General features: G+C 71.8%; 54 protein-coding genes and 1 pseudogene (2 of these 55 only partly in view). 29 read left to right on the top strand and 26 right to left on the bottom strand.

Translation table 11 applies throughout. The features are described 5' to 3' along the window. The 3 genes from FRADC12_RS00490 to FRADC12_RS00480 all read right to left on the bottom strand — a co-directional run. Positions 1-504, bottom strand: partial view of a winged helix-turn-helix domain-containing protein gene (locus FRADC12_RS00490; protein ID WP_045875137.1) — the 5' end (the start) only. The gene continues 2,238 nt to the left of window position 1, outside the view; 504 of the gene's 2,742 nt are visible here — the first part of the coding sequence; the start codon lies at positions 502-504; the stop codon falls past the left edge of the window. A 595-nt stretch (positions 505-1,099) separates the two neighbouring features. After that, a complete protein-coding gene (locus tag FRADC12_RS00485; RefSeq protein ID WP_157488648.1) occupies positions 1,100-2,272 on the bottom strand; it encodes an acetyl-CoA acetyltransferase in 1,173 nt (390 codons plus the stop codon). Between the two features lie 474 nt (positions 2,273-2,746). Continuing rightward, positions 2,747-3,796, bottom strand: coding sequence for a hypothetical protein (locus FRADC12_RS00480; RefSeq protein WP_052710597.1), 1,050 nt, complete (start codon positions 3,794-3,796; stop codon positions 2,747-2,749). 115 nt (positions 3,797-3,911) lie between these two features. On the opposite strand from FRADC12_RS00480, the gene FRADC12_RS00475 reads away from it, so the two are divergent. Next, entirely contained in the window at positions 3,912-4,745 is an 834-nt protein-coding gene (locus FRADC12_RS00475; RefSeq protein WP_045875135.1) for an HARBI1 family protein, read from the top strand. Between the two features lie 29 nt (positions 4,746-4,774). Here the strand turns inward: FRADC12_RS00475 and FRADC12_RS00470 are convergent, their stop codons facing one another. Together FRADC12_RS00470 and FRADC12_RS00465 are read right to left on the bottom strand one after the other, a co-directional pair. Next, positions 4,775-5,407, bottom strand: coding sequence for a hypothetical protein (locus FRADC12_RS00470; protein ID WP_232303506.1), 633 nt, complete (start codon positions 5,405-5,407; stop codon positions 4,775-4,777). Positions 5,408-5,591: 184 nt separating this feature from the next. After that, positions 5,592-5,915 (bottom strand): annotated as a pseudogene (locus FRADC12_RS00465) (IS701 family transposase); the annotation flags it as partial. A 1,126-nt stretch (positions 5,916-7,041) separates the two neighbouring features. Between FRADC12_RS00465 and FRADC12_RS00460 the strand changes: the two are divergent. The 5 genes from FRADC12_RS00460 (at position 7,042) to FRADC12_RS32630 (ending at position 11,361) form a co-directional block, all read left to right on the top strand. After that, positions 7,042-8,889 carry a hypothetical protein gene (locus FRADC12_RS00460; RefSeq protein ID WP_157488647.1) on the top strand — a complete coding sequence of 616 codons (1,848 nt, stop codon included), beginning with the start codon at positions 7,042-7,044 and terminating at the stop codon, positions 8,887-8,889. A gap of 53 nt (positions 8,890-8,942) precedes the next feature. Then, positions 8,943-9,404, top strand: coding sequence for a Type 1 glutamine amidotransferase-like domain-containing protein (locus FRADC12_RS00455; protein ID WP_052710596.1), 462 nt, complete (start codon positions 8,943-8,945; stop codon positions 9,402-9,404). A gap of 148 nt (positions 9,405-9,552) precedes the next feature. Continuing rightward, a complete protein-coding gene (locus FRADC12_RS00450; protein WP_045875132.1) occupies positions 9,553-9,789 on the top strand; it encodes a hypothetical protein in 237 nt (78 codons plus the stop codon). 54 nt (positions 9,790-9,843) lie between these two features. Next, a complete protein-coding gene (locus tag FRADC12_RS00445) occupies positions 9,844-10,467 on the top strand; it encodes an IS3 family transposase (protein ID WP_502685215.1) in 624 nt (207 codons plus the stop codon). A gap of 348 nt (positions 10,468-10,815) precedes the next feature. Then, the gene (locus FRADC12_RS32630) at positions 10,816-11,361 is read left to right on the top strand and encodes a site-specific integrase (RefSeq protein ID WP_232303505.1); all 546 of its coding nucleotides are present in this window, start codon (positions 10,816-10,818) and stop codon (positions 11,359-11,361) included. 20 nt (positions 11,362-11,381) lie between these two features. Here FRADC12_RS32630 and FRADC12_RS00430 read toward each other — a convergent pair whose 3' ends face one another. The 4 genes from FRADC12_RS00430 to FRADC12_RS00415 all read right to left on the bottom strand — a co-directional run bounded on the left by FRADC12_RS00430 (position 11,382) and on the right by FRADC12_RS00415 (position 14,799). Next, positions 11,382-12,533 carry an acyl-CoA dehydrogenase family protein gene (locus FRADC12_RS00430; RefSeq protein ID WP_045878853.1) on the bottom strand — a complete coding sequence of 384 codons (1,152 nt, stop codon included), beginning with the start codon at positions 12,531-12,533 and terminating at the stop codon, positions 11,382-11,384. 200 nt (positions 12,534-12,733) lie between these two features. Beyond that, positions 12,734-13,483, bottom strand: coding sequence for an enoyl-CoA hydratase-related protein (locus FRADC12_RS00425; protein ID WP_045875131.1), 750 nt, complete (start codon positions 13,481-13,483; stop codon positions 12,734-12,736). Between the two features lie 191 nt (positions 13,484-13,674). Then, positions 13,675-13,863: a ferredoxin gene (locus tag FRADC12_RS00420; RefSeq protein WP_013425114.1), complete on the bottom strand. Its 189-nt coding sequence runs from the start codon at positions 13,861-13,863 to the stop codon at positions 13,675-13,677. Positions 13,864-14,019: 156 nt separating this feature from the next. Then, a complete protein-coding gene (locus tag FRADC12_RS00415) occupies positions 14,020-14,799 on the bottom strand; it encodes an LON peptidase substrate-binding domain-containing protein (protein WP_198152741.1) in 780 nt (259 codons plus the stop codon). A gap of 234 nt (positions 14,800-15,033) precedes the next feature. On the opposite strand from FRADC12_RS00415, the gene FRADC12_RS00410 reads away from it, so the two are divergent. Next, positions 15,034-15,600: a hypothetical protein gene (locus tag FRADC12_RS00410; protein WP_045875130.1), complete on the top strand. Its 567-nt coding sequence runs from the start codon at positions 15,034-15,036 to the stop codon at positions 15,598-15,600. Positions 15,601-15,611: 11 nt separating this feature from the next. Here the strand turns inward: FRADC12_RS00410 and FRADC12_RS00405 are convergent, their stop codons facing one another. The 3 genes from FRADC12_RS00405 to FRADC12_RS00395 are packed head-to-tail and all read right to left on the bottom strand — an operon-like array spanning position 15,612 to position 18,467. Continuing rightward, complete coding sequence (locus tag FRADC12_RS00405; RefSeq protein WP_045875129.1) at positions 15,612-16,778, bottom strand: bifunctional RNase H/acid phosphatase; 1,167 nt, start codon at positions 16,776-16,778, stop codon at positions 15,612-15,614. Then, on the bottom strand, positions 16,779-17,522 hold the full coding sequence (locus FRADC12_RS00400) for a zinc ribbon domain-containing protein (RefSeq protein ID WP_045875128.1): 744 nt from the start codon (positions 17,520-17,522) through the stop codon (positions 16,779-16,781). It abuts the gene before it with no gap. Positions 17,523-17,576: 54 nt separating this feature from the next. Continuing rightward, entirely contained in the window at positions 17,577-18,467 is an 891-nt protein-coding gene (locus tag FRADC12_RS00395; protein WP_052711232.1) for a Nif3-like dinuclear metal center hexameric protein, read from the bottom strand. A 206-nt stretch (positions 18,468-18,673) separates the two neighbouring features. On the opposite strand from FRADC12_RS00395, the gene FRADC12_RS00390 reads away from it, so the two are divergent. The 8 genes from FRADC12_RS00390 (at position 18,674) to FRADC12_RS34115 (ending at position 29,951) form a co-directional block, all read left to right on the top strand. Beyond that, positions 18,674-18,922: a hypothetical protein gene (locus FRADC12_RS00390; RefSeq protein WP_045875127.1), complete on the top strand. Its 249-nt coding sequence runs from the start codon at positions 18,674-18,676 to the stop codon at positions 18,920-18,922. Positions 18,923-19,116: 194 nt separating this feature from the next. Then, positions 19,117-21,327, top strand: coding sequence for a collagen-like domain-containing protein (locus tag FRADC12_RS00385; protein ID WP_045875126.1), 2,211 nt, complete (start codon positions 19,117-19,119; stop codon positions 21,325-21,327). Between the two features lie 62 nt (positions 21,328-21,389). Then, positions 21,390-22,103, top strand: coding sequence for an NUDIX hydrolase (locus FRADC12_RS00380; protein ID WP_045875125.1), 714 nt, complete (start codon positions 21,390-21,392; stop codon positions 22,101-22,103). Between the two features lie 130 nt (positions 22,104-22,233). Further along, positions 22,234-26,295: an NB-ARC domain-containing protein gene (locus tag FRADC12_RS00375; RefSeq protein ID WP_198152739.1), complete on the top strand. Its 4,062-nt coding sequence runs from the start codon at positions 22,234-22,236 to the stop codon at positions 26,293-26,295. 410 nt (positions 26,296-26,705) lie between these two features. Beyond that, the gene (locus tag FRADC12_RS00370) at positions 26,706-27,755 is read left to right on the top strand and encodes a PLP-dependent cysteine synthase family protein (RefSeq protein ID WP_045875124.1); all 1,050 of its coding nucleotides are present in this window, start codon (positions 26,706-26,708) and stop codon (positions 27,753-27,755) included. Beyond that, entirely contained in the window at positions 27,752-28,705 is a 954-nt protein-coding gene (locus tag FRADC12_RS00365) for an aspartate/ornithine carbamoyltransferase family protein (RefSeq protein ID WP_045875123.1), read from the top strand. The genes FRADC12_RS00370 and FRADC12_RS00365 overlap by 4 nt, the downstream gene beginning before the upstream one ends. Continuing rightward, a complete protein-coding gene (locus FRADC12_RS00360) occupies positions 28,702-29,718 on the top strand; it encodes an iron-containing redox enzyme family protein (protein ID WP_198152738.1) in 1,017 nt (338 codons plus the stop codon). The genes FRADC12_RS00365 and FRADC12_RS00360 overlap by 4 nt, the downstream gene beginning before the upstream one ends. Further along, positions 29,643-29,951, top strand: a complete 309-nt coding sequence (locus FRADC12_RS34115; protein ID WP_502685214.1) for a CDGSH iron-sulfur domain-containing protein — start codon at positions 29,643-29,645, stop codon at positions 29,949-29,951. Before FRADC12_RS00360 ends, FRADC12_RS34115 begins: the two co-directional genes overlap by 76 nt. A 321-nt stretch (positions 29,952-30,272) precedes the next feature. Here the strand turns inward: FRADC12_RS34115 and FRADC12_RS00350 are convergent, their stop codons facing one another. Then, positions 30,273-30,680: a hypothetical protein gene (locus FRADC12_RS00350; protein WP_157488644.1), complete on the bottom strand. Its 408-nt coding sequence runs from the start codon at positions 30,678-30,680 to the stop codon at positions 30,273-30,275. 102 nt (positions 30,681-30,782) lie between these two features. Between FRADC12_RS00350 and FRADC12_RS00345 the strand changes: the two genes are divergently transcribed. Beyond that, positions 30,783-30,989 carry a DUF1731 domain-containing protein gene (locus tag FRADC12_RS00345; protein ID WP_045875120.1) on the top strand — a complete coding sequence of 69 codons (207 nt, stop codon included), beginning with the start codon at positions 30,783-30,785 and terminating at the stop codon, positions 30,987-30,989. Here the strand turns inward: FRADC12_RS00345 and FRADC12_RS00340 are convergent. From FRADC12_RS00340 to FRADC12_RS00325, 4 genes are all read right to left on the bottom strand, one after another. Then, the gene (locus FRADC12_RS00340; RefSeq protein ID WP_045875119.1) at positions 30,949-32,349 is read right to left on the bottom strand and encodes a pyridoxal phosphate-dependent decarboxylase family protein; all 1,401 of its coding nucleotides are present in this window, start codon (positions 32,347-32,349) and stop codon (positions 30,949-30,951) included. The genes FRADC12_RS00345 and FRADC12_RS00340 overlap by 41 nt on opposite strands. A 45-nt stretch (positions 32,350-32,394) precedes the next feature. After that, positions 32,395-36,153 (bottom strand): NB-ARC domain-containing protein, encoded by a 3,759-nt coding sequence (locus tag FRADC12_RS00335; RefSeq protein ID WP_198152737.1) that lies wholly within the window; start codon positions 36,151-36,153, stop codon positions 32,395-32,397. 398 nt (positions 36,154-36,551) lie between these two features. After that, positions 36,552-37,541 (bottom strand): peroxide stress protein YaaA, encoded by a 990-nt coding sequence (gene yaaA / locus FRADC12_RS00330; protein ID WP_084010360.1) that lies wholly within the window; start codon positions 37,539-37,541, stop codon positions 36,552-36,554. A gap of 186 nt (positions 37,542-37,727) precedes the next feature. Then, a complete protein-coding gene (locus tag FRADC12_RS00325) occupies positions 37,728-38,390 on the bottom strand; it encodes a VOC family protein (RefSeq protein WP_045875117.1) in 663 nt (220 codons plus the stop codon). A 405-nt stretch (positions 38,391-38,795) separates the two neighbouring features. Between FRADC12_RS00325 and FRADC12_RS00320 the strand changes: the two genes are divergently transcribed. The 4 genes from FRADC12_RS00320 to FRADC12_RS00305 all read left to right on the top strand — a co-directional run bounded on the left by FRADC12_RS00320 (position 38,796) and on the right by FRADC12_RS00305 (position 41,744). Beyond that, the gene (locus FRADC12_RS00320) at positions 38,796-39,140 is read left to right on the top strand and encodes a hypothetical protein (protein ID WP_232303504.1); all 345 of its coding nucleotides are present in this window, start codon (positions 38,796-38,798) and stop codon (positions 39,138-39,140) included. Between the two features lie 184 nt (positions 39,141-39,324). Further along, positions 39,325-39,702 (top strand): phytanoyl-CoA dioxygenase family protein, encoded by a 378-nt coding sequence (locus FRADC12_RS00315; RefSeq protein ID WP_232303503.1) that lies wholly within the window; start codon positions 39,325-39,327, stop codon positions 39,700-39,702. Between the two features lie 72 nt (positions 39,703-39,774). Beyond that, on the top strand, positions 39,775-41,187 hold the full coding sequence (gene tnpC, locus FRADC12_RS00310) for an IS66 family transposase (protein ID WP_084010359.1): 1,413 nt from the start codon (positions 39,775-39,777) through the stop codon (positions 41,185-41,187). A 224-nt stretch (positions 41,188-41,411) separates the two neighbouring features. After that, a complete protein-coding gene (locus FRADC12_RS00305; RefSeq protein ID WP_045875115.1) occupies positions 41,412-41,744 on the top strand; it encodes a YciI family protein in 333 nt (110 codons plus the stop codon). Between the two features lie 130 nt (positions 41,745-41,874). On the opposite strand, the gene FRADC12_RS00300 is transcribed toward FRADC12_RS00305, so the two are convergent. Further along, on the bottom strand, positions 41,875-42,618 hold the full coding sequence (locus FRADC12_RS00300; RefSeq protein WP_198152736.1) for a helix-turn-helix domain-containing protein: 744 nt from the start codon (positions 42,616-42,618) through the stop codon (positions 41,875-41,877). 64 nt (positions 42,619-42,682) lie between these two features. Here FRADC12_RS00300 and FRADC12_RS00295 point away from each other — a divergent pair, with 64 nt between their 5' ends. Beyond that, positions 42,683-43,252, top strand: coding sequence for a TIGR03086 family metal-binding protein (locus tag FRADC12_RS00295; protein ID WP_198152735.1), 570 nt, complete (start codon positions 42,683-42,685; stop codon positions 43,250-43,252). A gap of 414 nt (positions 43,253-43,666) precedes the next feature. Next, positions 43,667-44,050, top strand: coding sequence for a hypothetical protein (locus FRADC12_RS32620; protein WP_232303502.1), 384 nt, complete (start codon positions 43,667-43,669; stop codon positions 44,048-44,050). An 86-nt stretch (positions 44,051-44,136) separates the two neighbouring features. Here FRADC12_RS32620 and FRADC12_RS00290 read toward each other — a convergent pair whose 3' ends face one another. Beyond that, positions 44,137-45,849 (bottom strand): deaminase, encoded by a 1,713-nt coding sequence (locus FRADC12_RS00290; protein WP_045875113.1) that lies wholly within the window; start codon positions 45,847-45,849, stop codon positions 44,137-44,139. Positions 45,850-46,104: 255 nt separating this feature from the next. On the opposite strand from FRADC12_RS00290, the gene FRADC12_RS00285 reads away from it, so the two are divergent. Beyond that, positions 46,105-46,467, top strand: a complete 363-nt coding sequence (locus FRADC12_RS00285) for a hypothetical protein (RefSeq protein ID WP_045875112.1) — start codon at positions 46,105-46,107, stop codon at positions 46,465-46,467. 64 nt (positions 46,468-46,531) lie between these two features. On the opposite strand, the gene FRADC12_RS00280 is transcribed toward FRADC12_RS00285, so the two are convergent. Next, positions 46,532-47,392, bottom strand: coding sequence for an LLM class F420-dependent oxidoreductase (locus FRADC12_RS00280; protein WP_045875111.1), 861 nt, complete (start codon positions 47,390-47,392; stop codon positions 46,532-46,534). Positions 47,393-47,580: 188 nt separating this feature from the next. Between FRADC12_RS00280 and FRADC12_RS00275 the strand changes: the two genes are divergently transcribed. From FRADC12_RS00275 to FRADC12_RS30745, 5 genes are all read left to right on the top strand, one after another. Continuing rightward, positions 47,581-48,600 (top strand): alpha/beta fold hydrolase, encoded by a 1,020-nt coding sequence (locus tag FRADC12_RS00275; protein ID WP_502685213.1) that lies wholly within the window; start codon positions 47,581-47,583, stop codon positions 48,598-48,600. A 36-nt stretch (positions 48,601-48,636) separates the two neighbouring features. Further along, positions 48,637-48,882 (top strand): hypothetical protein, encoded by a 246-nt coding sequence (locus tag FRADC12_RS32615; RefSeq protein WP_052710591.1) that lies wholly within the window; start codon positions 48,637-48,639, stop codon positions 48,880-48,882. Between the two features lie 82 nt (positions 48,883-48,964). Further along, positions 48,965-49,429, top strand: coding sequence for an MFS transporter (locus FRADC12_RS32610; protein ID WP_349305919.1), 465 nt, complete (start codon positions 48,965-48,967; stop codon positions 49,427-49,429). Further along, on the top strand, positions 49,426-50,133 hold the full coding sequence (locus FRADC12_RS00265; RefSeq protein ID WP_045875110.1) for a helix-turn-helix domain-containing protein: 708 nt from the start codon (positions 49,426-49,428) through the stop codon (positions 50,131-50,133). The genes FRADC12_RS32610 and FRADC12_RS00265 overlap by 4 nt, the downstream gene beginning before the upstream one ends. Positions 50,134-50,140: 7 nt before the next feature. Continuing rightward, entirely contained in the window at positions 50,141-50,284 is a 144-nt protein-coding gene (locus FRADC12_RS30745) for a hypothetical protein (protein ID WP_157488643.1), read from the top strand. Between the two features lie 89 nt (positions 50,285-50,373). Here the strand turns inward: FRADC12_RS30745 and FRADC12_RS00260 are convergent, their stop codons facing one another. The 5 genes from FRADC12_RS00260 to FRADC12_RS00240 all read right to left on the bottom strand — a co-directional run bounded on the left by FRADC12_RS00260 (position 50,374) and on the right by FRADC12_RS00240 (position 55,768). After that, entirely contained in the window at positions 50,374-50,628 is a 255-nt protein-coding gene (locus tag FRADC12_RS00260; RefSeq protein ID WP_045875109.1) for an HGxxPAAW family protein, read from the bottom strand. A gap of 117 nt (positions 50,629-50,745) precedes the next feature. Further along, positions 50,746-51,987: a serine hydrolase domain-containing protein gene (locus FRADC12_RS00255; protein ID WP_232303500.1), complete on the bottom strand. Its 1,242-nt coding sequence runs from the start codon at positions 51,985-51,987 to the stop codon at positions 50,746-50,748. Between the two features lie 148 nt (positions 51,988-52,135). Beyond that, entirely contained in the window at positions 52,136-53,194 is a 1,059-nt protein-coding gene (locus FRADC12_RS00250) for a threonine aldolase family protein (RefSeq protein ID WP_045875108.1), read from the bottom strand. A gap of 36 nt (positions 53,195-53,230) precedes the next feature. After that, entirely contained in the window at positions 53,231-53,854 is a 624-nt protein-coding gene (locus FRADC12_RS00245; RefSeq protein ID WP_045875107.1) for a peptide deformylase, read from the bottom strand. Positions 53,855-53,953: 99 nt separating this feature from the next. After that, a complete protein-coding gene (locus FRADC12_RS00240) occupies positions 53,954-55,768 on the bottom strand; it encodes a RyR domain-containing protein (protein WP_045875106.1) in 1,815 nt (604 codons plus the stop codon). A gap of 254 nt (positions 55,769-56,022) precedes the next feature. Here FRADC12_RS00240 and mce point away from each other — a divergent pair, with 254 nt between their 5' ends. After that, positions 56,023-56,448 (top strand): methylmalonyl-CoA epimerase, encoded by a 426-nt coding sequence (mce, locus tag FRADC12_RS00235; protein ID WP_045875105.1) that lies wholly within the window; start codon positions 56,023-56,025, stop codon positions 56,446-56,448. 298 nt (positions 56,449-56,746) lie between these two features. Here the strand turns inward: mce and metK are convergent, their stop codons facing one another. Next, positions 56,747-57,022 carry the end of a methionine adenosyltransferase gene (metK, locus tag FRADC12_RS00230; RefSeq protein ID WP_045875104.1) on the bottom strand. 978 nt of this gene lie beyond the right edge of the window, so only the last 276 of its 1,254 coding nucleotides appear in the window; the start codon falls outside the window, past its right edge — the gene reads right to left on this strand; the stop codon is at positions 56,747-56,749.

The following is a 57,022-nucleotide window of genomic DNA, read 5'->3' as shown; positions in this document are numbered from 1 at the left end:
GATCAGATGCAGGTTGTCCGGACCGACGTCGACCAGAAACTCCAGCGCCGCGGCGGCCTGGCGGTCCTCGATGACGTGCCAGTCATCAAGAACGATCGCCAACGGCCGCCGATGCTCGGCGATGTGATTGACCAGCTCGGTAAGCACGTAACGTTGCGCATCATCCGAGTGTCCTTCGAGCACCTCGACCAAGTCCCCGGCCAGCGCCGGGTCGACCCGGCGCACAGCCTCGACGAGATGACTGATGAACCACACCGCGTCGTTGTCGTCCCGGTCCAGGCTGAGCCAGGCGACCGCCACGCCCTCGGCACGAAGCACACGCTGCCACTGCACCGCCAGCGTGGTCTTGCCGAACCCCGCGGGCGCGTGGATCAAAGCCAGCCGCCTGCCCCGCCCGGCGCGCAGCACATCGATAAGCCGCTCGCGGCTGACCAACCCGTCGTCATAGGCAGGCGCCTGAAACTTCGTGGACACGGCCAGCGTCGGACGTAACCTGTTGCCCATCCCGCTCGCCTCGCCTCCAGGGGCCGCCGGCCCGCTCCCCAACCAGATACCCATGACACTGGTCACATCCCCCCGATCCGGATTCTCCCACCGTCCGCCTCAGGTGCAAGGACTCGGACTCACTCCGGAGGGCTTCGGCACGTTCGCGTCATGGCTGGTCAGGCGGAGGATGTCCGATCTACGTGGTCGGTTCCCCTTGTGACGGAAGGCGCGGAGGTCGGCGGTCGCCGGTCGGGCAGGCGGCGGCTTTCCGAGATGAACCGACAGCCGGCCGGCGGATCACGGTGATGATCGCGGGATGGTAAACCGCGAGGGTGGCCGGGCGCAGGCCGGTCCGGCTGGTGGACCTGTCCGCACCAAAGGTCACGCAGCGGACATAGTGCCGCCTGGCCTCGACCTCCCAGTGGTGGCGGGCGAAGCCTGCGTGGGTCCGGCCTGCGCCATCCGCCTGGTCAGCTCGATGGACGGCCTGGTCGGCGGCAGTCGCAATCTCGTCGTAGCCGCGGGTTCGCCAGGATGATGCAGGACGGGACGCGGGCCGAACCGGTCGAGCGCGTCCGTCGGCCGGCGCTCAGCATGTCCACGACGACGGCAGTCATCGCACCCGCTCCAAGACGCTCGCGTAGTTGGCGACAGTCAGGCCGCCCATGTTGAATACGCCGGCGACAGTGGCGCCTGGGATCTGCATTGCTCCTGCCTCGCCGAGGAGTTGGAGCACAGCCATGACGTGTTGGGACACGCCGGTGGCACCGATCGGGTGACCTTTGGCCTTCAGCCCGCCGGACGGGTTGACTGGCAGTTTGCCGTCCCGATCGACGACGCCGTCAGCCAGGACCTGGGCTCCACCGCCAGGGCCGCACAACCCGACGACCTCGTACTCGACGAGCTCGGCGATGGTGAAGCAGTCGTGGACCTCCAGCAGGTGCAGGTCGGACAGCCGCACGCCGCCCCGCTTCAGCGCCGCCTGCCACGCACGGTGGGCCGCGGCGAACGCCAGCGGGTCGCGTCGGGAGGCGGGCAGGAAATCATTGCACTGCGCCATCGACCGTATACCCACTGCGTGGGTGCTCGGCGCGTTGCCGGGCGCGGCCAGGATGACGGCGGCTGCGCCGTCGGAGATCGGGCAGCAGTCCGTCCGCCGCAGTGGGCCGGCGACGACGGGGTTGCGCGGACCTGTGGTGCGGCAGAAGTCGTAACCGAGGTCGGAGCGCAGGTGGGCGTACGGGTTGGCCACGCCGTTGCGGTGGTTCTTGGCCGCGATCCGGGCCAACGTGTCGCTGTGGTCGCCGTATTTGGCGAAATAGGCGTCCGCGATCGTCGCGAACAGCTCCGCGAAGCCGGTCGCGGAGGACTCGCCGGCGTGCTCGTAGTCGGCGGCGAGCAGCGCCCGGCCGACTACGTCCGCCGGTGCATGCGTCATCTTCTCGGCGCCGATCACCAGCACACGACGAGCCTCGCCGCCTCTGATGGCCCGGATGCCGGCCAGCAGCGCGGCGGAGCCCGTCGCGCACGCGTTCTCCACCCGGGTGGCGGGGGTGAACAGCAGGTCGTCATACACCTGTAGCGCCAGCGACGACGGGAACGCCAAGGGCTGTAGGCCCCCGTTATAGGTGCCGACGACGATCTCGTCGATGTCGCGAGGCTGCAACTCGGCATTGTCGATCGCGTCCCGCGCCGCGGCGATGATCAGCGATTCCAACGTATCGTCGGGAAGTTTCCCGAAGCGAGTGTGCCCCCAACCCACGATCTCCACGTCGTGCTGTTTCAAGTCCAACCCCTTCTCTCTTTCACGTTCGTCAGCGCCGCGAACCGGCCCCGGCGCCAACGTGCTGTGTGGCTTCGCTCGTGTCAGCCCACAGCGCGGACGGGAGCCCTCCAACCGTGGTGCCAGTCGCCAGAACCCCGTCGGCGAATCCTCACCGCAGATCGTGCGGCATCGTCGCCGTCCTCGCGTGGACACGACGTCTGGCACCCGTTGCGCAGACGTCGGCGAACATGCCACCGTTGCCGATCTTGACAAGGATTCCCATCAAGCCCTCCACGGCTCCCCTGCATGAAGTGGGTCATAATCTCGCAGTCGGTGTGGGGTGGTTGCGCCACTCCTTCGGGTGGCGAGCAGAGGGAATTCGGGTGGTCGAGCTCCTCCCCAACCGCTCTGACCCGTCGGACCCCGTCGCTGGACGCCCTAGAGGGCTTGGACGGGCGAAGCCGTCAAGGATGGGTCAAGTTTGTGAGCTGTAGGTCAGGCAGCGAGTCCGGCTTGGTGGACGAGTTGGCCGAGGGCGGTGTCGTAGGCGTTGGCGGCCTGGCGTAGCGCTGGCGGCTCGTCGTCGGTGCGGGTGAGATCGTCGAGGCCGGTGGCGATGACCCGGTGATGGAGGCGGGTCAGGAACATCGCCTGGCGTCGGCCGTCGGGGGTGACCTGGTAGCGGTGGCTGCCGGGGATGCGTTCGATGATTCCGTGTAGGCGTAGCCGGCGGAGGTCGTAGCTCATCTGTCCGCCGCTGATGGTGCTCGGGTGACGTCCGAGCAGGGGCGCGAGGTGGGTGCGCAGGTCCCGATTGGTGAAGCCGTCGGGGAGCAGGCGGAAGACGAGGATCGCGGTGAGCAGCGCGTCGACGCGGCGGTCGGTGAACCGCATCCCGGCGACGCGCCGGCCGTTGGCGGTGATGATCGGGTCGATGATCGCGGTCAGGGCAGTGTGGCCGTCGATCGGGTCGTGGCTGATGGTCTGGACGTCGAGGAGACGCCGGTTGGCTTTGAAGCCGACCTGCCGGAGCGCGGGCAGGTTGATCAGCCGTTTCCCGATGCCGAAGTCGCGGGTGTCGTTGATGGTGGTCTCGGTGCGCAGGGCGCGGTTTTCCTTGTGGTACTGCTTGATCGTGGCGTGCTTGTAGTCGACGTGCAGGCTCGGGACGACGTCGGGGGTGATCACGCGGGTGCGGAACCGGCCGGGTGTCGGGCGTTTCCCGCCGCGGCGCAGTTCCCGGTCGAAGATGAGGCTGACCTGGTCAGGGCGGCCGAGGTCGAGGTTGTCGCGGATGACCTGTTCGAAGAACACGCGCCCGGACAGCGGCCGGTCGAGGGTCTGGGTCAGGGAGAACTCGGCTTGGAGGATCGAGACGTCATAGACGTAGCCGGCTTCCTGATCGGTCGCGGGGAACGGGTGCGGCAGGGTGTCCAGCCATTTGCGTAGCAGGGCGTCGATCTGGTCGGGGCCGAGCTGGTCGCAGATCTGCTGCAGGGCGGCGGGGTCGTCGACAGTGAGCCTTTCCCTGCAACGACCCGTCACGCTAGGTAATCATCACGGGTCGTGATCGACGGCTGGGTCGCCGACGACGAAACGCGGGGCAACCGGTAGGAAGTAGTCCTCTCACAGATCACTTCCGCCGGAGCCCCGCGTCCTCATGAGTGTCACATACACGAGCGTCCTGCCCCTGAGCGATCACACGGTCGTCCGCCTTGCCACGCTCCTGATTGCGGAACGTAGGCGGATCGGTACGCGGAGCGGGACCCGCGCCCTGTCTCCATGGGAGCAGGCCGTGTTCGTCCTGCGCTGGTTCTGTGACGGAACCCCGGTCATCCGGCTGTGTCGGGACAACAACATCGGCAAGTCGGTGGGCTACCGCTACCTGCACGAGGGCCTCGCAGTCCTGGCCTGGCAGGCCCCTGACCTGCGCAACGCACTGATCGCCGCGAAGTTCGCCGGCTACGACCACGTGATCGTCGACGGGACGGTGATCGAGACCGACCGGGTGACCGTCCCCGGCCCGACGAAGGGCGTGGACCTGTGGTGGTCAGGAAAAATCAAGAACCACGGCGCGAACGTGCAAGTCGTCTCGGGTCCCGAGGACGGCTGGCCGCTGTGGGTGTCCGACGTCCGTCCCGGCCGGGAGCACGACACCACCGCCCTGCGCGCCTCCGGCGCCCCGGAGGTCTTCGAGGAGTGGTTCGCCGACGGCGGGCAGGTGCTCGGCGACGGCGGCTACGAAGCGTTCGGAACCCAGGAGGGGCAGTTCGCGGTCCCGTTCAAGAAGCCGAAGGGCGGGGAGCTGACCGCCGAACAGAAACTGCACAACCGCATCCACTACGCCCTGCGGGCGGTCGGGGAGCGCGCGAACGCGCTGCTCAAGGTCACCTTCCGCCTGCTCCGCAACGTCACGATCGACCCCTGGAAGATCGGGCTGGTCGCGAAAGCGTCCCTCGTCATCCTCCACACCGAGTACCAGAGGACCACCTGACGACCAACACACGATCACACTATTGATACTCACCCAGGGTAACGGTCGGTTGCAGGGAAAGGCTCAATGGCGAAGGCGTTGTCGAGCGGGGTGAAGCCGATCCCGGTTCTGGCGGCCTGCCGCTGGGCCCAGTGGTGGCCGTTGATGCAGAGCTTGGCGTTGTAGGGGAAGTACGAGCAGAATTTCAGGAAGAACGGTCCGAAGTTGGCGTCGACGCAGTAGAAGTAGAACTGGTTGACCAGCCCGGTTGTCTTCACGATCCACGGGTAGGTCTTCCCCTCGCGGTCACGGCGCTTCTCGGTCCGGAACAGCGGTACCTTCTCCTGTGCCCGGCCGATGAACAGCACCCCCTCGTCCCCGGCGAACCGGGCCAGGTGCTCGTGCATCACGTCGTCTTTGCGCTGGCCCCGGGCGAAGTCGACCATCGGGATCTCCCGCTCGGCGGCGAACGTCCGGATCGCGGTGACGAACCGATCCGTGATGGCTCCGAGCGGGGCCGTCGAGGCGATCCGCAGTCCCATCTGACGCTGCAGGTAGCCGATCAGCCCGTGGGCGAATTGGAGCTGCGGGATGTAGACGTTCAGATACATCCGGTCGATGCACTCGACCTCGAACCTGACGTGACGAGACAGGACATCAGCGACCGAGCGCGGTAGCGTCATTGTCAGCTCCGGTCCGGGACGGCCGGCCACCGAGCCAACCGCCGCCGATCAGCGCGGCACCATAACGGGTTCATCGTCAACCCGTCACACCGCCCGGCCGGAGCCTCAGATCACAGGCAGGCCACAGCAACATGCCTCGTCGGGCTGGGGCGGAGCCCCGTTAGTACTACAGTCGTAGAGATCTCTATGTGGTCGCCGCCGGCGTGGCTGCCCCTCGGGCGACGCGGATCCGGGCCTGGAAGTGGTAATGGCGGGCGCGTGCCTGGTGGCCGCGCCGCCAGTCCGACCACCAGGTGATCACCGCGCGAGGGGTCGCGGCCTCGGTGAACAGGGCAATGACATGGCGGATCTCGTTGAGAGTAAACGGGATCATCGTGTGCCTGTCTGGTGTGGGTGGTTCGTTGACCGGTAGGCCTTTGGAAAGGCGCTGGTATCCGGTGGCGGTCATCGCCGGTCGGTTGGCCGACGGGTTTTCCTGACGGTTTCTGGCCGCGGCGACGGCGAGCCAGGGCGGAATCAAGCGGTCATGGCGACACATGACTTTCCAGCAGCTCGGTAAAGACCTCGAGCGGCGTCGCCCATTTGAGCGTCTGCCGTGGCCGCCCATTCAGCTGCGTGGCCACCATATCAAGTTCTTCCTGCGTGTGCAAGGACAGGCATGCGCGAGCAGCGCGAGAGTGATGTGCCGGTACCAGGCGTGGTAGAGCCGGACCGGGTAGTGGTCGAGGCCGACCTCGTTCTTCGCCGACTGGTCGGGTAGCGGGGACGCATTGCTGCGTCCCCGCCCCCTCAGAACCGTGCGGGCCCGTTTCCGAGCACACGGCTCAAGCAAGCCCGATGGAGTCGCGGGCGTATTGAGTCGCTGGTCTGCGTCTGCGGCGTCGTTCGGCCCAGTAGCCGGCGAGCGCGGGGTCGTCTGTTGACGCGCCGCCCTTGACCATCTGGTGTCGGACGATCCTGGTCCAGGAGAATTTGGCGAGATAGTGGCCGCTCTCGCGGTCGCCCGTAGACGACGTACGTTGCCCTCGGCAGCAGGCCAGTCGATCTTCTGCCAGTCCAGGAGTTCGTCTTCCGGTCCGTTCACCGAGCCGCTCAGCGGCTCCGTGTCCAACGTGCCCTTCAGTTCCGCTGCCCTCGCCCTCGTCTTCTTCGCAGGCTCACCTGACCCACGTCAGCGCCCTTTCAGACCGGGGCATCTGCCCCTATCCGGCCAGTTATACGGAACGTTCTCGCCCGTTCCGGGTTTCCTGCTTCCTTTCGGCTGCCGGCATTCGCTTCTTGGGTCATCCTGTTCCTGCCAGGGAGTTGAGCTTTCCTTGCGGTCGGCCTACCCGGCGCCTGTTCGCGTCGGGACCCTTTCAGGGTTTCCACGTTCTGCATGAGTGAGACACGAGCGGGATGGGTGCCCTCTCTACCAATGCCAGTGAGCGGAGCTTGATCGCGTTTGCGGAGTGGTCTGGCTGGGTCTTGACCGGCGGTCACGGTGGGTGACGGTCGAGGGGTGGGGTGGCCGCGGGTGGCCGGGTGGTGTGACACGCCCGGCTGAACGGGGAACGTCCGGGTTGCGGCGATGTGGGTGGATCTCCGGGTAGAGATCGGGTGTCGAATCCATTTTCCCTGGCCCGGAGTCCGCTGTGTCTTTCTACTCTGTCGTGGCGTCGGTCGTGCTGCCTGGGGTGGCTGGCGGGCTTGCCGGTGCGGGGCTGGTCGCGTTGCGTGCCGGGGACGTGGCGGTGGGGCGGGCGCGGACGGCGGGGCGGCGCGGGGGTGGGCAGGCGCCGGTGGCGGAGCGGCGGTCGTTGCTGACGCTGGCGGACGGGGCGCGGCCGGTCGGGCAGGGCGATGACATCGTCATCTACCGGCCTGTGCTGCGCGGTGTCGCGAGGACGTATGACGACGGCCAGATCCGGGTGGTCGGCCGGGCGGCGGACTTCGTGCGTCTCGGGCTGCTGGAGGCCGAGATCGACCGGCTGCTCGGTCCTGACGCGATCAACAGGCTGGTCGGTGAGCTCGCCGCGGGGAACGACGCCCCGGCGGCCGGCCCGGCCCTGGCCGCCGACGAGGTGGCCGGTGGGCAGGAGGGGGATACGGCGCGGGTGTTGACCCGGCCGGTGCTCGCGCGGGCGCTGATTCTGGGGATGGTCATGGCGGACACGTCGTGGGATGACGTGCTGGCGGCCCTGTTCGGTGAGCTGGCGGAGGTGCCGTTCACCGCGTGTGGTGCGGTCCCGGCGGGGTCGGGGTTCTCGAGGGCGCGGCGCGCCCTGCCCGGCGCGGTGCTCGACGAGCTGTGTGCCCGGCTGCTCGCCGCGGTGCGTGGCGAGTTGTCCGGCACCGACGGCGCGCAGGCGCTGACGGCGGGGAGCTTCCGCCTCGCCGGGTTCGACGGGACACTGGTCCGGCTGCCCGACACCGCGGACAACCGGGCGTTGTTCGGGGCGGGCACCGACCCGGCGCCGTACCCGCATGTGCGGCTCCTGCTCGACAACGATGCCGGGACGAAGGCGCCGCTCGCCTACGCCTACGGCCCGTCGAGCGGGGCGAAGGACGTCGGCGAGCAGGCCCTGCTCGAGCAGGTCGCCGAGGCGCCCGGGCTGCGCCGGCCTGACCTGCTGCATATCGGTGATCGCAACTTTCCCGGCGCCGACCGGCTGGAGCGCCTCGCCGCGGACGGGATGAAGCTGCTCGTGCGGCTGCCCGGCGGGATCACCGTGCGCCGGGTCGGGGACTGGCTGCCCGACGGGTCGTTCCTCGCTGACCTCGGTGCCGAGAAGGTCCTGGCCGGCTGGCGGGTCGTGGAGTACGACGTGTTCGCGGGCGGGGTCCACACCGGTGAGACGTTCGCGGTGGCCACCAACGTCACCGACCCCGCCGCGCTGTCCGCCGCGCAGGCCGCCGACGCCTACCACGCCCGCTGGGGCGCCACGGAGACCCCGCTGCGCGAGCAGAAAGCGGCCCTCCACCGCTCCGGGCCGGGCAGCGGCCCGATGCTGCGCGCGACCGACCCGTTCGAGGCCGCCCAGGAGATCCCCGCCTGGATCCTCGCCACCAGCCTCATCCGGGCCCTACAGCGCACCGTCGCCGCCCAGGCCACCCCCGCGGCCCGTGGCGCCCACGCCGGCCAGCCCGTCCTCGTGCGCGCGCTGTCCTACAAGGCGGCCCGGCACGCGGCCCTCCGCCACCTCGGCTGCGCGACCGCGGGCCTCCCCGACGAGATCATCCAGACCCGGCAGCGGCAGGCCCTCCACACCCTCGGTCGCCGCCGCCACACCCTCGGCCGCGGCCGCACCCGCGACCGCGCCGCCAAGAGCGCCTCCGACTTCCCGACCGCCCGCCCCGGCATCACCACCCGCAAGGTCACCTACACGGTCCGGATCTGCGGGCCGATCCGCAACCAGACGCCCGCCACGCTCTCACTGATCACCAACGGTGATCACATCACCGACAGCGACCACATGCCGGAACAAGCCAAGGCCGCCTGACAGACGCGATCAAGCACCAGTCACTGGCATTGGGTTGGCGAGGCCCAGTCGAGGTGGACCTGCGCGACTATTTCGGCCGCCCCTCGGCCCTGCTGGCCGTGCTGTCGTCCGTCGACCTGATCTACGTGCGCGGCGGCAGCGCGTTCGTCCTCCGACGTGCCTACCTGCACAGCGGTGCCGACGACATCATTCGTGAGCTTCTGGCCCGGGACGCGGTGGCCTACGCGGGCTACAGTGCCGGTCCGGCCATGCTGGGCTCCACGCTGGAGGGCATCGAGGGGGACATCGATGATCCGTGCCTCACACCGCCTGGCTATCCCTCCGGCCCCGTCCCCTATGCCGGCCTGGGGGTGCTGCCTTACGCAATCGTTCCGCACTACCGCTCCGACCACCCCGAGTCACCCGGAATGGAACAGGCTGTCAAATATCTGATCGACAACCACGTCCCCTTCGTCGCCCTGCGTGACGGACAGGCGCTCGTCGTCGATGGAGCGGACACCACCGTTGTCGAATGACCGGCCGGCCAGGAGGGTCCGCCTGGCCCGCGCAACGTACGCGTTCGGATGTTGCGCGGGGACGTGTTGCCGGGCGGCGTCACGGGGGTGACGCCGCCCGGGTCGCTGTCGCCGGCCGACCTCCGGACCGCGTTCTCACTGATCGTTGATGACGGGCCTTGCACACCAGTTTGCGAGAATTCAGGCTCGCGAGTTGGGGATGAAAGCGGGCACGCTGGGGAACTGGGTGAACGCGGCGCGGCGTGTAGAGAAGAAGGGGGATCTGCGCGAGGATGAGCGGGCTGAGCTGGCCCGGTTGCGTGTGGAGAACGCCCGGCTGGCGATGGAGCGTGATGTCCTCAAGCGATCCGTGGCCCTCTGGGTGAACGAGGCGATGGGCCGGTAGAACTGGCCGCGTTCATTGTCTCCCAGAGGGCCGGGTACAGGGGCGGCGTATGCGGTGTCGTGCCGGCTGTTGAACGTGTCGGAATCATGGTTCTACAAATGGCGCCGTGGGGACCTGTCGGTACGGCGGGCCCGGCGCCGGGCGTTGGCGGATTTGGTGACGGTCCTGTTCCACCGGCATGCTGGCACCTACGGCTCGCCGCGGATCACCGCCGACCTGCGAGAGAGGGGCTGGAAGGTCTCGAAGAACACCGTCGCCGCGGTGATGGCCGAGCAGGGCCTGGCCGCCCGGCGGCGGCGGCGCCGGCGCGGGCTGACGAAGGCCGACCGCGGGGCGCGTAAGCCCCCGGACCTGGTGCGCCGGGACTTCGCCGCACCGGATCGGCCGGACCGGTTCTGGGTGGGGGACCTGACCGAGATCCCGAACGACGAGGGGCCGCTGTATCTCGCGGACATCCTGGACCTGCACTCCCGCCGGTGCGTCGGGTTCGCCCTCGGCGCCCACCACGACCCGGAACTGGTGTCACGCGACGTTCTAGCTGGCCACGGCGGGACCCGTAAACGTCATCGTGCGTGGGTAGCGGCCATGGGTGATCGTCCGATGGGGATTCGTGTTCGTGACCGACGACAACGTGGGCATGAACGGGTAGCCGCGATGGTGGCTCGTCCTGGGCTGTGATGGCGCGGTGCCAGTCGGAGGGGGCCGTACGCGGTCGGGTGCGTTTTGTGATCGTGGGGTGGGCGTCCGGTTTGTCGTGAGCGCCACCGTGAGCGCCGTCAGCAGACGGGTACGGCCCTCCCCCGATCACAGTCCTTGGCCGGGATTTCGGGGGAGGGCCGTGAGGCGCCTGGAGGGCGTGATGCTCACGGTGAGCGACGATCCGGATGACGTCGAATGGTGGTTGGGCGAGGGGGCTCTGACCTGCCTGGGCTGTGGGGCTGTGCTCACGCGGTTGGGGTGGGCGCGGCCGCGGCGGGTGCGCGATGCGGGGACGGTGCAGGTCGAGCTGCGGCCGCGGCGGGCGCGGTGCTCGGGCTGCGCGGCGACGCATGTGTAATCGAACGGTTCGGGACAGCACCCGATGGCCGGCTGTTTCGCACCAGACCGGGCGGCCCGATCAAGGCGACCCGCTATCTCGCGGTCTGGCGCCAAGCCCGCGCAACCGCTCTGGCCCCAGCGGAGGCCGCGAGTCCGCTGGCGAAGCGGCCCTACGACCTGCGGCACGCGGCGGTCTCGCGCTGGCTGAACGCCGGAGTCCCACCCACGCAGGTCGCCGAGTGGGCCGGGCACAGCGTCCGCGTGCTGCTCGCGGTCTACGCCAACTGCATCATCGGGGAGGACCAGCGCGCGCTCCGCCTCATCGACGCCTCCTTCGCTGCGGAGCAGCCCAACCCGCAGAAGCCGCCCGCGCACGCGCCGCGCGACGAGCGAGCGGTCGGAGACCAAGATCGTGTCCACACTATGTCCACAGGGACCCGGACACCGCCGGCTACAACCGGACCGAACCAGACACCCGAGAACAGCGTCCCGCGACCGGAGGCCGACCTTCCGGAGCCCGACTGGGGACTGTGACCTGCGAAAACGCAGGTCAACTAGGCCCTGGCCAGATGCCGGCTGATGACCAGCCGCTGGATCTGGTTGGTGCCCTCGAAGATCTGCATGACCTTGGCTTCGCGCATGTAGCGCTCGACCGGATAGTCCTTGGTGTAGCCGGCGCCCCCGAAGACCTGGACGGCGTCCTCGGTGACCTTCATGGCGGCGTCGGTGGCGACGAGCTTGGCGATGCTCGCGGCCTTGGAGAAGGGCCGGCCGGCGTCGCGCAGCCGGGCCGCGGCCAGCATCGTCGCCCGCGCCGACTCGACGGCGGCGGCCATGTCGGCGAGCAGGAAGCCGAGCCCCTGGTGGTCGATGATGGGGCGGCCGAACGCCTCCCGCCCGCGGGCGTAGGCGATGGCGTCGTCGAGGGCCCGCTGGGCGAGGCCGGTCGCGGCGGCGGCGATGCCGAGGCGGCCGGAGTCCAGCGCCGACAGCGCGATCGGCAGGCCCTGCCCGGGCACCCCGACCAGCCGGGAGTCGGAGACAGCCGCGTCATCGAACCCGATCTGGGTGGTGGGTGAGGCGGTGAGGCCCATCTTTTGCTCGGGCGGGTAGGCGATCAGGCCGGGAGTGCTCGCGTCGACCAGGAAGCAGGAGATGCCGCCGGGGCCCTCGCCGGTGCGGGCGAAGACGGTGTAGAAGTCGGCCGCGCCGCCGTGCGTCACCCAGGCCTTGGTACCGGAGAGCACGTAGTCGCCGCCGGTCGCGGATGGGGGAGTGGCGGTGGTGCGCAGGGCCGCTGGGTCGGAGCCGGCCTGTGGTTCGGACAGGCAGTACGCGCCCAGGAGGTCACCGGCCAGCATCCGAGGCAGGTGCTCGGCCTGCTGCTCGGGGGCGCCGAAGGTGGCCATCGGGTAACAGGACAACGAGTGGACGCTCACTCCGACGGCGACCGACGCCGACCGGTAGGCGACCTCCTCGAGAACCTGCAGGTAGACCTCGTAGGGCTGGTCGCCGCCGCCGAAGCGTTCCGGGTAGGGCAGGCTCAGCAGCCCGGCCTGCCCGAGCGTCCGGAACACCTCGCGCGGGAAGCGGGCCGCGGCCTCGTCCTGCGCGGTGCGAGGCTCCAGCTCCTTGGCGCAGATCTCGGCGGCGAGCCCGACCAGCTCGCGCGCCTCGTCCGACGGCAGCAGACGCTCGACCGGCACGGCGACTCCTCCCTGGCGCAGCGGGCGCGCGGCGCGCCGGCCCGACCGGCCTGGGCGCGTCGCGGACGGTGCCGCCTCCCGGCGAACCGCCAGTGCCACGACGCGAACCCGTGGCCGAACTGATCGAGAACGGTGCCCGCACCGCCCGAACTGTACCAGGGGGAGTACTCGGGTACTCCTTCTGGTTCGGGTCTGCCGGCTTAACGCTTGGTGATGCGGGCGATCGCGGCCTGGGCGTCGGGGGTCTTGGAGGCGGCCGTGAAGACCACGCCCTCCAACGCCGCGGCGGTGTGCAGCTCGGCGGCCAACGTTTCGGGGTGCAGCAGCCGGCGCACGGCCGCGAGCGCCCCGGCCGGGCGGGCCAGCAGCGCCTCGACCCGGTCGGCGACCCTCGCCCGCAGCGCCTCGGCGTCCGGGAGCACCTCGGTGACGATGCCAGCCTCGGCGGCCTCGGCCGCGCCGAACGTGTCCCCGAACAGCAGCAGCCCCGCCGCCCGGCCCGGGCCGGCCACCCGTGGCAGCAGCACCGACGACGCGGCCTCCGGCACCACCCCGAGGTTGACGAACGGCATCCCGAACTTCGACCGTGCCGTCACGTAGACGAGGTCGCAGTGCAGCAGCATGGTCGTGCCGATGCCGATCGCCGCGCCGTCGACCTCGGCGACCAGGACCTTCGAGGTGTCGATGAGGGCCCGGATGAACCGGGCCGTCGGTCCCGACGGCTCCAGCACGTCCCGCTCGGCGATGTCCGCCAGCTCGTTGCCGGCGGTGAAGGCGCCCCCGCTGCCGGTGAAGACGACGACGCGGACGGACGCGTCGGCCTCGGCGCCCGTGAGGGCGTCGCCGAGCGCCTGGTACATGTCCTGCGTGATCGCGTTGCGCTTGTCCGGCCGGTTGATCCGGACGGTCAGCACCCCGCCGGCGGTCTCGGTCAGCACGTGGTCGGTCATGGAGTCTCCTACCAGTTTTCGGGCATGACGCGCCCAGGCCCGGGGGGCGGAGAGCCCGCGGGCGAGGCAGCCCATGGGCCAGGTAACACGCGGCGCGGCCGGGCCGGTGCCGGTGCGTACCGGCATCAGCCCGGCCGCGCCGAGCGTCCGAGACCGCCGCCAGCCCGGACGGGCTGGCGGCGCGGGAAGAGCTAGTCGACGATCTTGATGGCCTGCTTCGGGCAGGCGCGCACGGCCTTCTCGATGTCCGGCCGCAGCGACTCGTCGGGCTCCTCCTCGACGGAGAGGTACTCGTTGTCGTCCAGCTCGAAAACCGACGGGACGAGCCCGACACAGATCGCGTTGCTCTCACAGACGTCGAAGTCGACGACGACCTTCATGATCTGCCTCCTTCAGGTGTGCTCCTCGCGTGGCGTCGCCTTATCAAACCGCATATGCCCGGGTCCGGGTAGCGGAGCACTGGCGATGGGCGAACCCGCTGGACCTGCGCCTCACCGGGGCCGGCCAGAACAGCGGACAACCAGCGAGCGCCGGCCTTAGTTGAGGCTGGGCGGGATGCGGGCCAGGTTGGGGCTGGCGACCGTCGTGATCGAGTTCAGCAGGCCGAGCTCGCGGCGCAGCAGGGACTGCTCGGCGCGCAGGCGGCTCAGGGCGTTCGGCGCCTCGAGCAGCTCCTGGCGCCGCGCGATGTCGGGCACGACGGCCGCCGCGACCAGGTAGGACAGCGTGACCGGGTCGTCGGGCAGGTCGGGCAGCTCGATGTCGAGGGCCTTGTTCTCGGCGAGCTTCGCGGTGTAGTCGTGCAGCAGGCCCTGGACCACTGGCACCAGGGCCCCGGCGGCCTGGGCGTCGCCGCTGTCGTCGGCCAGGTAGGTGACGTCGCCGACGAGGTAGGGCCGGCTCTCGGCGTCGACGGAGCGCAGCACGAACCGGCGTTCGCCGACTGTCCGCAGCGAGTAGCGGCCGTCCGGGAGCTGCTCCGCCCGGCGAACCAGTGCCGTGCAGCCGACCTGGTACAGCTCGGGGGTCAGCGCGCCGACCTCGCGGCCCAGCTTGATCGCGACGACGCCGAACTGGCGGGGCACGTCGTCGGGCAGGTCGAGCAGCTCGCCGACGAGCTCCCGATAGCGCGGTTCGAAGATCTGTAGCGGCAGGAGCAGGCCGGGCAGTAGCACGGTCCCCAGCGGGAAGAGCGCCAGCCGCTCGGTCGGCGGCTCGCTCGCACCGCCGCGTGGCGCGCCCTGGCCGCCTGTCGCGGCGCCGTCTGCCGGGTCGTCGCCCGCCGCGCCGCCCGCGTCGGTGGGATCGTCCGTCACCGTCGTCGCCTCCGTCCCTCAATGCCCATCGTCGCACCGCGGCCACACCCGTGCCCCGGCCATGGCCACGCTCGCGGGCGCTGTTGCCCGGTAGCGAGCCGGTGATGACCGCAGCGTCGCGGGGCTGCTACTATCCGCTGTCAAGATTGTCGGATCTGTCATCGACTGCCCGGCATCGGACAGTTCCGGCGGCCGGCGCGCCGCGCTACCGTGGCGACTGGGGGAGGTGGCGTCGTGACCGGCCAGACCACCGACGGTGCGCAGGGCTCGCCCACCTGGCGCGAGCCGGCGGAGCGGCTGGTCGTCCTCGCCCCCGGCAGCGGGCCGCCACCCGGCCCAGCCGCGCCACCACCGCCGGCTGTCGTCCCGTCGGCTGCCCCACCACCTCCGGGCGCCGTCGCGTCGACCGGTCCGGCGTCCCCGCCGCCCGCTGCCATCGCGTCGGCCGGCGCGCGGCCGGCGTACGCGCCGCCGCCCCCGCCGACCCGGCCGCTGACAGCGCTGGAGGACCTGCGGCAGCGCGTCCCGGTCCGCCAGGAATGCGCGCCGCGGTTGGCCCTGGTCGAGTCCTCGGCGTCCGACGTGCCTCGGATCGAGGCGCTGCCGTACGTCGTCGGCGTCTACCAGGCCGCGCCGCCCGCCGAGGTCCTCGCGACCCTCGGCGACCTGGAAGTGCTCTTCGTGCATGCCTGGCTGGCCCGGTTCGACGACGCGGCGCACCACGGAGACGACGACCGGCCCGGCCAGGGCCTGCCCTGGGACGCCCCCGGCTACGAGCCCCCCGACGCCGCGACCGGCTGAGCGCCGGCGGGCTACTCGCCGGCCAGGGACGCGGAAGGCAGGTGGCTCACGTCGTTGAAGGTGTGCACGACAGCCGGCCCGTCCGCGTACCAGGCGATGGTCGTCAGCGACGCCAGGTCCAGATGGAGCCGGTAGAAGATCCCCGGCCCGGCGGCCAGCGCCAGCGACGCCGCCGACTTGATCGGCCCCATGTGGGTGACGACCAGCAGGCGCCCGCCCGGGTGGTCAGCGCGGTGGCGGTCGAGCGCACGCCGGACCCGTTCGATCGTCGCCGCGAGGCTCTCCCCGCCGGGCGGCGGGACGGCCGGGTCGGCGAGCCAGGCGGAGAGCTCGTCCGGGTGGCGTTCGCGCGCCTCGGCGAACGTCAGCCCCTCCCAGACCCCGAAGTCGGTCTCCCGCAGCTGCTCGTCGACGACGAACGCCACCTCGTCACGCCCCGCCGCCGGGACGAGACCCGGTAGCGCCGCCTCGGCCGTCTGGCGGGCGCGCCGCAGCGGCGAGCTGATCACCGCGTCGAACGCCTCCCCGCGCAGCCGGGCCGCCGCCGACGCGGCCTGGGCCAGGCCGACGTCGGTCAGCGGCGCGTCGACCCGGCCGCCGAACCGCTTCTCGACGGAGACCTTCGTCTGCCCGTGGCGCAGCAGCACAGTCCAGGTCGCAGGCGCGGGCGGCGCGACCCAGCCGGTCAGCCGGCGCGTCGTCGGCGACGCGACCGGCGCCGGGTCGGGGGACTGCGGCGTCGACGGCTCCCAGGTGCGGCCCGCGGCCGCCGCGTCCATCGCCTCGTTGGCCAGCCGGTCGGCGTCCTTGTTGCGCTCGCGCGGCACCCACCGGTAGCGGACCGGCGCCAGCCGGGCGGCGACCAGGTCGGCCGCCTCGGCCGCCAGCGGCCGCATGGCCGGATGCTTGATCTTCCAGCGGCCGCTCATCTGCTCGACGACGAGCTTCGAGTCCATCCGGACCTCGACGTCGGCGTCGGGCGCGACCTCGGCCGCGGCCCGCAGCCCGGCGATCAGCCCCTGGTACTCGGCGACGTTGTTGGTGGCGACGCCGATCGCGCCGGCCCGCTCGGCCAGCAGGGCGCCGCTGTCGGCGTCCCGCACCAACGCGCCGTAGCCAGCGGGACCAGGGTTCCCCCGCGAGCCGCCGTCGGCCTCGATGACGACCTTCGCCGCCACCTAGAGCCCCGACTCGGCGGTGCGGACCAGGATCCGGCGGCACTCCTCGCAGCGGACCACATCGTCGGGCGCCGCCGACGCGACCTCCCGCAGCTCGGCGCCGGACAGCTCCAGGTGGCAGCCCTCGCAGCGGCGGCGGACCAGCTTCGCCGCGCCGACCCCGCTTGACGCCGCGCGGATCTTCTCGTAGAGCGTCACCAGCGGCGCGGGCAGCTCCGGGGCGAGCGCGGCCCGCCGCCCGCGCTGCTCGCCGGCCTGCGCGTCGATCTGGGCGAACGCCGCGTCACGGCCGCGTGCGGCGGCGTCGAGCTCGACCTGGACCCGGTCGCGCTCGGCGGCGAGCTTCACCAGCCGGCCGTCGAGCTCCTCGGCGGCTTCCATCTTCTCCAGCGCCTCGTCCTCGAGCACCCCCTGGCGGCGGGCCAGCGACGCCAGCTCGGCCTGCAGGTTCTCCAGCTCGCGGGCGTTGCCGATCTGGCCGGACTCCATCCGGCGGCGGTCCCGGTCGGCACGCGACCGGACCAGGTCGATCTCGTCGTCGAGCCGGCGCTGGGCCCGGCCCAGGTCACTGATCTCGGTCTCGACCCGGACGATGTCGGCCTTCAGTGACTCGACGACCTTCGTGCGCTCGGCGATGACGGCCAGCTCCGGCAGGTCGCGGCGGCGGGCCACCAGCCGGTCCAGGCCGGAGTCGAGGTCCTGCAGGTCGAGGAGGCGGAGCTGGGTGGCTGGGTCGGCCTTCATCGGTGTCAGGGACTCCTCGGCAGGCTGGGCTTCTGGGCTTCGGTGGCGGGCGCGCTAGCCGCCGGGCTGGGGGAGGTGCAGCCGCCACGGGTCGGTGACAACGGTCGACACCGACGTGACCACGGTACGGCCGCGGGCGGCGAGGGCGGAGCTCAGCCGCTCGGCCGCGTAGTCGAGCCACGGCCACTCGCTGGCCCAGTGCGCCACGTCGACGATCGTGACCGGGAGCGCGGCGACCGCGTCGAGCACGTGGTGGTGGCGCCCGTCGGCGGTGAGGAACACGTCCGCGCCGGCCGCCGCCGCCGCGCTGGCGAGCTCGCCGCCCGAGCCGCCGCAGACGGCGACGCGGCGAACCAGCCGGTCGGGGCCGCCGGTGGCGCGGACGCCGGTGGCGGTGGCCGGGAGCGCGCCCGCGACCCGGGCGCAGAACGCGGACAGCGGCTCGGTCGCCGGCAGCTCACCGACCCGGCCGAGCCCCGGGCTGTCCCGGCCCTCGGCGAGCGGGCGGACGTCGGCCAGGCCGAGCGCGGCGGCGAGCGCGTCGTTGACGCCGCGGCAGGCCACATCGGCATTGGTGTGCGCGGTGAAGAGTGCGGCCCCGGCCCGGATCAGCGTCGTGACGACCCGGCCGCCCGCGGTCGTGGTGGCGACGCCGTGCACGCCACGTAGGAACAACGGGTGGTGCGTGACCAGCAGACCGGCGCCGAGCGCGACCGCCTCGGCAGCGACCTCCACGGTCGGGTCGACGGCGAAGTGGACCCGGCGCACCTCGGCACCCGGCTCACCGACCGACAGCCCGACGGCGTCCCACGACTCGGCGAACCCGGGCGGGTAGGCGTCCTCCAGGGCCGCGACGCAGTCGGCCACGGTCGCCGGCTGCCCGGTGCCCGCGGCCGGTGGCGCGGCCGGAGGCGCGGCCGGAGGCGCGGTCGGGTGATCGGTCATCGACCCGACCTTACCGGCGGTGTGGAGCCCGACCGCCGCGCGCCGCGGGCCTACCGGGACCAGCGGCCGAATTCCCACCGGGCCGTCTTCTGGCCGCCCACCGGAGAACTCCGCCGACACGCACGCGCTACGTTTCTCCGGTCACTGCCATACAGACCGCCCACATTGGGACGTGTCTGGCATCTACGACGAAGAGGAGACCACAGATGGCCGACGTGTCGGTTCGTTTCCAGGTCGCCGGCGACTCCGAGATCGTGCTCAACCTGGCAACAGGTCAGGCGGTCCGGCTCGTCGAGGCGATCATGCGTAAGGTCTCCGAGGCCATGAGCGCGCAGGCCGCGCAGGGCAGTCCCAACGGCCTGTCGCCGGGGATGCCGATGCAGATGCCGGCCTGGCCCGACATGTCGGGCGGCCCGTCGACCGGCGGCGGCCCGCAGCACCGGATGCCCGGCTGAGCCAGCCGCGCATTCGGAGGTCCGGATATGGCGGACCTGGTTTGGCCGGTACCAGACCGGACGTCCGGGCGCGATAGCAAGACGCGGTAGGACGGTGTCTAGCTCTCCGGAACCATGACGTCCGGCGGGTTCGGCGCGATACAAATCCCCACAGTTCTCCCCACGGCGTACCAATGAGAGGACAAAAGATCATTATGGCGGGGGATGTTCCGGCCGACGAGCGGGTGTTCATCGCGCCCGGCGCGTCCGACGCCACGGTGGCCGGACCACGGGAGGCCGCCATCCTGGCCGGGCCGGCCGGCCGGCAGCCCACCGCCGCGCCGGGCGGAGCCGAGCCCGGCACCGATCCCGACGCGGGCGAGCGGACGCTGCACCGCTACGGCCGCGTCCACGTGTTCGGCGCTCCCGGCGGCGACGGCCCGTCGGCCGCGGTCGCGAAGCCGGCCGCGGGCGGCCCGAATAGCTCCTACGGCCCGAATAGCTCCTACGGCCCGAATGGCTCCTACGGGCCGTCGGACGGAGCGGTCGTCGCCACAGCCGGCCTGGCCGGGCTCGACCGCACCGAGACCCTCGGCCTGGAGGCGTTCCGGCTGCGCGCCAGCGCCGCCTACCGCCGCGCCAAGCAGGTCCGGCCCCGCGCGGGCGAGCCGTGGGACATGGACCGTCCCTGCACCGACGTCGCTCCGCCGTATGGTGCCTCGCGTCTCGCCCACCCGGCCGCCCCGCCCGCGGCCGGTGCTCCCGCGGCGACGCTCCTCGCGACGGCCACCGGGGACGGCGGCGGCGCGCCGAGCGACGCCAACTCCACCGCCGGGCCGCTGAGCTCCTACCTCGAGGGCTCCGTCGCCGTGGGCCTGATCATGGTCGAGGGGCCGACCGCGGACCTGCAGTTCACCGCCGCGGAGCGGACGAAGGTCGTCGCCGAGGCGCAGAACGGCCTGTCGTGGCTGGCCACCAGCAACCCGGCCGCCGGCATCACCTTCAGCTACGACATCCAGATCGTGCGCCTCACCCAGCCAGCGGACCCCTCCCAGCCGGACCTGGAGGCCTACTGGCGTGACCCGACGATGGTGAAGCTCGGCTACCAGGCCAACTTCGACGGCGTCTACGACTACGCCAACGCGATCCGCTCCCGGCTGGGCACCAGCTGGGGCTATGTCGCGTTCGTCACCAAGTACCCCGTGCAGTACTTCGCCTACGCCGCGATCGGCGGCCCGCGGATCGTGCTCACCTACGACAACGACGGCTGGGGCCCGGACAACCTCGACCGGGTGTTCGCCCACGAGTCCAGCCACATCTTCGGCGCCGTCGACGAGTACGGCTCGTCTGGCTGCGGCTGCGGCGGTTCCTACGGCCGATTCGGTGCGCCCAACGGCAACTGCGACTCCTGCGCGGCGAGCCCCGTCGACTGCCTGATGCGGGGCAACAGCTTCGCGTTCTGCCGGTTCACCCCGGCGCACATCGGCTGGGGCCGCGGCGCGTCGGGCAATCCCGTACTGGTCCAGTCCACGGGCCTGGGCAGCCTCGGGCAGTTCCAGCTGGTCGTGCCGTCGTCGTTCGACGGGCTGACCCACCGCTGGGAGAACTTCGACCAGCCCGGCTACCCGTGGGAGGACCCGTTCCAGACCGCGCAGGCGCTCGGCAGGCTCGACGCGGCCACGATGATCCAGTCAAACCTGTCGAACCCGGGCTCGATCGAGTGCGTCGTGCGGGCCGGGGTCGATCTTTACCACCTGTGGCGGGACAGCAACGGCGCCTTCGTGTGGTCCACGCCCACGAAGATCGCGACGGGCGCTGCCGGGTTCCCGTCGTTCGTGCAGGGCCGCTACGGCGCCCACGGCAACTTCGAGATGCTCTACCCCGCGACCGGCACCGGCCTGATGACCATGTGGCGCAACAACGACGCCTTCCTCTACCCGTGGAGCGCCCCACGCCCGGTCCTGACCGAGCTCGGCCACATCGACGCGGTCAGCCTCATCCAGGGAGACCGGGGCAACCCGCCGGGCGCGCTGGAGGCGGTCGTGCGGTCCGGCACCCGGATCGGGCACATCTGGCGTGACCAGACCGCCGCCGCGGCCTGGCACCTGACCGTCTGGTTCGGCGACGGCACCGCCGGCAACCCGGTGCTGATCGAGAGCAGCTTCCCCGGCGCCCGCAACTTCGAGGTCATCGTCCCGTCCGCGACCTCCGGGCTGATCCACTTCTACCGGAACAACCAGGCGGCCGGCACGCCGTGGAGCGGCCCGCGGCCGTTCGCCACCAACCTCGGCAAGGTCGACGCGGTCGCCATGATGCAGTCCACCTTCCAGGGCCACCTGGAGGTCGTCTGCCGCATCGCCGACCGCCTCTACCAGCTGTTCCGCGACGCCTCCGGCAACTGGTTCCCCGCCAACCGCATCGCCTAGCCTGCCGCTCCAGGGGCTCGGGCTTGTTCATGTCAAACTGACAATAAGCTACGATGACCCGCATGCCTGGAAGGGATCATCTGCAGCTGCGCCTGGCTCTGGACCTGGCGATCCTGACGGTGCGCAACGGCCGGCTGCAGGTGCTGGTTGTCGAGCGGGCCAATGAGCCGTTCCGTGGGCAGTCGGCGCTGCCCGGCGGGTTTCTGCGGGAGGGTGAGGACCTGCGGGAGGCGGCCGAGCGGGAGCTGGCCGAGGAGACGGGCCTGGATGGGTCGGGTCTGCATCTGGAACAGCTGGCCACCTACGGCGCACCCGATCGTGATCCGCGTGGTCGAGTCGTGAGCGTGGCGTACCTCGCGCTCGCTCCCGACCTGCCGGTCCCGGCGGCCGGGTCCGACGCGCGGGACGCCGGGTGGCATCCGGTCGACGAGATCCGGGGGGAGCTCGCCTTCGACCACGCCCAGATCCTCGATGACGCGGTGGAACACGCCAGATCCCGCCTGGAGTACACGACGCTGGCCACCGCCTTCTGCGGCCGAGAATTCACCATCGGGGATCTTCGCACCGTCTACGAGGCGGTATGGAGCGCCCCGCTCGACCCGCGGAACTTCAGTCGAAAGGTCTTGCGCACCGAGGGCTTCATCGTCCCGACCGGTGGAAAGCGGATTCCGGAGAAAGGTAGGCCGGCTGCGTTGTACCGGGCTGGCCGGGCGCGCAGTCTCACGCCGCCCTTGCTGCGGCACGGAGTCGGCTCGGACACCGCGGACAGTCCGTGAGTATCCGTGAACCGGCCGGGCTTCCGTGTCGCTTTTCATCATGGTCGCAGGCCGTCAAGAACGGGTGGTCCTGGTGTATGGCGCTCAGCAGGTCGATATTCTGGTGGTCTGCGCGGTCGAAGTAGAGGCCGTGGCATTCGAACGTGTCGCCTCGGAGCGATGCGCCGCGGTCTTCAGCGCGGGCCGGGCAGTGGGTCCGCTCAACTGCAGGTTCGCGACCATCGCCAGTAGTCATGGCCGGCCGTTGAACCTGGTTCTCGCCCGGCAGGCCCGTCCAGGCCCGCTGTCCGCCGTGCTGGACACTCGAATGCTGCTGGAAAAGTTCAGGCCGCGGTTCGCCGGGATGAGCGGAATCTGCGCGGGTGACCGGAGGCGCGTCCGCCTCGGTGATCTCGTCGTCGCCGAGTGCGCGTACCACTTCGAGGAAGGCAAGACTGGCAGAGACAGCGATGGCCAGCTCTTCCACCTGCCGGAGGGCATCACCTACGGGCCGTCGGAGAGTGTCCTACGCCTCGTCCAGGGGTACGAAGGCTGGCGAGCATCCGTCCGGGAGGTCGCGCGGCGCCTACTGGGCGTCGACGAGCTGCCCCGACGCGTCGGCGCGATCATGGCGTCGGGCATGGCGGTCCGCACCGACGACCCTTTCACGGAGCTACAGCGCCAGCATCGAAGCGCCTGGGCGCTCGACATGGAGGCGGCCGCCTTCTATCTGGCGCTGCGGGGTTTCCCCGGCACCGACGGGCTTGTCGTCAAGGGCGTCGCCGACCATGCCGACCAGACGAAGGGGGATTCCTACCACGAGTTCGCCGCGCAGGCCTCGGCGTCCTACCTCCTCTCCTTCATTCAGGACTGCGTCCCCAGGGAGTCTCCGCGAGGCCCGACCCAGAGTGACGCCGAGTGCTCCGCCCGCCGGGACTGGGAGAACGCCCCGGACGTCCCCGTCTTCTTCGGCCGCGCGCGGGAACTCGCCCAGCTCGATCAGTGGCTGACCGCCGATCGCTGCCGAATTGTCTCGATTACGGGTCTGCGAGGAATTGGGAAGACAAGACTGTCGGTCAGGCTGGGTCGCGGCGGAATCGGGAAAACCGACCTGTCGCTGCAGGTCGCCCACGGAATCGAGGACCAGTTCGACTTCGTGGTCTGGCGCCGGCTGCTCAACGCGCCGAAGGCCACGGACCTCGTCGCGGACCTGATCACGTTCCTGTCCGGCCAGCGGGAGGCGATCCTTCCTGACTCGCTGGACGAGCGGCTGTCCCGGCTGCTGCACTACCTGCGTTCCGCCCGCTGCCTGGTGATCCTGGACAACGTGGAGTCGATCCTGCAGAGCGGCGAAGACGCGGGCACCTACCTGCCGGGGTATGCCGACTACGGCGAGTTCTTCGCTCAGCTCGCTGACGTCCCGCACGAGAGCTCCTTCCTGCTCACCAGCCGGGAGAAGGTCCCGGAGATCGCGCGGAGGGAGAGCAGGACGGGCCCGGTCCGGTCGCTGGAACTGAAAGGGCTGGGTACCGCCGACAGCAGACGAGTCTTTGCCAGCGTCGGCACGTTCTCCGGTACCCGAGAGGACTGGCGCCAGATCGCGTTGCTGTACAGCGGGAACCCGCTCGCGCTGGAGATGGCGGCCCGGCATGTCAGGGAGGTGTTCTACGGAAGCATCACCGCATTCCTTCGTGATGGGACGCCTGTCTTCGCCGACCTGCAGGACCTGCTCGACTGGCATTTCGGGCGGTTGTCGGACCGGCACCTGGAGGTGATGGACTGGCTCGCGGTCAATCGCGAGGCGACGTCGCTCGGAGCGCTGCGCGAGGACATCCTCGGTGCCAGCGGCAAGGCAGCCGTGTCCAGCACGCTGGACTCCCTGCAGAAGCTGGTCCCGCTGGAGCGCGGTCCCCGCGGATTCACCCTGCAACCGGTGCTCATCGAGTACGTGACGAGGCGGTTCATCGAGCGAGCGGCAGCCGACTTCGGCACCGGGTCCCGTGGTCTCCTGAACTCGCACGCCCTGCTGAAGACCTCAGTCGCCGAGTACGTGCGGGAGGCGCAGGAGGCTCTCGTGCTGGAGCCGCTCGCCGTGCGGCTTCTCGAGGCTCACGGCGGGCTGACGGGCCTCGAAGAGATGATCAAGAAGACACTTTCCCAGCTCCGGGACGGACTGGGCCCGCAGGCAGGCTACGCCGCGGGCAACCTGATCAACCTCCTCCGTCACCTGGGGGTGGACCTCACCGGCTACGACTTCTCCCGGCTGCCGATCTGGCACGCCTACCTGCCGGGCGCGCGGCTGCGTAGCGTGGACTTCTCGGCCGCGCATTTCGTCGAGCCGGCCTTCAGCGATGCCTTCGGAATAGTCTTCGCGGTCGGTTTCAGCCCGCGGGGCGATCTGCTCGCCGCCGGGACCTCCTACGGGAACGCGCAGCTCTGGAACCCGGCGGACGGTGCCCTCATCGCGTCATTCGGCTCGCACACCGATCAGGTTCGCGCCGTTTCCTTCAGCCCGGACGGTTCGCTGCTCGCGACGGGCAGCGAGGATCAGACAGTTCGCCTGTGGGAGACGGCGACGGGAACCTGCTGCGGCATTCTGACCGGGCATGAGGGGCGAGTCTGGTCGCTCGCCTTCAGCTCGGACGGCCGCCTGCTCGCGACCGTCAGCGACGACCGGACGGCCCGACTGTGGGACGTGCGCGCCGGGACCTGCGCCCTGGTCCTGCGTGGGCATTCCGACTGGGTCAGGTCTGTCCGCTTCACCCCCGACGGCGCCACCCTCGTGACGGGTGGGGAGGACGGGACGGTGCGGCTGTGGGACACGGCGACGGGAGTCTGCCGGAACGTCCTGCGTGGTCATGACGGACGGGTCAAGTCGGTCGCGGTCAGCCCGAACGGCCAGGTCATCCTGACCGGCGCGCAGGATGGAACGGTGCGGTCCTGGGACGCCGGCACAGGGCGCTGCGTGGCCGTGCTGTCCGGGCATGGCGCGCAGGTGCAGTCGGTGGCCATCAGCCCGAACGGCCGCGTCGCCGCCAGCGGCGGAGTGGATCAGGTCGTCCGGATCTGGGACCTGGACAGCGGTCGGTGCGTGCACGCGCTGCGCAGACACACCGGCTCTGTCTACGCGGTCGCGTTCAGCCCGGACGGCGCGGTGCTCGTCAGCGGGGGACAGGACCAGACGATCAGGTTCTGGGACACCAGGACAGGGCATTGCGTCCGGACGCTGCACAGCGAGACCCGATCGGTCTACGCTGTCGGGTTCAGCCCGGACGGTGCCCTGGTGGCGAGCGGCAACCGCGACAGCTCGGTCCGGATCTGGGACGCGTCGAGCGGGCAGCCGACCGGCGCGTTGCACGGTCATGGTGACTGGGTCCGGTCGGTGGCCTTCAGCCCCGACGGCCAGACGATAGCGAGCGGCAGCGAGGACCTGACCGTGCGCCTCTGGGACGTGTCCGCCCAACGGTGCGTCCTGGTCCTGCGCGGGCACACCGACCTGCTGCGGTCCGTGGCGTTCAGCCCGGACGGCCTCCTCCTCGCGAGCGCGAGCGAGGACCAGACGGTACGTCTGTGGAACGCCCGCGCTGGCCACTGCCACCAGGTGCTGCAGGGCCACAGCGGCCGCGTCTGGGCAGTTGCCTTCGCCCCCGCTGGCGGCCTGCTCGTCTCCGCGTCGGACGACCGGACGGTGCGGGTCTGGGACCTCGCGACGTTCACCTGCCTGCGCGTGCTGACCGGTCACGATGACTGGGTGCGCGCGGTCGCGATCAGCCCCGACGGGCGGACGATCGCCAGCGGTAGCCAGGACCAGACCGTGCGCCTCTGGGACACGTCCAGCGGAGAATGCCGCCAGGTGCTGCGGGGGCATGCCGACTGGGTCCGCGCCGTCGCCTTCAGTTCCGACGGGCAGACCGTCGCGAGCGGCGGCCAGGACCAGGTTGTCCGTCTCTGGGACACCGTGGCCGGCAGGTCCCGGGCGGTCCTGCGTGGACACACGGACGGGGTTTTCGCGCTGAGTTTCAGCCCGCGTCACGCCGCCCTCGCCAGTGGCGGCAACGACGGCACGGTCCGGATCTGGGATCCCACGACCGCCGAGTGCCGGGCGGTGCTGCGTGGCGAGGGCCCTTACGAGCACATGGACATCACCGGCGCCACCGGCCTCACCGCGGCGCAACGGAAGATCCTGAAGGTCCTGGGCGCCGTCGACGTCTGAGCGGGCTCCGGTCGGATCGCCGCGGCACCTCCTGATCGCGGCTCGCGCGCGTACTGACCCCGCTTTTGCGTCATCTTGACAGGAACGAGCGCCGGGACTTACTGTCGAAGTGACAGCAAGTCCCTCTGGCGCTCCTGATCGCGATCCTTGGTCGTGCCGTTCCCGTCGTCCGACCCACCTCGGTGGACGGGGCAAGCTCCTCGCGTCTCTGGGGGAGCGGTCGCTCCGCGTTCCACGCCGCCCTCGGAGCGCACGGGTCGACGGCGTCTCCCCCGCCCGTAACCAGCCCTGGACGCATTTCCGAGTTCCGAGCCAGCCAATTTCCGTGAAGGAAAGCCCGTGCGTGTCGTCCTGAACGGCCCTGTCATCACCAGCCGCGCCCGCACCCGTTCCGTGGTCGGGTGAGTGCCGTGCCACCCGCTCCGCTGGACACCGAGGCTCTGGTAGAGGGCGCGAAACTGATGAACGCCCTCGGTGTCGGCGGCACCCCGTTGCTGGACCTGTCTCACCTGGTGACCAGGGGGAGGCTCCTGATGAAGGCGGAGTTCCGTAACCCGTTCGGCAGCGCCAAGGACAGGACCGCCTGCTACCTGCTGGCCTGGGCCAGAGGCATCGGCGGGCCGGGCGTTCAGATGGTCGAGAGCACCTCCGGCAATCTCGGCATCGCGCTGGCCGCTCTGGGGAGGGTCCTGGGCTTTCAGCCGATCGTCATCGTCGACACCACCGTCTCCGAGCGCCAGCGCCAGCGAATCATCGACGCTGGGGCTCGTCTGGAGCTGGTGCGGAAACCTCGGCCAGGGTGTGACATGCGACAGACGAGGATCGCGCTGGCGAGCGAACTCGGTGCCCGCGAGGGCCATATCTGGCTCAACCAGTACGGCAACGACGCGGGTCTGCGGGCGCACCGTGAGACCACCGGCCCGGAGATCTGGGCCCAGAGCGGCGGTCTGATCGACACCGTCGTCGCCCCGGTCTCGACCGGCGGCACCATCTGCGGCGTGGGCCAGTGGCTCAAGACGCTCCGAGCCGACCTCCAGGTCGTCGGCGTGGAGCCGGAAGGGTCCTCCATCTTCGGCGGCCACTATGAGCCCTCCTTCCTCATCGCTGGAGCCGGGATGCGCGGGCCCTGCCTGTTGACCGTCGCCCACGGCTCGGTCATCGACCGCTACGCCAAGGTCGCCGACTCCGTCTCCGCCGCCTACGCCGTCCACCTGCGTCAGGAGTGCGGCCTCCCGGTCGGCCTGTCCACCGGAGCCGCCCTGTCGGTGGCGATCCAACTGGCCGAGGAGGAGAACCGATCGGTGGTCGTCGTCGCGCCCGACACCTCCGTCGGATTCAGGGCGGAGATCGACGCCATGGCCGGCCGTACGCCCGACACCCGAGCGCTGCCCAGAGCGGCGCTGGCGACCACGGCCGACATCGCCTGGGGCGCACTCTACGAGAAGGAGAACGCGACATGACGAACGCCTTTGGCGGCGCGGACGTGCTCAGTGTTGACCAGTTCGGCCGAGCGGGGCTTGAGGCCCTGTTCGCGGCCGCGGACCGAATCGCCGCGATGCCCGCGGCCAGGCGGAGAAACCGGCTGACTGGCCAGCTTCTGGTTTCGGCTTTCTTCCAGAGCAGCACCCGTACCCGACTGTCCTTCGAGTCGGCCATGCTCCGGCTGGGCGGCCAGGTGCTCGGCTTCGCCGACCCCAAGACCACGCGGGCGGGTGACTATGAACAGGAGTCACTCGCCGACACCATGACAATGTGTGCGATGTACGGCGACGTGGTGGTGCTGAGGCACCCTGACACCGGCGCGCCGGCCAGCGTCGCGGAACTGTGCGATATCCCGATCATCAATGCCGGGGACGGGTGGGGTGAGCATCCGACGCAGGTCTTCGCGGATCTCTACACCATTCGGCAGCGGTTCGGGCGGATTGACGGCCTGTCGATCGCGCTTCTCGGCGACTTTCGGGTGCGCTGCATGCACTCCATGATCCGCGCCCTCGGCCTGTTCGATGTCGAGGTGTTGACCGTCTCCCCACCGGACCGCTGGTTCGGGGAACCCTATCGGTCGAGGTACGAGAGCTCCGGCCGGCTACTTCAACGCGCGGAGACCATCGACGAGCTGATCCCCCACGTCGACGTGATCTACATGGGCTCCGCTATCCAGCAACCGGACTTCTCGGCCGGCCACGACGCTCCAGTGGTGAAGGCGCCGACTCCCGACGCGTACTGTCTGAACCTGGCCAAGCTCGCGAATGCCAAGCCGCACCTGGCCGTGCTCGATGCGCTCGCGCGCGGCGACGAGTTGCACCCCGACCTGGACTCGTCGCCCTTCAACGCCTACTGGGCCGAGGCGGCCAACGCGGTCACCGTCCGGATGGCTCTCCTCGACCTGATCCTCGGCGCTGAGGGGGAGTGACGGCGGTGTTCCTTCCACAGCCGCGAGGTCCCCTCAGCGGCGCGCTGTTTCCCCTGCTGCTCGGCCCCCCTGCCGATCTTCCGCCGGCAGCCCACGACCTGGCGGCGCCGGATCGGCGGAGCGCCCACCTGGATGACGACCTGCAGATCTCCCTGTTTACCTGCTACGCCCTGCACTATCGCGGCTTCGCCGACGTCGACCCTGCCTGGGAATGGCATCCTCCGCTCCTCGCGGTCCGGGCCATGTTGGAGCAGCGGTTCGAGCGTTGCCTCAGAGGATGCGTCGAGCCTCCGGCCGAGATCGCTCCCGACCAGCTGCCGAAGTATCTGCTGGATCTAGGCGCGCCGCGCAGCGGACCGTCGCTGGCTCAGCACATGTGGCAGTCCGCCTCGCTCGACCACTTCCGGGAGTTCGCCATCCATCGCTCTCTCTACAATCTGATGGAGGCGGATCCGCACACGTGGGCGATTCCGAGGCTCCCGGGTCGCGCCAAGTGCGCCTTGGTAGAGATTCAGGCGGACGAGTACGGCAATGGTATTCCGGGGCGCCTGCACAGCGAGCTCTTCGCGAAGATGATGGCCGCGCTGGGTCTCGACAACTGCTATGGGCGCTACGTCGAACAGATCCCGGCCACCTCGCTCGCGTTGGTGAACGCCGTGTCGATGTTCGGCCTGCACGGCCGACTCCGCGGCGCTCTGGTGGGCAACCTGGCCATGTCGGAGATCGGCTCGTCCCATGGCAACCGCTGCTTCAGCAAAGGGCTGGAACGGCTGGCCGCGGGCGGCGCCGCCCGGCTCTTCTTCGACGAGCATGTTGAGGCAGACGCCGTCCACGAACAGATCGCCGCCTACGATCTCTGCGGCTCCTTCGTCGCCGACTGTCCCGACGAACTGCCCGACGTCCTGTTCGGCGCGATGGCCTCGCGGGAGCTCAAGCGGTGCTCCAACACCGTCATGGTGGACTGCTGGGCCCAAGGCCGCAGCTCGCTACGGCAGGACCCAGGCCTCCGGTGACGCAGGACCGGCTACGGGCGACCATCACCGTGTGCACCGACGGACCCCTGTTGGTCAGGGGCGATTTCGAGCTCCGTGACCTGTCCACCGGGCGACCAGTGGACGCTCGGCGCGCCGTGATCGCGCTGTGCCGATGCGGCAGGTCGGAGATCAAGCCGTTCTGCGACGGTTCCCACGTCCCGCCACGCCGCCCACCGGACCGGACGGTGGAGCCGCACTCGCCGCAGTCGTGAAACGTGCGATCGCGTCAGAGGGTGAGGGGTGTTCGGAGCTCCACGGGGGGAGTTCCGAACACCCCTCGGGGGGAAGAAGGAACCCGTACGCCGACCGCATCCCAGGCTGGTATTGCCGGCGCGACCCGGTCGCTTTCCGCCGGCCGCCCGACGCGGACCACACCGATCGGGGTGCCCGTTTCCGCCAGCTACGACAAGACAGTCCGCCGCTGGCAGACATACTGACAATGACGGCGCCGGTATGATGTGGGCACTTTATATCTACGCGTCAACTTGGCATTGGTGGCGCCGCGCCGCCGTGTGTTCGTCCGTGGGCTGTGGTCAGTGCTCCGGGCAGCCGAGGGCGCGGACGCAGACGGGCGACGGGGGATAGGTCCGCTGGTCCTGGACCTGGTCGTCGTGGCGCCAGGCGAACAGGAAGCCGGCGGCCAGGACGCCGACCACGCAGGCGGCGCACCAGAGCCGGACCGCCCACAGTTCCGCGCCCGCCCGGGCGAGTAGCAGTCCGATCGGCGGAACGACGAGGGCGATGGCACCGGCGATGGCCAGGTCCCGGGCGATAGTCTGTAGATCCTGATGGCTCGGCTCCTCGCCGAAAAGCACCGCGCCCGTCCACAACGCGTGCCAGGCCAAGAACGGAGGCACCGTGACCCAGGCCAGTGCCAGCAGGATGCGCATCGCGGCGGCGGGAGCCTCCCACCGCGACGCTGCCGAACTCGACGTCGTCATGCGTCGATGGTGATGGCCCCAGCCCGGCGAGACCTGAGCCCGATCACTCGGTCCGCCTGAGTGAAATGACTCAGGCGGACATCCGGCGCACGAGCGCGCTGGATGGCCGAGCTCGGTGCCCTCGCCCTGCGCAGCGACACCGAGCTGCTCCTGAAGAGCCGTCGGGTGGTGCCGGGGCGGCTGCTCGACGCGGGTTTCGCCTTCGAGTTCCCCACCTGGCCCGAGGCCGCCCACGATCTGGTGGCCCGGGCCGGTGAGACCGGCGGCGTCAGGCCGCGGCGCGGACCCGGGCGGCGCAGGCGAGGATGACGTCGGCTGCGAAGGCGGCGTCGTCGGGGCCGGTCTTCCAGGACGAGACGCTGACCCGCAGCGCGGGCGCGCCGTCCCACTGGGTGCCGCCGCACCAGATCCGGCCGTCGGCCTGGATCTCGGCGATCAGCGCCGACGTGGCCGCCGCGTCGGGACCGTCGGGGCCATCGATGCGCAGCAGGACCTGGTTGAGGACGACGTCGTTGACGACGGTCAGCTCGCCCTCGACCCGGCGGGCGATCGTGGCGGCGGCGTCGCAGCAGCGGGCGACCAGGTCGGCGGCCCCGGCCCGGCCCAGGGTGCGCAGTGCCGCCCACACCTCGACCTGACGCGCCCGCTGCGAGGACTGCGGCGTGTGGTGCATGGCGTCGAACGTGTCGCCCATCGGCGTGTAGCCGGCCGCCGCGGTGAACGTGGTCCGCAGATGCGCGGGGTCCCGGACGAAGGCGATGCCGCAGTCGTAGGTGACGTTGAGCCACTTGTGGCCGTCGGTGGCCCACGAGTCGGCCCGGTCGAGCCCGGTGCACAGCCGGTCGCGGCGGGACGGGTCGGCCAGCGCCCACAGGCCGAACGCGCCGTCGACGTGCAGCCAGCCCTTCACCTCGGCCGGGCGGCGGGCCAGCCAGTCGGCGATCTCGTCGAACGGGTCGAAGGCCCCGGTGTTCACCTCGCCGGCCTGGGCGCACACCAGCACCGGGCCGGGCAGGTCGGGCAGCAGGTCAGCCCGCAGCCGGCCCTGGTCGTCGGCCGGGACGATGTGCACCCGGGACCGCCCCAGCCCGACGAGGCCGAGCGACTTGCGCAGCGTCGAGTGGGCGGCCGCGCCGATGACGACGTCGAACGCCGGTGCGCCGAACAGGCCGTCGGCCTGGGCGTCCCAGCCGAGCCGGCCGAGCAGCGCGTCGCGGGCGGCGGCCAGGCTCGCCGCGTTCGCCATCGTCGCGCCGGTGACGTAGGCGACGCCGGTCCCGGCCGGCAGGCCGAGGACGTCGAGCAGCCAGCCCCGGGTCACCTCGTGCAGCCTGGCGGCGACCGGGGACATCGCGGGCAGAGCCGCGTTCTGGTCCCAGGCGCTGGTGAGCCAGGAGGCGCCGAGTGCGGCGGGCAGCGTCGCGCCGATCACGAACCCGAAGTAGCGGGCGCCCGCGGAGGCCATCGTGGCCGGACTACCGGCGGCGTGCAGCAGCTTCAGCGTCGCGGCCGCGGGCTCGCCGGCCGCGGGCAGCGGCTCGTCGAACGCGGCCAGCCCGGCGAGCGCCGCCGCGTCCGGCGTCGCCGGCCGGTCGTCGACGGTGGTGGCGTACTCCAGCGCCAGCTCGGCGGCGGCGCGCAGCAGGTCCTGGTCGTCTTCTCGGTCCACCGGCCCATCTTCCCGGACATCCCGGGCCAGCCGCGATCGGACGAACTATGGCCACCACCGCATCACGTCCGTCACGGCGTCGACGGTGGCCGCCGCGGCGGCCGGGCTGGTGCCGTCCGGCGCGGCGCGCAGCATCGTCGGGAGGAACTCGATGACGTCGCCGCGGCCGCAGCGGGCCAGGTCCGCGAGCGTGGCGGCGCGGAACTGGTCCCAGTCGGCCGAGCGAGGGTCGCGGGCCGCTGCCGCGACCGCCCGCGCGGCTCGCAGCGAGGAGTCCGGCCGGGCGGCCTCGGCCGCGGCGGGCAGCAGGTCGTCGGGAAGGTACGCGGCGAGGCCGACGAGGGCCTCCGCTCGGCCGGCGTGGCTGTCGATCGCGAGCGTCGCGGCGAAGGCCTGTCGAATGAGCTCGGCCGGCAGCCTGGGCGCGAGCGCGGCGAGCGCGCGGCCCCGCGTCCCGGCATGACTGAGCGACAGCGTTGCCGCCAGCGCGCCCCGGACCACGGCGTCGGGCAGGTACGGCGCCAGCCCCCCCAGCGCCTGGGCCGGCCCCCAGCGGTGCTTGCCGCTGGAGGCGATCTCGACGGCCCGGCCGAACAACTCCGCGGGCAGCCCCGCTCCGATCTTCTCCAGGGTGACCACCGCCAGCGGCCCGTCGGTCAGGGCGTCCAACACGGCGGTGAACCGGTCGAGGCGTTCTGCCTCGGTGAGCGCTGTCCCGGCCGCGACCAGCAGAACAGTCGCGTAGTACGGGTCCTGTGCCAGGTCGAGGCGGGGCAGCAGGGCGGCGCGGCGGGCGGCGACGTCCAGCCGTTCGGCCAGGGCGGCGAGCGCGAGCATCGCCCCGAACGGCAGCTCGGGCGCCGGCAGGCCCGCCACCGCCGTGGCGAGGAGGTCGTCGGGCAGGTGCGGGGCGAGATCCACGAGCATCTCCGCACGTCCCGGCCATGCGGTGAGCTGCCCGAGGTCCCAGGCCTCGCGGAGCGCCTCGGCCTGGCGGTGGGCCGGAAGGCGGGGCAGCAGCCCGGTCAGGGCCTTCACCCGCGCGCCGGGTTCGTCGATCGTTCGCGCCAGGGCGAGGGCCCGCCCGATCGACGTCTCGTCCAGCTGGGGCGCCAGCTTCGCCAGGGCGAACGCACGCGCCCTGGGCGCCTCGACGGCGCCGGCGGCGTCCAGCGCCGCTGCCAGCACGGTCGCGCGCGGGACGGGGGGCAGCTGGGGCGCGAGCCCGGTCAGGACCTCCGCGCGCCGCTGCGGCGAGTCGACCGTCTGGACGATGGCCCTGGCCCTGGGCAGCAGGCGTTCGGGCAGATAGGGGGCCAGCTCGGCGACGGCTCGGCCCGGGTGGCGCAGGGTCGCGGCGCCGGCGAGCAGCCGGTCCGCGAAGGCTCCGGTCACGTGTGAGGCCAGCGCGGTCAGCGCCTCGGTGCGGTACTGGTCCTCTTCGACGGTCGTGGCGACCTCGACGGCCTCGGCGAGCAGGCCGCCGGTGAGATGCGGGGCCAGCGCCGCGATGACCGAGGCCCGGACGGTGTCGTTCGCGGCGGGTGGCACCTCGGCGGCGACTCGCCACGCCTCGGCGATGGCCGCCGTCCGATCCGCCGCCGGTAGGTGGGGCGCGAGGACCGCCATGACGGGCGCCCGCGCGTGGGTGGTGATCCGAGGGCAGGCGACCCAGGCCCGGGCCAGGGCCGCCGCGCCTTCTGGCGCCGGCAGGTGACGGGCCAGCGCGACCAGCGCTCGCGCGTCCTCGCTCCACCTCGGCGTCTCCGGCAGCGCGGCCCACGCGGCGGGCAGGAGGCTGGCGGGGAGCCGTTCGGCGAGCTCGGCGAGTGCCCGGGACCGGCTGAACGCGCCGTCGATGCCGAGCGTGAGGTCGAGCGCGGCGGGCAGCTGCTCGACGGTCAGCGCGGGGGCCAGCGTTCCGAGGATGTGCACACGCTGGAATTCGTCGTCGACGGTCGCGAGGGCCCCCAGCGCGGCGGCGGTGGCCTCCGAGCGCCGTTCCGGCGGGAGGTGGGATGCGAGCCGGGCCAGCTCGGTCGCCCGGTCCTGCGGGTCGAGGATCGCCAGGCCGCTGCCGATTGCCTCAGTGATCAGGGCGGACCACCGGTCCGTGGAGAGGACCGCGCCGATCGACGCCAGCGCGGCCACTCTGCTCCGCGCGTCGACACCGGTCGCCACGGTCTCCCAGGCCTCGTCCAGCACGGCGCCCTGCCGGCCCACCGGCAGGAAGGGCACGACCGCGGCCAGGGCCGCCGCCTGGCTGGTCGCCGAGGTCAGTGACCGGGCGTAGGCCAGCGCCCGGTCGGCCGGCCAGCGTCCAGCCTCGACCAGCCGGCGCAGCAGCGGGCGCGGGAGGCTGTCGGCCCGGCTGACGACGGAGCCGTGGATCAGCGCGTACCGCAGCGTGAGCACCAGGCGGCGGGCCTGCTCCGCGTCCGAGGCCGTTGCCCCGTCCGGAGGCGGCGTCCGCTGCGGGGACGCCGGTGCGGCGTCCGGGGGCACGGCGGCCCGAGCCCAGGCGGCGCGGATGTCCGCGAGGTAGCCGCCCGGCAGGTCGGCCCGTTCGTGCAGCGCGAACCAGGCGTTCTCGGCGGTCCCGCCCGGCCCGGGCCACTGCGTCGCGAGCAGCGCGTGCACCTCCTCGTCGCGACCGGCCTCGACGAGGTGACCGACCAGCTCGCCCAGCGCGTACCGGTCAGGCTGGCCGATCGCGTCGCGGGCGCGCAGCAGGGCGAGACCGTCCGTCAGCCCACCCCAGTCGGTCAGGAACGCGCCGGCGAACAGGCCGTGCAGCTCCCGGAGCTGCTCCGGGCGAAGGCTGGCGCGCACAAGCTCGAAAGCCAGGTCGTGCAACGCCACGGTGCCCCCGTCGAGCGCGACGAGCGAGCAGCGCCCCAGCCGGTTGAGCAGCTCCTTGCCGGCCACCTCGCCGAGCCCCGCGGTGGCCCGCCACAGGCAGACGACGGCCTCCGTCGGGACGGGCCCCCGCCCGGAGAACACGGCGAGCTCCCGGTAGCGGTCCTGGCCGTCGCCGGGCAGCGCGGCCACGCCCGCGTCGAGCGCCCGCAGAAGGTCGGGGTAGGGGTAACCGGCGAACCTCGTCCTCAGGGCGGCGAGGTCCGCCCGCCGGAGCCGGTCCGCGACGTCGGCCCAGCTCGTGCCGTCGGCGACCATGCCACCGGCCACCGCCAACGCGAGCACCAGGCCGCCGCAGCCGGCCAGCACGTCGCCCGCCTCGGGGGGCAGCTGGGCGGCGGCGACCCCCGCATGGCTGGCGAGGACGGCGCGGCCGAGCCTGTCGTCGACGGTCCCGACCTCGGTGACCAGGGCGTCGTCGGGCAGCACGTCGCGGTTGCGGGTGGTCGCGAGGACGCGGACGCCGGGAACGCCCAGGTCGAACGCCCGCGTCACGTCGGCGTCCCACACGTTGTCGAGAACCAGCAGCCGTCGGCCGGCCCCGAGCAGCCGGCGCAGCCGCTCCCGGCCGGCGGCGAGGTCGGTGACCGGGTCCGGGTCGCCGAGCGCCGAGGAGACGTGACCGAGGGCAGAGGCCAGGTCGGGATTCTGGCCGACGCTCACCCACAGCAACCCATCGGGATACGTCTCCTGGACGGCCGCGTCGGCCAGCAGCGCGCGAGCGAGCGTCGACTTGCCCGCTCCGCCCATCCCTACCAGGCCGACCACCCGCTCGGAGCGGGTGGGCGCTGCACCCGAGCTCGGGCCCGAGCGCTCGGGAGCAAGGGTCACCAGGGCTCGGGCACTGGCCAGCAGATCCGGCCGCGGCACGAATCTGTCTGGCATCGACGGGAGCACCGGTGATGACACCCGCGGCCTCCGCTTCCGGCCGGCTCGCCGGCCCATTCAGCCAATCGGACGACCGAACCGCTTGGCGCAAGACCACGGAAAACCTGGCGCACAGAGCCTATCGCGCCAGCCGGAAACGAGAATGCAACGGATGAGAAGCGAGCCCTGGTCAGGAGCCGGACCGGGCGGCGCACCGCCCGGCGCGGGCCTCGCGCGGCAAGTGACTGGCTTGAAAGTCACCTTCCGATAGGCATTAAGTCATGATCGCCGATGCTTCGCCATCCTTCGTCTCCCGGACACTCGCGGAGTCCCGGACACCCGCGGAGTCCCGGGCGCGCGGACGGAGTGGCGCTGCAGCCGCATTTCCGGCGGTTGGTCGGGGTGTCGCCCCAGGCCTACCGCGCCGCGTTCGCGTCCAGGTGACCGGCCGCCCGGGCTGCCGCCACCAGCGAGCGCGGCGTCTTTCCCCCATATCGGCCGGCCGGGTCCCAGCGGGTGATGACGTCGAGGGTGGGCGCGGCGGCGGTGCCGCGCGGCTCGGCGACCAGCCCGGCGGACTCGGCAGCCTCGGCCACGTCGTCGACGGTCTTGACCGGGCGGCCAGCCGCGTCGGCGAGCAGTAGCGCTCTGGCCAGCAGGCCCTTCGTCTGCTTCGCCTGGTAGCTGAGCGGGCGGCGCACCCAGTGCCCGTCGAGGAGCTTCTCGGTCAGCGCGCGTACAGGCAGGGCGCTTGACCGGATCGGTCCGGAAAGCGTGGGTACGGTCGCATAGGCCGACGAGCGCAGGTCCACGATGAGGTGCTCGCCGACGGCGGCCTCGGCCGGCGGGGTGGCGGTCAGGCTCTCGGGTGCCGCGGCGGGGGCTCCGGCGGCGGGCGTCGGGGCGCAGACGAGCAGGTCGGGCAGGAACCGGGCGAGCCGGGTGCGCCAGAAGGTCGCGAGCACGGTCGGCGTGGCGCGGCCGCCGAGGCCGGGGACCGCCGCCGCCATGCCCACCCGGTGGTCGGGTACCGGTTCGGCGGCGTTTACCAGGCCGAACGCGCCGTTGGAGACGAAAAGGGCACGGTCGGCCACGGCCCGGGCGGCGGGCGGCATCGTCGCCGCGGCCAAGGCCTCGTAGAGCACGCCCGCGAACCGGTCGAGAGCGGGCATCGTCGGGGCGTCCAGGATCGCGGCGTTGGTGGCCAGGTCCGTCTCGGCGCGCGAGGCTGGCAGCCGAAGCGCGACGATCGCCGTGGCAGGATCGCGGTGACAGAACGCGGCGACGGCCTGGGCCACCTCGATACGGGCGGCCGCGATCGGGCCGTCGCCAAAACCGGTCACCCGCAGCGCCGGCCCGTCACCCCCCGGTGTCTTCGCCTCGCTCGGCGGCAGCAGGATCCGCACCTACCTCACCTCGTCTCCCGCGGCCCCACGGCTCGATGGCGCCCCGACGTCGGGTTACGGCGTCAGAGCAGCAGCGAGCAGCCTAGCGACGGCCATGTCAGGGCCTGCCGGACACGTCCCGCCGGGCGCCGGGGAAGGTCGCCTACGGTGGCACTTTCACAACCGCGGAGGCCCTGACTCCGGGATTCAGTCGACCGCGGCGTGGTTCAGCGGGCTGCCCGACAGCCGGGTCTCGAGGGCAGGCGAGCCCTCCCACACGAACCCGTCCGGGTCGGTGAAGGCGCCGGCGTCGCCGCCGATCACGAGCCGGTGCGAGCCGGTCCCGTCGGGCGAGACGCCGGCGTCCTTGGCGAGGGCCTTGTGCCGGTAGAGCCCCAGCTTGACGGGACTGGACGGGGTGTCGAACTGGACGTACATGGGGCCGAAGCTCTTCGCCACCGCGAGGCCGTGCTCGACGTAGAACCGCTTGCTCGCGCCCACGTCGGACACCCCGAGCAGTAGCACCAGCTCGTCGACCTCCCGGCTGGCCGGGCCGGAGTCCTTCTTCGCCGATGTCGCGATCTTCCAGATCGTCCCGTCCGGCGCCCGCAGGACGCCGCCGTAACCCCAGAAGGACTTGGCGGCAGGCTTCAGCGCGGTCGCGCCGGCGGCTAGCGCCGCCTCGAAGAGGCTGTCGGCGTTGGCGGGCTGGGACACGGTGAGCGAGAGGGTGAAGCCGCGGAAGCCGTCGGTCCGCGCGTCCGAGCCGCGGACGCGCAGCTCGTCGCCCAGACCGAAGGTGGTGTCGTAGAAGGCGGTCGCGGCGGCGGGGTCGGCCACCTCAAGGGTGACGGAGTCGATGAAAGGCATGCCGGTCACGCTAGGGCCGGTCCAGCGCCCGACGCTTCTCCATTCCTGCCCCATCCAACCGTCGACACCCTCATCCCACACGGTCACTTAGCGTGACATTGGTCGGCCGAACGCGGGGCGGCACATCCGCGTCACCCGGGTGAGCTCACCCCCATGAGGCGGCCACGACGCGGGTGGTCCGGTGTTTCTCCCGAGTCTTCTTTGCCGACGGTGGCCCGGCGCCTTCATTGGACGACTGTCGGTCTTGTTTTCGCGTCGAGGCGCTGCGCCGAAACAAACCCGAATGCTGCGGCTTCAAATACCTCGACGGCCGCGAATAACGTTTCCAACATCGGGTAACCCAATCGGCGGACAGGAGTCGTATCTGTCAGGAGAGGTTGCTTCATCATGAGAATGCGAAAGACTGTGAGTCTTCTTGCCTCGACCGGCGCCGCCGGCGCGCTCATCCTGGGCTCGACGCTTCCCGCCAGCGCGGATCCCAACAGTCCGAACGTCTCGGTCGGTGGTGCCGCTCGATGTCCGGCCAGCATCGCGACGGGCGTGGCTGTCACCACGTCGGCCGGCGAGTCGGACACGTCCGGGGTCAGCGCGGGCGGCTTCTACAGCCTGAGCCTTCAGCAGGTTCCGGCGGTCGGCACGGTTGCCACGTTCAGCGTCGAGTGCAGCAACGGCTCGGACAACTTCAGCCGCACCCGCGTCATCACCAGGCCGATCAGCGGCAAGCTGCTCACGGTCAACCTGTTCTCGTAGCAGGTCGTAGCCGTCGAACGCCCGCTGAGAACGAATACTCCTGGCCTATGTAGCAGCGCCGTGGCGGCCCCCACCGAACTCTTCGGTGGCGGCCGCCACGCCTGTCGCGGTCGGGTCGGCCCTGAGATTCCCCCACCTTGCCCGTGACGCCGCTGTGACGGCGAGTAGCGCTGCGGGAGGATCTATGGGGCAGCTGACGAGCGACGGCCGGTACGTGATCGACACCGAGGACCGGCGCCGGTTCACCGAGGACGGCTACGTCCACCTCCCCGGGATCCTCACCGCCGCCGAGGTCGACGAGCTGGAGATCGTCTATGACCGCTTCCTGCGCCGCGAGATCGACGTGCCCGGCAGGGACTACTGCGACATGGCCGGCGACTATGGCCGCGACCCGTCCGACTTCTCGATCGTCAACGTGATGTTGCCCCGCCGCTGCTTCCCGGCCTGGCGGGACATTGTGCAGAATTCGCATTCTGCTCGATTTCGGTCCAAACGGACGTGGCGTGCGCCAGTACGTGCAACCTCGACGGTAACTGGTCAGGTCCGTCATGTTCCCGCGTGATTTGTTAATGAGTTGGCATCTCCTGGCGTGTAATTGCTTGGCGTGTCTCGGTGCGTGTCCAATAATGAGGGTATGACGCGGCCGACGTATGACGAGCTTGCCGCGCTTGTCGTTGCCCAGGCCGCGATTATCAAAGAACAGGCCGCTGAGATCGAGCGGTTGAAAGCGCGGGTCGCGGAGTTGGAGGCGCGGCTGGCGGCGAATTCACGGAACTCGTCGAAGCCGCCGTCATCGGACGGGCTGGCGAAGCCAGCGCCGAAGTCGTTGCGAGGAAGATCGGGCCGTAAACCCGGTGGGCAGGGCGGTCATCCCGGGCGGACGTTGTGCCAGGTGGCCGATCCGGATGAGATCGTGCGCCATGAGCCGGCGCGGTGCTGCGGCTGCGGCCGAGGACTCGGCCGCGCCCCGGTCGCCGGGATGACACGGCGCCAGGTCTTCGACATCCCCGCGATCCGAGTCGGTGTCGTCGAGCATCAGCTGGTCGCGAAGCGGTGCGGGTGCGGCATGGTGACCACCGCGGACAGTCCCGACGGAGTGCGAGCACCGGTTCAGTACGGTCCGATGATCACTGCGGTCATCGTCTATCTGTATGCCGGCCAGTTCCTGTCGAAACAGCGGACAGCGCAGGCCCTCGGCGAGCTGTTCGGCACCCCGATCAGTGACGCGACCGTCGCCGCGGCAACCACCAAGGCCGCGAAATCCCTCAAGGGTTTCAGCGGCCAGGTCCGCGCACTGATCGGCCGTGCCAGCGTGGTCCACTTCGACGAGACCGGCTTCCGAGTGAACGGCACCACCCACTGGGTGCACTCCGCGTCGACCGACCGCTACTCGCTACTGACCGCGCACCGCCGCCGCGGCCGGGAGGCGATACTCACCGCCGGTGTGCTTCCCGGTTTCACCGGAGTCGCGGTCCATGACGCCTGGGCACCCTACGACACGTTCACCGACGCGACCCACGCGCTGTGCAACGCGCATGTTCTCCGGGAACTCCAAGCCGTGATCGACGCAGCCGGCGACGACACCAAATGGTGTTGGGCACGTCAGGTGACCGACGGCCTCCTCGCGCTTAAAAAGCACATCGACCATGCCCGCACCACAGGCATCACCCTGGACACGGACGTCCTCGACCAGCACACCCGTCGCATCCGCGACGCAGCGAAGATCGCCGCCGACGACCAGACCGTCACCGGCGCGCTCGGCAACAAACACCGCGCGCTCGCCCGCCGTCTCCGCGACCGGATCGACGACTACCTCCGCTTCACCACCAACCCGGCCGTGCCCTTCGATAACAACGCCGCCGAACGCGAGATCCGCATGGTGAAAACCCGGCAGAAAATCTCCGGCTGCATGAGAACACTCACCGGCGCCCAGAACTTCTGCCTCATCCGATCCTACACAGCAACCACCCGCAAACACGGCATCGGCCTACTCGACGCCCTCACCCAACTCGCCAACGGAAACCCCTGGACACCCCAACCCACCTGACCAGTTACCCTCGACGAAGCGCGTCTGTTCTTGACGCCAAGTACTTGCTCGCGTGATCTCTGTCGGATCGTGATGGTGTGGTGGCGCGCTGCCGCGACGCGCGCGGGTTGCGGTGCCGGGCCGTCTTCCGCCGCGGGTTGCTCCCGCTTGGATGTCCAGATCGGGCCATCGGCTCGGACTACACAGGGAGCGCCCGTGGGGGCGCCGATGAAGGGAGCGACCAGATGAAATATATGATCATGATGTTTGGTTGTGCGAGCGAGGTCGTCCAGTCGCGCTCCAAGGAGTGGATCGCCGGCATGCAGAAGATGCTGATGGACCTCGACGCGGAGTTGCGCGAGTCCGGCGAATGGGTCGCCGGGGACGCGCTCACCGACGCCAGTCAGGCGCGGACGGTGCGGTTCGCCGATGGCGCGCCGGTGCCGACCGACGGCCCGTTCGCGGAGATCAAGGAGTCGCTGGCCGGCTACTGGATCGTCGAGGCCAGCGAGCCGGCGCACAGCTCGACGCGCGCGGCGCCGGCCCTGGCGGCGACCCGGACGTCATCGACCGACTAGACACTGATCTCGACGCGCATGATGTCCTGTCCTTCGGATCTTTGTGCGAAAGTCTGCACCCAGCCACGGTCCACCTTGCCGCCCGCACCCGCGCCGGGACGCGACCCACACTCAAGTCCGGGGAGGCGGACTAGTACCGCTGCGCGTACCAGGTCGGTGGCTCGCCGAACATGCTCTTGAAGTCGCGGATGAAGTGGCCCTGGTCGGCGTGGCCGAGGTCCGCCGCCAGCGCGGCCCAGTCGATCGCCTCGCCGGCGGCCATGCGTGCGGTCACCTCGTGCAGGCGGTAGCGGCGGATCACCCACTTGGGCCCGATGCCGACGTACTCCGCGAACAGCCGTTGCAGCCCCCGCATGCTCAGCCCCAGCTCGCCGGCGAGGCGTTCGACCCTGGTCACGGCCTTGTCCTTGGCGATCAGCTCGACCGCGGCCACCGCCTGGCGCATCCGGGGGTCGTCGTCTGGCAGGTGTTTCAGCAGGAACGCTTCCACGGTCGGCACGTCGAGCGTCGTGGGCAGGTCCGGGCCGAACACCTCGGTCGCCGGGATGACGCGGTCGGTGATCGTCGAGACGGAGGCACCGAGGAACGGGCGGAAGCAGCCCGGCCGGAACGCGACGCCGAAGACGTGGTCGCGGCCCTCGAGGACCGTGATCTGGTAGCCGCTGCACACGCCGTTGATGTCCGCGCGGCCGCCGCCGAACGACAGGTGCACGTTCGGGTACGGCACGATCTTCTGCCGGTAGGGCTCGGCGTAGTCCCAGCGAGCCTCCCAGTACCGCTCCACCCATGGCGCGAGCGCCGGCGACGGGCCGTGGAACGCGTGGCGCTGATACCTGGTCCACGCACTCCGCAGCTCACGAACGTCCCGCCCCACGCGGCAGAGTGTATGTCGCCTTTGTTCAATACCCCTCCGGCCCGAGCCGCCTAGCGTCGCAGCCATGTCACACATTTCCAACGCGGTCGAGGCCATGGCCGCGGTCGCCCGCACCATTACCGACGACCAGCTCGCCAACAAGACTCCGTGCACGGAGTACGACGTGCGGGCACTGGTCAACCATCTCCTGTTCTGGGGCCCGTCGCTCGCCGGCGCCGGCCGCAAGGAGTCCGTTCCGCAGCCGGCGGCCGCCGAGTCCGATGTGGACCTGGCGGCCGGCGACTGGCGCGGCCGCCTGCTCGCCCTGCTGGACGACATCACGTCGTCGTGGGCGCCGCCGAGCGCCTGGGAGGGCGAGACGAGCATGGGCACGCCGCACATGCTGCCCGCACCCGTCATGGGCGACATGATCGTCGGCGAGCTGGCCTTGCACGGCTGGGACTTGGCGGTCGCGAGCGGGCAGCGGCTGGAACTGCCCGCCGATCTGCTGGCGCATCTGCACGACACGGTGTTCGCCGGCGTGGAGCAGGGGCGGGAGATGGGCATGTACGGCCCGGCGGTCGCGGTGCCGGCCGACGCACCCACCTTGGACCGTATCCTCGGCCTGACCGGCCGCGATCCCGCCTGGGCGTAGTCTCCGACTAGTGATGTCAGCCACACCTGGCGCGAGCTGTCGAAGCGTGGAGCGGTAGCTTCGACGTCCCGGCCGACAGTCACCGAGCAAGGAGACAAGCCAAGAAGCGCATGATCATGCGCTACGCCTCCCAGGCCGACATCGACGCGATGGCTGGTAAGGAGACTGCGGCCCGCGACCTGCCGGCGACGTCCTCACCCGCATCCGCGCTCTCGTCCAGGCCCACCCCACCGACCTGTGGGACCAGGACGCCTCATAGACAGCAGGTGGCCCGGTCAGCGCCTGTTCCGCCAGCCCCCACGGCCGGACCCATCGCCCGCTCGGTTTACCGAGAGCACGGTCCGGCCGTGGGCCTTCTCATGGATGCGGGTGTCGTGTGGTCGCTCGTGGCCGGCGGCCTTCTACGGTCTGGCCGTGGCCACAGCGGCGTGGGATCGGTTCCCACTGATCACCTGCAATGAGCATGCTCGTCGCTGGTTACAGTTCACGGCGAACATCGGCCGGGCGCCGAACACCGTCGATGCCTACGGCCGCGCCGTAGAAGATCACCTTCGATTCTGCGACTCCCACGGGCTCGGCACCGCGAACGCCTTCATCGCCCTCACCGATGTCCACGACAGCGGCGGATGCACGGCTCCGGTGGCAACACCACCGACGGCTACCAACGCGCCTACATCCTCGCCTACCGGTCGGCGGCGAGTGCGGATCGAACGCGACCTCGGCTTCGCCCACAGCCACAACGACGCCCCGGCGGTGCTCGACGCCGTCGGCGTCGCGGGGGAGACGGTCCACGGGTAGCAAGGCTCAGAAAATGCGCGCGGACAACCTGAGGTAGGACCCCGACCCGGACCATGGCTACCCGCCCGACCACGGTTGACGCGGCGCTAGCCACCGTCGAGGGTGCCGGCGATCCTGTCCAGCAGCTCCTCGAGGTCGGCCAGCGGCGCGCAGTCGGCCCGGGGACGACCGTCGGGCAGCGCGGCGAGGACGCGCATCTCGGTGACGAGGCGGGTCAGGCCGTCGGTCTCGGCGAACGCGGGGTCGCTGATGCTCGGGCGCAGCGCGGCCTCGTGGGCCCGCCAGATGACGGCCCGCCCGTCGAGGCGGATCGGCTCGCCGGCGGTGCGCCGCACGTCGTCGGCCTTGCGCGGCACCCAGGAGAACAGGTCCGACAGCCGGTTGTGCGAGAAGCCGGAGAACGGCTCGATTGAGACCCGGTCCGCCCGGCCGGCCGGGCCCGCGTGGCTGGCTCTGGGGGAGACCGGCTCTGGGAAGAGGTCGATCGCGTCGCGGTGCAGCTCGCCGCCCTTGCTCTTCTGGTAGGGCTCCAGGTAGACGACCCGGGCCAGCCCCGAGGCGATGATGTTGCGGGTGCACTCGTGGCAGGGCAACGTCGTGGAGTAGAGGGTGCCACCGCCGATCGCGATGCCGCGCCGGGCCGCCGAGGTTATCGCGACCATCTCGGCGTGCGTCGTGCGGCCGTACTCGATGACGTCGAACAGGTCGGCGTCGCGGATGTCCTCGTCGTTGATCGCCAGCTGGGTCAGCTCCGCGATCGTGCGCTTCTGCAGCTCCGGGGTGAACCAGCCAGGGCGCAGCCGGGCCAGCAGGTCGGCGAGGATCTGCGCCCGGATGCCGTCGGAGGCGTCCAGGCCGGCCATGAACTCGCGGCCGTCCGGCTGGCTCTCGGTGTGGTAATAGCCGCCGCCGGCCTTCGGCACCTCGTTCGCGCCGACCGCGACGATCTGCTCGTCGACCATGATGGCCGTGCCGACCCGGCGCGCGAGCACCGCCGTCGTCAGCGAGCCCCGGTAGGCCGCGGCCATCCCCAGCTCGTCCATGGTCAGCGTGTGGAACGGGTGGCTGTGGATGCACTCGACCAGGCGGCGCACGTGGCGGCGGGTCTGGGTCGGGTCGTCGCAGCGGACGAACAGGTCACAGCGCTCCAGTGCCGCCGACGAGGACAGCCGCATCCCGCGGCCCACCGGCGGGGCCGTCAGGCTGGTCGCGAGCCCGAAGTCCCGGTCGACGGCGTGGGTGGCGGCCCGCTCCGCGTCGGTGGCGTCGAGGCCGGAGCTGCGTTCGAACAGCTGCGCCAGCAGCCGGGCCCGCTCCGGGCGGGGCGCGTCCGCGGCGATGAAGAAGGCCCGCCGGCCGTAGACCTGGCGCAGCGTCTCCACCTCGGCCTTGTGGCTCAGACCATCCAGGACGAACGCGCGGGGCCGGGCGTGGTCCACCGCCGCGTCGCCGCGGATCCGGTGGATCTCCCGGACGCCGGCGAGCGCGACCCCGTCGGCCCGGCCCAGCTCGTCGCGCAGCCGGTCCCCGGCGTCCATCAGCAGCTCGCGGCGGGTCGGCTCGTCCGCCGGGGGTTCCAGGGCCGAGACGAGCGGGGCGAGCAGGGTGTCCAGGTCGATCCGGAACACCAGGTAGTTCGCCGCGGCGAGCGCGGCGTGCAGCTCCTGGACCACCGGCGCGATCTCGGTGCCGACGGTCCGCACGATCCCGAAGACCAGCTCGGGGGTGCGCAGGTGCTCCGCGAGGCCCAGCTGGCAGCCCGCCGTGTCCCGGGCCGTCGCCGTCCGCTTCTCAGCCATGATCTTGTGGTCGTTCCTCCCTGGTCCGCGCCCTGCCAGCGTCCTCGCTCCCGGCGCGGCGCGCCGCCCCGCCCCGCCGCCCCGCCCGGCCTGCGCGGATCGGACCCGGCCGACCGGTTGAGGGCGACCTGTCCGGGCATCCTTGCCCAGGGCCGGCACCCTGGACCGGCGACGATCTCCACGACGCCGGCCGGCGCCGGGCCGCCGTCACCAGGCCCGGGAAGATCCACGGGTTAGGGCCGCTAGGAGTTCCTGATGGAGATTGAACAACTGCCCCTCGACGTGCGGTTCAGCTGCCGGCGCTGCGGCGCGCAGTGGCGGGAGAGCTTCGACCTGGTCCGGTGGTCGGACTATGAGGGCGACATCTTCGAGACCTATTTCCGCCACCATGTCCCGGTGCCGTCGCCGGCGCTCGGGCGCCGCTGCGCCGTGTGCGGAGGCCTGCGGGTCGACTGGACGGACGTGGCGTTCCTGCCACGCCGGGCGACCGTCACCGACTGGCCCCCCCGGTCGGCGGCCAGCGCCCGGCAGACCGGCACCGAGCCGAAGGCGCCGACGCTGCGCTGGCTCACCAGGGCGGCCCACCAGCGCCAGCCGATGACCCGTCGGTTCCCCTGACAGCCCGCGCCAAGCGCCCGCCCGGGCGGCGGAGATCACCCCGCCCCCGGGCGGCGCGTCCGGCTCAGCCGAGCAGGGCGGGCGCCAGCCGGCGCCACTCCTCGGTGGGGAAGGAGTTGTCGGCGTTGAGGACCTGCACGCAGACATGGTCGGCGCCGGCGGCCCGGTGCTCACCGACCCGCTGCGCGATCGCCGCCTCGTCGCCGACGGCGATCGTCGCGTCGACGATGCGGTCGCTGACCTCGGTGATGTCGTCGTCGGTGAAACCGAGCCGGCGCAGGCTGTTCGCGTAGTTCGGCAGCTGGAGGTACCCGGCGAGGAACTTCCGCCCGATCGTGAGCCCGGCCGCCCGGTCGTCGGTCAGCACGACGGTCTGCTCCGGGGCGAGCAGCGGCCCGGCGCCCAGCGCGGCGCGGGTGGACGCGGTGTGCTCCGGCGTGACCAGGTACGGGTGCGCGCCACCGGACCGCGTCCGCGCGACCTCCAGCATCTTCGGGCCGAGGGCGGCGAGCACCCGGTCGGCCACCGGGACCGGCGGCGACGCCGCGTCGAGGGCGTCCAGGAAGCCCGTCATCGCGCGCAGTGGCAGCCGGTACCGGCCCGCCTCCTGCTGGTCGATGAGCGGGGCGTGGCTCACCCCGATGCCTAGTAGCAGCCGGTCGCCGAACTTCTCGACCAGCGCCGCCCGGCCGGCGGCGACGTCGGCCGGCTCGTGCATCCACAGGTTCAGGATGCCGGTGGCGATCACCGCCCGCCGGGACGCGCCCAGCAGGTTCTCCAACGCGTCGAACACCGGGCCGCCCATGTCGGGTATCCACAGCGCCCGGTAGCCCAGGTCGTCGAGCTCGGCCGCGGCCGCCGCCGCGGCGGCCGGGTCGCCGAACCGCAGCTGGCTGCTCCAGATGCCGACGCCGTCCAGCTTCATCCGCCACGCCCCTCTGCCTCGTCCGCTGTGTCTGATCGCTGTGCCCGATGGTTGTGCCCGGTTCGCCTGAGCACCTGACCGTCACTGTGACCGTATCGAGCGGGTCGCCAGCGCGGCCCCTGGGACCGCATCGATGTCAACGAACGATGACTTGTGGTTTGCTGGGAGATCGAGGGAGGGGGTGGCCGGTGAGCGTCCAGGAGCAGGACCCGGGCCCGCGCGGCGACGGCGGGGTCCTCCACGGCCCACGGCCGGCGGCGGCGACCAGCTTCACGGCCGATGGGCTGCGGTTCGCCGGGGACCGCTGGGATCCGCCGGCCGGCGCGCCCCGCCACGGCGTCGTGCTGCTTCTGCACGGTGGCGGCCAGACCCGGCACTCGTGGCGGCGCACCGGCGAGCGGCTCGCCGAGCTCGGCTGGTCGGCCGTCGCCGTCGACGCCCGTGGCCACGGCGACACCGACTGGGACCCGGCCCAGGACTACAGCCACCACGCGATGGCCGACGACCTGGACGCGATCGTCACCCAGCTCGGCGAGCCGCCGGTGCTGGTAGGGGCGTCGATGGGTGGCATCACGGCGCTGCTGGCCCAGGCCCGCACGCCGTCGCTGGGCCGGGCCCTCGTGCTGGTCGACATCACCCCCCGGCTGGAGCCCGCCGGCATCAGGCACATCTTCGAGTTCATGTCGTCCGCGCCGGCGGGTTTCGCGAGCCTGGAGGACGCGGCGGCGGCGATCGCCGCCTACAACCCGAACCGGCAGAAGCCGGCCAGCCTCTCCGGGCTGCGGAAGAACCTGCGGCTACGGGACGGCCGCTGGTACTGGCACTGGGACCCGGCCTTCATGAAGATCCGTGACGAGGCTCGCCGCGAGCTCGGCGACACGGTCCTGCCCGGTGCGGATCGGCCCGGCCTGTTCGCCGGCGCGGCGGACATGACCGCCCAGGAGTTCGCCGCCGAGGCCGAGAAGACGCTGCAGACCGACCGGCTGCGCGCCGCGGCCCGCTCGATTCGCGTCCCCGCGCTGCTGGTGCGCGGCAAGCAGTCGGACATCGTCAGCGAAGAGGGCGTGGCCGAGCTGCTGGAGCTCATCCCGCACGCCGAGTACGTCGATGTCACCGGCGCCGGCCACATGGTCGCCGGCGACGACAACGACGTCTTCGCCGGCCGCCTCGGCGAGTTCCTCACCCGTCTGCCAGCCGTGAACAGCTGACCAGCGCTACGCCGGTCCGTCCAGTTCGAGGTCCGCGTGCCCGATGTCGAGCTCGACGCGGGCCGCGACGAACCGGGTGATGCCGAGCTGCAGCGGGGTGCCGTCGGCCAGCGCGGCGACGGCCTGCGTTACCTGACCCCGGTGCCGGTGCTGGTCAGTAACGGTGCCGTGGTCTTCATGGGCTTCGGCCTGTTCGGCATCGTCTCGCTGATCATCCGGCTGGTCGAGACGCCGCTGTCCGCCGGCTACGGCTTCGGCGGGGGAGTCGGCCGGCCGGTCTGATGATCATGCCGCTGTCGGTCGGGACGCTGGTCGCGGCCCGGGCCGCGCGGGTGGTCGAGCGCGGTTCGGCACGGCGTCCGTACTGCTGCTCGGTGGCCTGCTGGTCGCGACGGCCGGCTTCGGCCTGGCCGCCGAGCGCGACCACCTCGTCGAGATCTGCCTCGCGACGGCGCTGATGGGCACGGGCGTCGGGACGTCGTTCGCCGCCATGCCGACGCTTATCATCACCCACGTGCCGCTGACCGAGACCGGCAGCGCGACGAGCTTCAACCAGGCCCTGCTGGTGGTGGGAGGGTCGATGGGCAGTGCCCTGGTCGCCTCGCTGCTCGCCGGCTTCACGCCGGCCGGCGGCCTGCTGCCGCGCGACACGGGCTACATGGTGGCGTTCCTGCTGCTAGGCGCCGTGAGCCTCGTCGGCGGCCTGCTGGGCCTCGCGCGGCGCCGGGGCCGTGCCTCGACCAGTCCGGCACCGGCGGGCGCGCTGGCCGCGGTCCTGCCGGTCCAGGTCGCGTCGAACCCCGCGACCGGCCCGGCGGCGGCCGCGTGACCCCCGCCGGCCCGGCCGTGGACGCGGCGTCCCGGCGCCGGGACGCCGGGCGCAGCCGGGCCCGGCTGCTCGCCGCCGCCGCCGAGCTGTTCGCCGAACGTGGCTACACCGGCACGGCGCTGCGGGCCGTCGCCGAGCGGGCCGGCGTCGACGCCGCCCTGATCGCCCGGTACTACGGCGGCAAGGATGGCCTCTACCAGGCGGTCCTCGCCGCCGATCCTGTCGTCGGTGCCGCCAGGGAGGCTGCCGGCGGAGCTGCCCACCCGGGCGTCGCCGCGCCGGTCACGGCGGGTGAGGGCGACGCCGGCCCGGCCCGGCCCGGCCCGTCCGCCGACGGCCGGCAGGACGAGGGCGGTCAGGACGCGGACGTCGCGCTCGCCGAGCTGCTCGCCCGGATGGTCGAGCGGTGGGGCGACGGGCCGGCGAGCACGGTCGGCCAGAACGTCTTCCGCTGCGACCTGGACGAGGCCGCCCGGGCCGCGACCGCCGCCCGGCTGGCCCAGCAGGTGCTACCGGTGCTGCGGGCGGCCGGGGCTCGGGACGACGCCGCGCCCGACACCGAGCTGCGCGCCGAGCTCGCCGCGATGGTGCTGATCGGGGTCGGCGCCGCCAGGACCGCTGGCACGCTGCCGGCGCTGGCCGCCGCCGAGCCGGCGCGGCTCGCCGACCTCGTCAGAGAGCTGCTCGACGCCCTGCTCGGCTGACCGCCGGATGGACACGGCGATGGCCGAGGGCTTCCAGTTCGTCGCCATGGCCCGCGCGCTGCTGCGTGAGCCCGACCTGGTCAACCGGCTGCGGGGACGACAACCAGCCGCGGGCACGGACCGGCCGGGCGCGCGAAAGCGGCCGGCATGACGAAGCGGCCCGTGCTCCGGGCGTGGGGCACGGGCCGCTTCGGACGCGTGGTTCCAAGACCGCCGGGCTTCGACGCCGGCGGCCGGGACTCAGGCGGAGATCTCGCGGCGGTCGCGCCCGCCGATCGGCCACAGGTCGCGGCTGGCCGCCTCGTCGACGTCCTCCATGATCCCGGTGGCCAGGGCGATGACGGCACCGAGGACCACCACGGCGGCCCCGATGATCGAGACCGGCCAGGACGCCAGGCAGACGCCGAACGTCCCGACGACGGTGCCGATGGTGATGACCGCGACCATCACCCAGGACAGGGGCTTGGCGCGGTGCGCCTCGTGCGTGTCGCTCACCAGTGGACCCTCCGTGCGTGCCTGCGCCAGGTGGGCGGTCGTCCGCCCTGCGCCGATGCTATCGGGCCGGCGCCGCCCGCAGGCAGGCGCCGTGACCGCCGCCTCGCGCGCGGCCCGTCACTGGGGGAGCGGCGCGAGCCCGAGGCAGTCTCGCAGCGTGTTCTCCACCGCGGTCGAGCGGGCGTGGTCACCCATCGAGCCGGTCAGGAAGGCGTAGGCGTAGCGGCCGTCCCGGCTGGCCCAGCCGAGGCTGCCACCCAGCCCGCCCATGCCGAACCCGTCGTCGTCGACGCCGAAGCCGAGCCCCCAGGCGTTCGCCCCGCCCATCACCCGGTCGACACCCGAGCACTGGGCCGTCGACGCCTCGGCGAGCAGGCCCGGCCCGAGCAGCCGCCCGGACAGCAGCGCCGCGTACAGCCCGGCGACGGCGCGCGCCGTCCCGTGGCCGTTGACCGCCGGGATCTCGGCGGCCCGCAGCCGCGCGCTGTTCACGACAGCACCGTCCTGGACGCCCGGCGGGTTCCCGACCGCGCGCCGGTAGGTCTCGGGGCGGGTGGCCGCCGTCCGCGCGCGGAAGTCGGCGTCCAGGCCGGTGAGCTCGACACACCGCCGCTGCTGCGCCGGCCCGAGGCCGACGGCGAAGTCCAGGCCCAGCGGCCCGCACACCTGGGCGCGCAGGAACTCCCCGAGCCCCCGCCCGTCGACGCGGCGGACCAGCTCGCCGACGAGGTGGCCGTAGAACAGCGCGCTCTCGCCGTGCGCGGTGCCCGGCGTCCACAGCGGCGCGGTGGCGGCGAGCTCGGCGCAGATCAGCTCCCAGTCGAACAGCGCCGCGGTCGGCAGCCGCGTCTCCAACGCCACCAGGCCGGCCTGGTGGGCGAGCACATGGCGGACCGTCGCCGGCGCGGTGAAGCCGGGCCAGTAGTGGCTGACCCGCGCTTCGAGGTCGAGCTGGCCGCGTTCGACGAGCAGCAGCGCGCAGACGGCCGCGAACGGCTTCGTCACCGAGTACGGCATGACGATGCTGTCGCGGTCCCACCCGGTCGTGCCGGCGGCGTCGGCCCGGCCGCCCCACAGGTCGACGACCCAGGCCCCGTCGTGCCAGGCGGCGACGGCAGAGCCCGTGCCGGTCGCCTCGGCCAGCACCCGCTCGAACGCCGCCCGCACCGCCTCGAAGCCCCGTGCGACCGTGCCCCGCGCGACCGCGTGCAGCCCAGCGGCGCCGGGCCCGCCCGGGTCCTGCGCCGGGGTGCCCTGCGCGTCCGTGCCCTGCGCGTCCGTGCCCTGCGCGTCCGTGTCCTGCGCGTTCGGGCCCGCCGGGACCGTGCCGTCCGGGGACGCGGGCGCAGGAGACGTCATGAGGGCGATTCTGCGGCCGAAACGGCGCGCCGGACCCGTTTCCGCCGACCTGGCGCGTGCCGTGGCCGTCCCAGGCCCGGCCCGCTGGCCCGTTCAGGCGCGCTGGGCCGTCACTCCGTGGCGCAGCCCCGGCCACGCGGCCCGGTGGTCAGCCGGCGAGCAACCGGGCGAGGACGTCGCCGGCCGCGCGGATGTCCGCGTCGTCCACGTCCAGGTGGGTCAGGAGGCGGACCTCGCGGGGCCCGGAGGCGCCGACGAGAACCCCCTGCTCCCGAGCCCGGGCCAGGAAGGTGGTTGCGTCGTCGACCCGTAGGAAGATCATGTTGGTGTCGACGTGCTTCGGCTCGACGCAGCCGGGCGCGGCGTCGGCGAGCACCGCGGCCAGGGCCGCGGCCCGCCGGTGGTCGTCGGCCAGCCGGTCCAGGTGGTGGCGCAGCGCGTACAGACCCGCGGCGGCGAGCACCCCGGCCTGGCGCATCCCGCCGCCGAGCCGCTTGCGCCACACCCGGGCCCGGGCGACGGGCGCCGCGTCGCCGACGACGAGCGACCCGACCGGCGCGCCCAGCCCCTTCGACAGGCACACCGACAGCGTCCCGAACAGCTGGCCCAGCTGGCTCGGCTCGACGCCGAGGCCGACCGCGGCGTTCCAGAGCCGGGCGCCGTCGCAGTGCAGCACCACCTCGGCGGCGTCCGTGATGGCGCGCAGCCGCTCCAGCCGCTCCACGGGCAGGATGCGGCCCCCGCCGCGGGCCCAGGTGTCCTCCACGGCGACCACGCTCGTCGCCACCATCGAATGGCTCACCGGTGCCGGCCGCGGCCGGGTCGGCCAGGTGCGGGCGCCGGGCCGGATCTGCTCGGCGATCACCGCCGGGTCCAGGTCCAGGGCGAGGCCCGTGAGCGTCCGGGTCTGCACGCCGCCGAGCACGGCCAGCCCGCCCAGCTCATAGGTGACGACATGCGCCTCGGCGTCCGCGAGCACCTCGGTGCCGAACTCGGCGTTCGCGCGCAGCGCGCAGAAGTTGCCCATCGTCCCGCTCGGCACGAACAGCGCCGCCTCATGCCCGAGCAGACCGGCGCCGTACTCCTCCAGCGCCCGGACCGACGGGTCCTCGCCGTAGACGTCGTCACCGACCTCGGCGGCGGCCATCGCCCGGCGCATCCCGTCCGTCGGCTGGGTCACCGTGTCGCTGCGCAGGTCGATGGTCATGCCTTGGCACGATACGGAAACCGGCAGGCCGTCCGGTCAGCGGCGGCGCAGGGCGCTGAGGAAACCGCCCGGCCCGTCGGCGCCGTCGCCGGCGGGATCCGGCGTGACGAAGGCCGCGTCGCGCAGCGCCCGCTGCGCCGAGCGGCGGGTCAGGCCGGTCAGCCGGTCGAGGTAAAGGGTGCCGGCGAGATGGTCGGTCTCGTGCTGCAGGCAGCGCGCCAGCAGGCCCGTGCCGGCGTACTCGACCGGGTCGCCGGCCGCGTCGACGCCGCGGACCGCCGCGGCCGCCGCCCGGGCCGTCGCGTAGTGCAGGCCGGGGATCGACAGGCAGCCCTCCTGGTCCTGCTGCTCACCCGGGCCGAGCTCCAGCACCGGGTTCGCGACGACCCGCGGCAGGCGCCCGCGCGGCCGGTCCGCGGCCTGCGGGTCGGTCTCGTCCTCGTGCCGGTCGGGCCGGTTCGGCTGCCAGTCGGTGTCGAAGACGAACAGCCGCAGCCCGACGCCGACCTGCGGCGCGGCGAGCCCCACCCCGGGCGCCGCGTACATCGTCTCGATCATGTCGTCGACAAGGCGGCGCAGTTTGGCGTCGAAGATCGTCACCGGCTCGGCGGGCGTGCGCAGCACCGGGTCGCCGAGCACCCTGATCGGCAGGACCGTCACGCGGCCGGCCCGGGACGCGGTCCAACGGGCGCGCCTGGCTGCGCGCGGCGGGTAGCTGGCACGGGGGAGTTCGTCACGCGAGCGCAGTCCTCGGTGGTGTCAGCCGGCCGTGGCCGGGGTCGGGAACCGGACCACACGGTAGCCGGCGCCGGAGAGCAGCTCCGGGATCAGCCGCACCATCTGGGCGTCCTTCTCCTTCGTCTCCGCCGACAGCTCGTCGTACGGCCGGATGTCCGGATGCAACAGCCTGTCGTTGTCCCGGACCTCGCCGAAGGTCCAGCCGTGCGCGACCCGGTTGTGCATCCAGCGCTCATGCTCCCACCGGGACAGCCGGTCCACCTCGTCGGGCGTGAACGCGAACTCCTCGCCCCCGGAGTCCATCCGCGCGCTGGCGCAGCCGATCAGGCGCAGCTTGGTCTCGATGTCGCGGGCCTGGTCGTAGTTGTTCGACCGGTACTTCTCCGGCAGGTTCTCCCACGCGACCAGCGCCTCGTTGTCGTCGCGCACCTCGCCGGTCTCCAGCCGCTGCCGGCAGTAGTCCTGGTGGATCGCCTCCGCCCACGCCTCCAGCCGGTCGTCGGGCGCGTCGTCCGGGTCGCACGCCCGCTCCCGCTCGGGAAAGAAGTCGAGATCGTCGTAGAGGGCGGCCATCGGGCCTTGCCTTTCCGCGCTGCCCGGGCGGAGCGCCTCGCCCAGTGGGCTCATCCGGTCGACCCGGACCACCACCGACCGGCGCGTCGGTGGCCGGGATGTCGCGAGCGCCTTGCGCAGCGCCAGCTCGGCGTCCGCGTAGCAGACGAAGATCTGGGTGACGTAGGCGCCGGGAAGGCTGGGGTGGACGAGCTGGTCGAGCCCGAGGGCGTCCACATCGCTCTCCTCGTGGGCGAGGTCGAGCATGTTTTCAACGACGGCATATCGCCGGCAGAGCCGGTCGACGAGGACTGTCGCGTGCTCGTCGACGACGACGACCGGAAGCCGCGCCGCGCCGTGCCCGAGCGCCCGGTGCCTGCGGCGGGCCATCTCCACGATCAGCTCGCGCCCGAACGTGGACAGCCCGGCCACCACGACCGGCTCCGCGCCGACCGGGTCCCAGCGGGGCTGGACCTCGTCGAGCAGCAGCCGGGCCCCCAGCCGGGCCGGGTTGTAGAACTCGATGGTGACCGGGTCGCTCGGCGGGCGGCGCAGCAGCAGCATCCACATCGCGTCGAGCACGTCCGGGTCGGACTCCTCGACGAGGCAGCGCAGCGGGCTGGCCCCGGCGCGGCCCGCCGCCCTGGCGACGGTCTGGGCGGCGGTGACGACGGCGCCGTTGTGCCCGGTCGCCGGGCCGGTGACGTAGAGCCGCTGGGCCCGCCCGACGCCGGCCGAGCGCAGCAGCGCCTCGTTGGCCGGGTCGCCGACGAGCACCGTCACCCCGTCACCGCCGACCAGGTCGACCAGGTCCGCCCTCCCGTGCTCGGCGACGAGTACCACCCGAATCCGGGCCGCCCGCAGCTTCGCCACCAGCGCGAGCGCGCCCGGACCGGAGCCGCACACGACGACATGGCCGCTGGCGAGGCGGGCCCGCAGCCGGGCCGTCGGCAGCACCAGCACGTCCGCGAGCGCGTAGAGCGTCGCCGCCGGCGCCAGGAACCGGGCTACCTGCAGCGGGACGGAGAGGGCGGTGTCGGGCAGGGCGGGCGGCTGGAAGACGAACAGGCCGAGCGCGCCGTACAACAGGTCCAGGAAATGGTTCCCGAAAGAGCCGGGGACGTGCGCGGCCCGGTCCATTCGCCACTGGCCCAGGATGCCGAGCGCGACCGCCGCGGCGGCGGCCAGCGTGCACAGCAGCCGCCATGCCCGTGGCCCGACGACCAGACCGCGCACCGCCGTGCGCGCGGCATTCCCGCGCTGTCGGTGCCTGCTGCCGTCCACCGTGCTCCTTCGATGCTCCTTCGGGCCCTGCTCCTTCGATTGGCCGCGCGACCGAACATTATGCCCGCGGAGTCCGGTTCGGCCCAGTGCCGCGACATCCGATTGCCGACAGGAGCAGCCCGAACGGGTCGGATGCGGCGTCCTGCGAAATAGCGCGGCGAAGACCAGCGGAAAGGGTGCGGACGGCGCGGTAGTCGCGCGTGTCACGCCGGCAACGGTGGACTGCGCCGACGGCGCCGGGAGACGCTACCGGCGTGCTGACGAGGATCGATCACGTCGGGATTGCGGTGGCCTCCCTTGCGGACACCATCCCGATCTACGAGCAGGCCTTCAACCTGAAGTGCGTGCACCAGGAGACCAACGACCGCCAGGGCGTGCGCGAGGCGATGCTGCTCGTCCATGACGGGGACACCGGCGGCTCCTATGTCCAGCTGCTCGAGCCGATCCGCGACGACACCCCGGTGGGCAAGTTCCTGGCCAAGCGTGGCCCGGGCATCCACCACATCGCCTACGGCGTCCACGACATCGACGCGGCGCTGGCCTCGCTCACCGTCAGCGGCTTCGACCTGGTGAACAAGACGCCGGTGCACGGCACCTCGGACAGCCGGATCGCGTTCATCCACCCGAAAGGCCTCGGTGGCGTCCTGACCGAGCTCGTCGAGGCCGCCGGCCGCCACTGACCCCCCGCCGTCAAACCCACCCGGACCGCACACTCGGGACCCACCCGGACGGGTGGGGAGACGCGAAGCGCCAAACCCGCCGCCCACACAGCGGAACGCACCATCGTCCTGGCCCTGGACAGGCGCCCGCCCTCGTTCCTTTTCGCCAACCATCGCAAAAGGCTGGGAGGGGCGCGAAGCGCCGAACCCGGAAGCCGTCCAGCGGGCGCGCAAGCGCCCTTCTGGACGGCTTCCATTGACGGCCGCCGGCCCGGGCGAGGTTGCATCCCCCGGGCCGGCGGCTCCCCAGCGGTGTCTTCTAGATGCCCGTGGCAGCGCGCAGGGCGGCGGCGCGGTCGGACCGCTCCCAGGTGCAGTCGGGCAGCGGGCGGCCGAAGTGGCCGTACGCGGCGGTCTGCCGGTAGACCGGGCGCAGCAGGTCGAGGTCGCGGATGATCGCTGCCGGGCGGAGGTCGAAGACCTCGCCCACGGCACGCTGGATCACCTCGGGGGAGACCTGCTCGGTCCCGAACGTCTCGACGAAGAGGCCGACCGGCTCGGCCTTGCCGATCGCGTACGCGACCTGCAGCTCCAC

This window comes from Pseudofrankia sp. DC12 (assembly GCF_000966285.1).
Taxonomy (GTDB): domain Bacteria; phylum Actinomycetota; class Actinomycetes; order Frankiales; family Frankiaceae; genus Pseudofrankia.
This window is presented reverse-complemented; position numbering and strand designations above follow the sequence as displayed.

Excerpts from the sequence above, each read along its gene's own strand:
- FRADC12_RS00425 (WP_045875131.1), bottom strand. The coding sequence starts at position 13,483 with ATGACCGACCACGTGCTGACCGAGACCGCCGGCGGGGTGCTGACCGTC.
- FRADC12_RS00400 (WP_045875128.1), bottom strand. The coding sequence starts at position 17,522 with ATGAAGGCCGACCCAGCCACCCAGCTCCGCCTCCTCGACCTGCAGGAC.
- tnpC (WP_084010359.1), top strand. The coding sequence starts at position 39,775 with ATGACGCGGCCGACGTATGACGAGCTTGCCGCGCTTGTCGTTGCCCAG.
- FRADC12_RS00350 (WP_157488644.1), bottom strand. The coding sequence starts at position 30,680 with ATGACGACGTCGAGTTCGGCAGCGTCGCGGTGGGAGGCTCCCGCCGCC.
- FRADC12_RS00390 (WP_045875127.1), top strand. The coding sequence starts at position 18,674 with ATGGCCGACGTGTCGGTTCGTTTCCAGGTCGCCGGCGACTCCGAGATC.
- FRADC12_RS00385 (WP_045875126.1), top strand. The coding sequence starts at position 19,117 with ATGGCGGGGGATGTTCCGGCCGACGAGCGGGTGTTCATCGCGCCCGGC.
- FRADC12_RS00380 (WP_045875125.1), top strand. The coding sequence starts at position 21,390 with ATGCCTGGAAGGGATCATCTGCAGCTGCGCCTGGCTCTGGACCTGGCG.
- FRADC12_RS00395 (WP_052711232.1), bottom strand. The coding sequence starts at position 18,467 with ATGACCGATCACCCGACCGCGCCTCCGGCCGCGCCTCCGGCCGCGCCA.
- FRADC12_RS00250 (WP_045875108.1), bottom strand. The coding sequence starts at position 53,194 with ATGACCATCGACCTGCGCAGCGACACGGTGACCCAGCCGACGGACGGG.
- FRADC12_RS00315 (WP_232303503.1), top strand. The coding sequence starts at position 39,325 with ATGGGGCAGCTGACGAGCGACGGCCGGTACGTGATCGACACCGAGGAC.
- FRADC12_RS00365 (WP_045875123.1), top strand. The coding sequence starts at position 27,752 with ATGACGAACGCCTTTGGCGGCGCGGACGTGCTCAGTGTTGACCAGTTC.
- FRADC12_RS30745 (WP_157488643.1), top strand. The coding sequence starts at position 50,141 with ATGGACACGGCGATGGCCGAGGGCTTCCAGTTCGTCGCCATGGCCCGC.
- FRADC12_RS00420 (WP_013425114.1), bottom strand. The coding sequence starts at position 13,863 with ATGAAGGTCGTCGTCGACTTCGACGTCTGTGAGAGCAACGCGATCTGT.
- FRADC12_RS00450 (WP_045875132.1), top strand. The coding sequence starts at position 9,553 with ATGACGGGCCTTGCACACCAGTTTGCGAGAATTCAGGCTCGCGAGTTG.
- FRADC12_RS00290 (WP_045875113.1), bottom strand. The coding sequence starts at position 45,849 with ATGGCTGAGAAGCGGACGGCGACGGCCCGGGACACGGCGGGCTGCCAG.
- FRADC12_RS00470 (WP_232303506.1), bottom strand. The coding sequence starts at position 5,407 with ATGACGCTACCGCGCTCGGTCGCTGATGTCCTGTCTCGTCACGTCAGG.
- FRADC12_RS00325 (WP_045875117.1), bottom strand. The coding sequence starts at position 38,390 with ATGCCTTTCATCGACTCCGTCACCCTTGAGGTGGCCGACCCCGCCGCC.
- FRADC12_RS00475 (WP_045875135.1), top strand. The coding sequence starts at position 3,912 with ATGAGTGTCACATACACGAGCGTCCTGCCCCTGAGCGATCACACGGTC.
- FRADC12_RS00255 (WP_232303500.1), bottom strand. The coding sequence starts at position 51,987 with ATGACGTCTCCTGCGCCCGCGTCCCCGGACGGCACGGTCCCGGCGGGC.
- FRADC12_RS00280 (WP_045875111.1), bottom strand. The coding sequence starts at position 47,392 with ATGAAGCTGGACGGCGTCGGCATCTGGAGCAGCCAGCTGCGGTTCGGC.
- FRADC12_RS00305 (WP_045875115.1), top strand. The coding sequence starts at position 41,412 with ATGAAATATATGATCATGATGTTTGGTTGTGCGAGCGAGGTCGTCCAG.
- FRADC12_RS00285 (WP_045875112.1), top strand. The coding sequence starts at position 46,105 with ATGGAGATTGAACAACTGCCCCTCGACGTGCGGTTCAGCTGCCGGCGC.
- FRADC12_RS00345 (WP_045875120.1), top strand. The coding sequence starts at position 30,783 with ATGGCCGAGCTCGGTGCCCTCGCCCTGCGCAGCGACACCGAGCTGCTC.
- FRADC12_RS00295 (WP_198152735.1), top strand. The coding sequence starts at position 42,683 with ATGTCACACATTTCCAACGCGGTCGAGGCCATGGCCGCGGTCGCCCGC.
- FRADC12_RS00335 (WP_198152737.1), bottom strand. The coding sequence starts at position 36,153 with ATGCCAGACAGATTCGTGCCGCGGCCGGATCTGCTGGCCAGTGCCCGA.